Below are 57328 nucleotides of genomic sequence, written 5' to 3' on the forward strand. Positions count from 1 at the left end.
CTCCTCCTTGTGGGGTAGTTGCTGTTGGAATCCCCCGTCTTCAGACGGGGGAGGACGTCAACCCATGGTCTTCGCGCCGTCCAGCGCCTCGCGGATGATGTCGGCGTGACCGGCGTGCTGGGAGGTCTCGGCGATGACGTGCAGCAGCACCCGCCGCACCGACCAGGAGACGCCCTGCTCGAACCACGGCGCCTCCGGGAGCGGATGGGCGGCGTCCAGGTCGGGCAGCGTCGCCACCAGCTCGTCCGTCCGGTCGGCCACCCGCTCGTAGGCGTCGAGCAGCCCGGCCAGCGTCTCGCCCTCCAGCATGCGGAACTGGCCCTCCCAGTCGACCGGCTCGCTCTGCATGGCCTCGGCCCCGCCGACCGCGAACCGCATCCACCCCTGCTCGACCCCGGCCACGTGCTTGATCAGGCCGCCCAGGCAGAGCTCGCTCACCGTGGTGCGCCGTGCCGCCTGCTCGTCGGTCAGCCCATCGACCGTCTGGCGCAGGAAGCCCCGGTGCCTGGCCAGCGTCTGCAGCAGATCGGCCCGCTCACCGGTGATGGTCTTGTCCTGGATGGTCATGGAGACCCGCCTTCCGTGGCGTTCGCGTGATCCGACGAGCCCACGCTACCGACCGGCACCGACATTTCCGGATCACCGATGCGGTGCTCCGGCGGCGGTCCGGGGATCGGCGGCCTTCTCCGCCAATGATCCCGGCGGGAGCGGATATATAGGCCGGGAGGAGGTGGCCATGGCCACGGCAGGCAGCGAATCGGGCATTCTGCGGGTTCCTCCGGGCAACGACCCGGAGATCGCCCGGCTGGACAACACCTATATCGGCGACATCCCGCAGGGTTCGGACATCTACCAGATGCCGCACCTGGGAAGGCCGCTCTACTTCAAGCGCACGACGGAGCGGACCGAGTGGGCGGGCGAGGAGCCGCTGCCGGTCTTCGTGTACATAGGGAACACCCCGCCGGGCACCTGACCCCGCGGGCGGCACCCGCCCCGGGCCCTCACACGCCGGGCCGCGCGTGCTCAGTCCCCGGACGGAGCCGTCGGCGCGGTCTCCTCGGGGGCGGGGGCCTCCGTTGTCAGGGCGCATGAGATCTTGTAGCTTGCTGGTCGATCCGCTCGCGTCCACCGACCCGGGGAGCGGCCCCATGGGTGTTGCGCCCAGTGATGTGATCACCTCGGCTCCGAGCGTCTGGGGGGCGGCCGGCGCCTCAAGTGCGGCGGCCGTCTTCCCGCTCGCCGCCCCCGTCGCGCTCGCGCTGGGCACGCTCGTCTCCGACCCGGCGCAGATCTGGCACGCCGGGGACCGGTACGGGGGCGTCGCCGAGCGCGTCCGGTCCGCGAGCACCCTGGTCACGGAGGCGGTGAACGGCCGGGCCGACGCCGACCGGTGGACGGAGCGCGGCCGGGACGCCTTCATGGCCGCCCGGGTCCGGCCCTACCAGGAGACGCTCGGGCAGGCCGCCGAGATGTACGACGCGATGGACGCCGCGCTGAAGCTGACCGCGGTGGCCTACACGTCCGTCGGGCTGTCGTCCGCGGTCATCGGGGCGGCGCTCGTGCGCCACGTGGCGTCGCTCCTGGCCGCCGCGGTGGTGCCCGCCCTCAACGTGCAGGCGACCTATGTGGCCAACGCCCGGATGGTGGAGGCGGGGACGGCCGTACGGGCGCTCATCGCGGGCCTGGCCAAGGCGAACGGTCCCGCGGCGGCGCTGCTGTCCGGGGTCGCGGCCCGGCTCGGCGTCTCCCGCGCCGTGCTGGCGGGCCTGGGCACGCTCGGCGCGGGCGGCCTGGGCGGTTTCGTCGGAGCGCGCGCGGTCCCGGCGGCCGGCGGGGCCGCGACGCCGCTGGAGTGGCCGAGGCGCGTCGAGGGGGACGTCGAGGGGGACGCGGTGCCCGGCGGGTTCCGGGCTCCCACGGCGGACCAGCGCGCGGGGATGAGGAGCATCCGTCCCGACTCCATCCGGGCGCTGGGCGAGGACCTCGACGCCGGGCCCGGCAGGGTCCTCGACGCCGCGTACGAGGACGCGCGCGGCATCGAGGTGGGGTTCCCGGGGTTCGGGGTGGCCGGGATCCACCTCTTCCACGCCCACGGTGAGATGCGGGACGGCGCGGTCCGGCAGCTCGCCGCCGGGCGCGACGTGCCCGGCACGTGGCTGCCGGGGCTGAGGACGACCGCCGACAACTGGGTCTTCGCCGAGCGGGCGAACACCGGCGGCGACGGGCGAACGCCCCGCCGGTGAGACCGGCGGGGCGTGCGGGAGGAGGCCCGTCCACGTGGACCCGGCGGAGACCCGGGGCACCCGTCCGTGCGGCCGGAGGGACCGGGAGAGGGCACCCGTCCGGGTGATCGGGACGCGGGGTGCGGGGTACGGGGTGCGGCCCGTCAGCCGGCGAGGGCCTTGACCAGGTCGTCGAGGACGACCTGGGCGGCCAGCGGGGCGCCGCGGGTGCTCCAGACGGAGCCGTCGACGGTGGCGACGTGGCCGGCCTTGACGGCCTTCAGCTCCTTGAAGGCGGGGGTCTCCTTGACCTCGGCGAGGGCCTTCTCGCCGTCGGAGGTGAGGGTGGACAGGAACAGCCACTCGCCGTCGATGTCGGACAGGGCCTCCAGGCTCAGCGGCATGGAGTGGGCGGTGCCGTCCTTGTCCTGCGCCTTGGGCCGGGTGAGACCGAGGTCGGTGGCGACGAAGCTGGCGAACTGCCGCTTCTCCATCCAGCTCGGGCCCTGTGGGTTCCACCGGACGATGCTCACCTCGGCGGGCTCGACCTTGCTCTTCGCCTCGGCGACCTTGGCGTCGTAGTCGGCGAGGACCTTCTTGGCCGCGTCGAGCCTGTTCAGCGTGTTGCCGATGCCCATGAACGAGAGCTTCCAGTCGTCGGTGGGCGCCATCGTGACCACCGTCGCGGGGGTGATCTTGCGGAGCTGGTCGAGCATCTGCTGGTCCTGCATGTCCCCGGCGAGGATCAGGTCGGGCTGGACCTCGACGACCTTGTCGATCACCGGCTGGAGCAGGTTGCCGACGACGGGGATGCCCTGGACCTTGTCGGCGAGGTACGCCGGGGGCTTGTCGAGGCCCTGGCCGTTGGTGATGCCGACCGGGGTGACGCCGAGGGCGAGGGCGGCGTCGAGGTCCTCCTGGGTGAGGGTGACCACGCGCTTCGGCTCCGCGGGGACCTTGATCAGGGTGCCGGTGGCGTCCTTCACCTCGCGGGTGGCGGAGGCGGCGGCCGGGGCGGCGGAGGACGAGGCGGCGGGCGCCGCGGACGTGTCCGTGGACGACGTGCCGCACGCCGCGACGGTCAGGGCGGCGAGAACGGCGGCGAACAGGCCGCCGGCCCTGCGGAGGGGGGACATGCGAGCTCCAGACCAGATTAGGCAAGTCTTACCTACTTTAGGTTAGCCTTACCTTATGTTTATGCAACCCCGGGCCCCCCTCCCGGTGTTCGCCCTCTGCCTGACGGCGCTGCTGGGGCTCGCCGCGGTCTCCGTGCTGACCGGCGCCGGCCGGGTCGCGCCGGAACAGGTCGTCGACTACCTGCTCGGCGCCCGCGGCGACCACCACCTGGAGATGGTCGTCACCACGCTCCGGCTGCCCCGCACGCTGGCCGCCCTCGTCGTGGGCGCCGCCCTCGGCGTCTCCGGCATGCTGCTGCAGGCGGTCACCCGCAACCCGCTCGCCGAGACCGGACTGCTCGGGGTGAACTCGGGCGCCGCCCTCGGCGTGGTCGTCGGGATCGTCTACGCGGGCGCGCAGACCGGCGGGGCCTACCTGGTCTGGGCCCTCGGCGGCGCGCTGCTGGCCACCGGGGTCGTGCTGCTGATCGGCTCCCGCTTCTCCCCGCTCAAACTGGTCCTGGCGGGCGCGGCGCTGTCGGCCACGCTCACCGGGATCACCTCGGCCCTGCTGGTCGCCGACCCCGTCACCTTCGACCAGTACCGGTTCTGGGTGCTCGGCTCGCTCGCGGGCGTCCCGCTGGAGCGGGTCCTGTCGGTCTCCCCGGCGATCCTGACCGGGCTCGTCATGGCCGCGCTGGCCGCCCGGCCGCTGGCCGCGCTCTCCCTCGGCGACGACATGGCCGTGGCCCTCGGCCACCGGCCGGGCCGTACCCGGGTCGTGGTGACCGTGGCGGTGACGCTGCTCAGCGCCGCCGCGGTCGCGGTGGCCGGGCCGATCGGCTTCCTCGGCCTGCTGGCCGGTTACCTGGCCAGGACCCTGCTCGGCGGCCGGGTCGGCCCGCAGATCGTGCTGTCGGGCCTGGCCGGCGCGCTGGTACTGCTCGGCGCGGACGTGCTCGCCCGGGTGGTCATGCGGCCGTACGAGGCGCCGGTCTCGCTGCTGATCGCGATCCTCGGCGGACCCGTGCTGATCGTGGTGGCGCGCTCCCGCGCGGTCGCCGCCGGGGCCGGGGACCTGATCTCGGACCGGGTCCCGCGCCGGGGGGCGGGGCTCCTCCGGTCGCCGGCGGAAGGGCTCCGCCGCATCCTGCGGCGGCGGGCCGGAGCGGACCGCGCGGGCGGGCCCCCGGCGACCGGCGCACGGTCCGGCGTACGGCGCGGCGCACGGTCCGGCGTACGGCGCGGCGCACGGTCCGGCGTACGGCGCGGCGCGCGGTCCGGGCCGGGGCGGGGACCGCTCCCGTCCGACGTGCTGCCGGTACGGCTCGGCGCCCTCTCGGTCCTGCTCCCGGTGCGCTCCTCCTTCGCCGTCGCGGCGCTGGCCGCGCTCGCGGCGGCGGCCGGGGTGACCGCGCTGGTGGCCGGGCAGTCCGCGATGACCGCCGGGCAGGCGCTGGACGCGCTGCGCGGGATCGGGGCGGGCGGGCAGATCCTGCTCGTCCAGGAGATCCGGCTGCCCAGGGTCGTCGCCGGGCTGGTGGCGGGGGCCGCGCTCGGCCTGTCCGGCTGCCTGACCCAGGCGCTGGCCCGCAACCGGCTGGCCACGCCCGACATGCTCGGCATCAACCAGGGCGCCGTCATCGCCATCATGCTGGCCGGGCTCTTCTCGTCCGCGCAGACGCTCTTCGAGCACTGGTGGACCGGCCCGCTCGGCGCCCTCGCCGCCGCCGCCGTGGTCTTCGCGATCTCCGGCGGCGTCGGTACCCAGGGTTACCGGTTCATCGTCACCGGTCTGGCGGTCACCACCCTGGCCGGGGCGCTGACCCAGTCGGTCCTGGCCTGGAACGGGCTCAGCTCCGCCACGGCCATCCACTCCTGGAGCGTCGGCAGCCTCGCCGGGCGCGGCTACCCGGTGGCGCTGCCGGTGGCCGCCGGGCTGGCCCTGCTGCTGCCCGCCGCGCTGGCCGTCTCCCGGCGGCTGGACGTGATGCGTTTCAGCGAGGACGTCGGCACCGGACTCGGGGCGAACCCCCGGACGACCCGGCTGGCCGTCCTCGCCCTGGCCGTGGCCCTGGCCGGGCTGGCCATCGGCATCGGCGGGCCCATCGCCTTCGTGGCGCTGGCCGCGCCCGTGATCGCCGCCCGCCTGTCCGGGCCCGCCCGGCTCCCGCTCGTCGGCGCGCCCCTCACCGGGGCCGCGCTCGTCGTGGCCGCCGACACGATCGGCCGCGTCATCGCCTCCGGGGCGGAGATCCCCGCGGGCGTCGTGACGAGCGTCCTGGGCGGCCCCTTCCTGCTGTGGACCCTGCTCTCCGACCGGAGGTCGTGACATGCCGCTGCAATCCCCTGGACACGGTTCCCCGGGCGGGGCCCCGCGGGACGGCCGGGCCACCCCGCTGGTCGAGCCGGCCGGGACACCGGGCAGGTACCGGGTGACCTTCCTGTGGCGGGCCCGGTCCGAGGACGAGCGGGCGGTCGTCCTGATCAACACGCTGACCGACCGGGACCGGCACGCGGGCGACATCGGCGCCCACGTGATGATCCGGGAGCCGGGCGGCGACGTGCTCCGCCTGACCTACGAGCTCGACGGGGACCTGCGGGCGAGCTACCAGATCCTGCCGTGCCAGGAGGTGCCCGGCACGGACCGGGACTCCTGGCTGCGCGTCATGATGACGGCCCTCCCCGACCCGGGCAACCCCGTCCGGGTCCCCGGCGGCCACGGCCGCAACCCCTCCTCCCTGCTGGAACTGCCGGACGCCCCCGCGCAGCCGTACCGGGACCGGCGCCCCGGCGTGCCCGCGGGACGGGTGCGCGAGAGCGCGGTCGCGGGACGGCGGGTCTGGGTCTACACGCCGCCGGGGCACGAGGCCTCCGCGGCGGGGACATCCGAGCGGGAGGTCCCGGGGACGCCGGGATCCTCGGCGGTTCCGGCGGTTCCGGCGGTTCCGGTGGCTCCGGTGGCTCCGGTGGCTCCGGTGGCTCCGGTGGCTCCGGCGGCGGAGCGGGGCGGCGGGGCGGCGGGGCGGCGGGGCGGCGGGCCGTACCCGGTGCTCGTCCTGCTCGACGGGGATGTGTGGGCCGGGCGGATCGCGCCGACGATGGACAACCTGATCGCCGAGGGCCGGATCCCGCCGACGGTCGTGCTGCTGCCCGACGCGGTGGACCGGCCGACCCGGCTGCGCGAGATGGCCTGCCACGAGCCGTTCGTCCGGCACCTGGCCGACGACCTGCTGCCCTGGGCGCAACGGGAGTGGGGGGTCACCGGCGATCCCGGGCTGACCGTGGTCGCGGGCCAGAGCTTCGGTGGGCTCACCGCCTCCTACGCGGCGTTCACCGCCCCCGAGCGCTTCGGCAACGTGCTCTCGCAGTCCGGCTCCTACTGGTGGAGCGACGACGACCCCGAATGGCTGACCCGGCGCTACGAGCGGGCGCCCCGGCTCCCGGTCCGCTTCCACGTGGAGGCCGGGCGGCTGGAGTGGATGCTGCTCGCCGAGAACCGGCGGTTCGCCGAGGTCCTCACCGCCAAGGGGTACGAGGTGACGTTCACCGAGTACAACGGCGGCCACGATCCGGCCTGCTGGCTCGGCGGGCTCGCCTCCGGGCTCTCCGGGCTGGCCGCGGGGTGGTCGTGATGGGCGCACCCGGAACGGACGCGGGCGGAACGGACGTGAATGGGGTGGGTGTGAGCGGAGCGGACGCGGCCGGGGCGGGCGCGGGTGGAGCGGATGGGAACGGGGTGGGTGTGAGCGGAGCGGACGCGGCCGGGGCGGGCGCGGGGGGACCGGGGAGCGGCCCGGTGAAGGCCGCGATCAGGGAACGGGTGCTGGCGCACGCCGGGGAGCTGGTCGGGCTGAGCCACCGCATCCACGCGCATCCCGAGACGGCCTTCGCCGAGCACCGGGCGGCGGAGTGGACGGCGCGGGCGCTGAGCGCGGCCGGGTTCGAGGTGACCGCCGGGGCGGGCGGGCTGCCGACCGCCTTCTCCGCGTCGTACGGCTCCGGCCCCGTGACGGTGGCGTTCTGCGCGGAGTACGACGCGCTGCCCGGCCTCGGCCACGCCTGCGGGCACAACGTCATCGCCGCGGCGGCCGTCGGCGCGGGCCTGGCGCTCGCCCCGGTCGCCGACGCGCTCGGCCTGACCGTGAAGGTGGTCGGCACCCCCGCCGAGGAGCGCGGCGGGGGCAAGGCGCTGCTGCTGGAGGCGGGCGTCTTCGACGGCGTGGACGCGGCCATGATGGTGCATCCCGGGCCGTTCGAGACCGTGAGGTTCCGCTCGTTCGCGCTCGGCACGCTCGACGCCGAATATCTCGGCCGCCCGGCCCACGCCACCCTGGCCCCGCACGAGGGCCGCAACGCCGCCGACGCGATGACCCTGGCCCAGGTCGCGATCGGGCTGCTCCGCCAGCAGCTCCCGCGCGACTGGCACGTGCACGGCGTGGTGACGGCCGCGGGGGAGGCGCCCAACGTCATCCCGGCCCGCGCCGCGGCGAGCTACGAGATCAGGGCCGCCAGGGCCGAGGACCTCGCGGCGCTCCGCGCCCGGGTGGAGGACTGCTTCCGGGGCGCCGCCGTGGCGACCGGCTGCGAGCTGCACCTGACCCGCCCGGAACCGGACTATCTGGACTTCCGGGACGACGCGGGGCTGGCGGAGCTCTACGCGGCCAACGCCGCCGCGCTCGGGCGGCCCGCCCCGGTCGAGCGCGAGCCGTTCGCGATGACCGACATGGCCAACGTCTCGCACGCGGTCCGCGCCATCCACCCGATGCTCGACATCGGCGCCGGCGGGGCCGTACCGCACGACGCCGCCTTCGCCGAGGCCGCCGCGGCCCCGGCGGCCGACCGCGCGCTGCTCGACGCCGCCGTCCTGCTCGCCTGGACGGCGGCCGACCTGGCCCTTCCGCCCGCGGGAGCGTGAACACCACCCCCGCTCACTCTTCAGGAAATGTTCAGGTTATGGTAAGCCTGTCCTAAGTTAGGCAAGGCTTATGGGTGGAGGCCGTCCATGCTCGCGAGTTATCTCATCGGCCTCCGCGAGGGGCTGGAGGCGGCGCTCGTCGTCTCCATCCTCGTCGCCTTCCTCGTGAAGAGCGACCGGCGTGACCGGCTGCCGCTGGTCTGGGCGGGCGTCGGCGCCGCGGCCGTGCTCTCGGTGGCGTTCGGCGCGCTGCTCACCTTCACCGCCGCCCACCTCGACCTGCAGCAGCAGGAGCTGTTCGAGGCGGTCGTCTCGATCGCCGCGACCGTGTTCGTCACGTCCATGATCTTCTGGATGCGGACGGCCGCCCGGCGGATGTCCGGGGAGCTGCGGGAGAAGCTCGGCGAGGCGCTCCGGCTGGGACCCGTGGCCGTCGTCGTGGTGGCGTTCCTCGCGGTGGCGCGCGAGGGGCTGGAGACCACGCTGCTGTGGTTCGCCGCCGTGCAGGGCGCCACCACCACCGCCAGCCCGCTGATCGGCATCACCCTGGGCCTGCTGACCTCGGTCGCGCTCGGCTGGGGGCTGTACCGCAGCGCCCTGCGGATCAACCTCACCACGTTCTTCACCTGGACCGGCCTGCTGCTGATCCTCGTCGCCGCCGGCATCCTCAAGTACGGCGTGCACGACCTGCAGGAGGCGGGGTTCCTGCCGGGACTGAACACCCACGCCTTCGACATCAGCGGCGTCCTCGACCCCGGAGCCTGGTACTCGATGGTGCTCGGCGGCATGTTCAACGTCACCGCCCAGCCCAGCGTCCTGGAGACCGTCGCCTGGGTCGCCTACGCGGTGCCCGTCCTCGTCCTCTTCCTGTGGCCCGGCGGCAGGACGCCGGCGGGCCCCGCCCCCCAGTCGGCCCAGGCCGCTTCCTGACCGGAGTCAACGCAATGCGCACCCCCACCGCCGCGCCCACCGCCCTGGCCGCCGCCGTCCTCGCCCTCGCCGGTCTCGCCGGCTGCTCGTCGGCGGACCCGGGTTCGGGCCCGGGGGCCACGGCCGCCGCCGGGACCGGGGGCGGCCCGGTCGCCGTCGCCGCCACCGACACCGAGTGCGAGGTCGCCGCCACCGAGGTGGCCGCGGGCACCTCGACGTTCTCCGTGACCAACAACGGTGCCAAGGTGACGGAGTTCTACGTCTACGCCACGGGCGACCGGGTGATGGGCGAGGTCGAGAACATCGTCCCCGGCCTGACCCGCGAGCTCGTCGTGGAGCTCCCGGCGGGCATGTACGAGACGGCCTGCAAGCCCGGCATGACGGGCAAGGGCATCCGCAACGCCCTCAAGGTCAGCGGGGAGCACAAGCCGCTGACCGACGACGCGAAGCTCGCCGAGGCCGTCGCCGGCTACAAGCGGTACGTCAAGTCCCAGTCGGACACCCTGCTGGTCAAGACCAAGGAGTTCGTGGACGCCGTCAAGGCCGAGGACATCGACGAGGCCAAGAAGCTGTTCCCCGTCGCCCGCACCTACTGGGAGCGCATCGAGCCGGTGGCCGAGATCTTCGGCGACCTCGACCCGGCGATCGACGCGCGGGAGAACGACGTGGCCGAGGGCGAGGAGTGGACCGGTTTCCACAGGATCGAGAAGGACCTGTGGGTCGCCAAGGACGTCTCGGGCGACGACGAGCTGGCCGACAAGCTGATGACCGACGTCACCACGATCGTGGAGAAGGCCAACGCGGCCGAGCTCTCCCCCGTGCAGCTCGCCAACGGGGCCAAGGAACTGCTCGACGAGGTGGCCACCGGGAAGATCACCGGCGAGGAGGACCGCTACTCCCACACGGACCTGTGGGACTTCGCCGCCAACCTCCAGGGATCCAGGGCCGCGGTCCAGTCGCTCCGCCCGGTCCTGGAGGAGCGCGACCCGGCGCTGGTGAAGACGCTGGACGAGAGGTTCGCCGCCGCCGAGGCCGCCCTGGAGGCGCACCGCAGCGGTGACGGCTGGAAGCTGCACACCGAGCTGTCGAAGGAGGACCTGCGCGTGCTGTCGGATGCCATCAACAGCCTCTCCGAGCCGATCAGCAAGGTCGCGGCGGTGGTGGTCCGGTGAGCGGGATCAGCCGCAGGTCGCTGTTCGGGCTGGGCGCCGCGGGCGTCGCCGCCGCCGGGGCCGGGGCGGTCGCCGCCCGCGTGCTCGCGGACGAGCCGCCCGCCGCCCGCCCGGTGTCGTCGTCCTCGTCGGCCGACGCGGTGCCGTTCTACGGCGAGCGCCAGGCGGGGATCACGACTCCCGCCCAGGACCGGCTGCACTTCGTCGCCTTCGACGTGACCACCACCGAGCGGGCCGAGCTGGTCGACCTGCTGCAGGAGTGGACGGCCGCCGCCGCGCGGATGACCCAGGGTAAGGACGCCGGCGCGTTCGGCGCGGTCGGCGGGGCCCCGGAGGCCCCGCCGGACGACACCGGCGAGGCCCTCGGCCTGCCCGCCTCCGGCCTCACCCTGACGGTCGGCTTCGGCCCGTCGCTGTTCGACGAGCGGTTCGGGCTGGCCGGGCGGAGACCGGCCGCGCTCGCCGACCTGCCCGCCTTCCCGGGCGACGGGCTGCTGCCCGAGATCTCCGGCGGCGACATCTGCGTCCAGGCGTGCGCGCACGACCCGCAGGTGGCCGTGCACGCGATCCGCAACCTCGCGCGGATCGGGTTCGGCAGGGTGACCGTGCGCTACTCGCAGCTGGGCTTCGGCCGCACGTCGTCCACCTCCCGGGCGCAGGCCACCCCGCGCAACCTGATGGGTTTCAAGGACGGCACGAACAACCTCAAGCTCGAGGACACCGCGATGCTCCGCGACCACCTGTGGGCGGCCCCCGGCGACGGACCGGCCTGGATGGACGGCGGCGCCTACCTGGTCACCCGCAAGATCCGGATGCACATCGAGACCTGGGACCGCGCCCCGCTGGCGGAGCAGGAGGCGATCTTCGGCCGGGACAAGGGCGAGGGCGCCCCGCTCACCGGGAAGGCGGAGTTCGACGAGCCGGACTTCGCGAAGACCGGTCCCGGCGGAGAGCCGGTGATCCCCCGGGACGCCCACGTCCGGCTGGCGCACCCCACCTCGCACGGCGGAGCGCGCCTGCTGCGCCGCGGCTACAACTACGTCGACGGCTCCGACGGCCTGGGACGGCTGGACGCGGGCCTGTTCTTCATGGCCTACCAGCGCGACCCGCGCAGGCAGTTCGTCCCGGTGCAGCAGGCGCTGGCCGCCACCGACCCGCTCAACGAGTACATCAAGCACGTCTCCAGCGGGCTGTTCGCCTGCCCGCCCGGGGTGGTGGACGCAAGCGACCACTGGGGGAGGGCGCTCTTCGCCTGAGGCCCCGTGATGGGAGCGGACCTCGGGCGACGCCCACCGGTGCCCGGGGCTCCGGTGGGCGTCTGGGGCGGTGTCCGCCGTTACGGAGCGTCGTAGCCGAGGGTGTAGCCGCCGCTGCCGCTGTAGGAGTGGACGCGGTAGCGGTAGGTGCCGGCGGTGCCGTTGTAGGTCAGGCTCTCGTCAGGGCCGGTGGAGGTGCTGCGGGCCACGGTGCTCCAGCCGAAGGTGCCCCGCTTCTGCAGGTACAGGTCGAAGTCGGTGCCGTTCGGTCCGTCGAGGCAGGCGCGGTGCGCCCCGCCGGCGGTGGTCTGGAAGGAGCCCCCGTCAGGCTGGTACTGGCTGGCGCCTGAGCTCAGGGTTCCGGTCTTCGTGGTCTCGAAGCCCTGGCAGGCGCCGCCGCCCGGGCCGTTGACGGTCAGGGTGAAGGTCGCGGTGCGGGTGGCGGTGGTGCCGGTGCCGGTGAGGGTGACGGGATAGGTGCCGGCGGGGGTGGAGGCGGCGGTGGCCACGGTCAGCGTGGAGGTGCCGCCGGCCTGCACGGAGACGGGGTCGAAGGAGGCGGTGGCGCCCGCGGGCAGTCCCGAGGCGGACAGGGCCACGGTCTGCGCGGATCCGCCGGTGACCTGGGTGGAGACGGTCGCGGTGACGGAGCCGCCGGGGTTGGTGGCGGCCGCGGTGGGGGAGACCGAGACCGAGAAGTCGTTCCCGGACGAGCACGGGGCGTCGCTGCCCGCCACGTTGACCGCCGTCCAGGCCGCCTGGACGGTCCGATACTCGGTGGAGCAGCTGCCGTACAGGTCGGTGGTGGCGCGGAGCGTGTAGGCGCGGGCGGTGTTGGCCGGGTTGCCGCTGTTGACGTAGCGGGTGCTGGAGGTGAAGTAGGCGTCCAGCGCCCGGAACCAGATCTTCTCCGCCTTCTCCCTGCCGATGCCGGTCACGGCCGGGGCCGAGCCGCACACCGGCGAGGTGCCGTACTGGGTCGCCCCGGTGCCCTCGGCGAGGTTGAAGAAGAAGTGGTTGCCGACGCCGGAGGAGTAGTGGACGTCGACGCTCGCGGTGCCGGTCGACCAGCAGGAGTGCGAGCTGCCGTCCAGCGAGGGGTTGTACATGTAGCGGAGCGGGGTGCCGTTGCCCCTGATGTCGATCTTCTCGCCGACCTGGTAGTCGCCGGGGTCCGCGCTGCTGCCGGCGTAGAACTCGACCATGTTCCCGAAGATGTCGCTGGTGGACTCGTTCAGGCCACCGGACTCGCCGGAGTAGACCAGGCCGGCGGTGTTCTCGGTCACGCCGTGGGCCATCTCGTGCCCGGCCACGTCGATGGCGACCAGCGGCCGGGAGTTGCCCGAGCCGTCGCCGTAGGTCATCTGGGAGCCGTCCCAGAAGGCGTTGACGTAGTTGCTGCCGTAGTGGACCCGGCTCGGCACGCCGCTCCCGTTGCCGAAGATGCCGTTGCGGCCGTGCACGTTCTTGAAGTAGTCGAACGTCTTCGCGGCGCCGTGGTGGGCGTCCACCCCGGCCGACTGCCGGTTGCCGCTGGAGCCGGTGCCCCAGGTGTTGTCGGGGTCGGTGAAGGTCGAGCAGGTGCCGCTGGTGCGGTTGTTCATGTCGCAGGTTCTGCCGTTGCCGCGGTCCGGGTCGACCATGCTGTACGAGCTCCCGGACTGCGTCGTGGAGATCGTGACCGTGCCGGAGTAGATCGAGTTCCCGGTCCCGTCGACCAGGGCGTTCCGGGTGGTCGCCGTGGCGCCCTCGACGGCCGACCTGATCTCGTCGTAGGAGTCGATGACCTCTCCGGACCCGGCGTCGACGATCACGTGCAGCCGCGACGGGGTCTGCCCGTCGGGGGCCCAGCCGGCGACCACGGTCTCCCAGGCCAGGCGCCCCTGTCCGGAGGAGGCGTCGATCAGCAGCTCCGGCTCGGTGACCTCGGTGATCTTCCCGGTGAACGCGCTCTTGGCCTTTCCTGCAGCGGTGGCGGCGGACACCTTCGGGCCGGTGCCGAGCGTCAGCGCCTCGGTGAGCCCGACCGAGGCGTCGGCGAAGGCTCCGTCGGGCCTCAGGTGGACGACGAAGTCGCCGCCGCGGACCCGCAGACCCCGGTAGGTCCGGTGGTAGCGGACGTGCGACGCGCCGTCGGCGTCCACCCGGACGGTCTGGACCTTGTAGTCGTCCTGGCCGGCCCCGCGAATCGCGTCGCGGTGCCGTTCGATGGCCTGCTCGGCCCTGGCCACGGCGGCCGCGTCGGCGGGCGAGGGGGGTGGATCGGCCGAGGCGGGGGCGGCGAGCACGGTGGCTGCCGCCAGGGTGATTGCGATACCGGCCAGCGCCGGTGTCCGGAGGGACCCTCTCATGCTGTTCTCGCTCTCTGGCGATGTGGGGGAACCGCGGTGGCGGCGTACGGCCGCCGCCGCGGACATCGATGCGAGACCTGTCGGCAGGGCCTGTCAGGATCTGCCGGCAGGAATCGCCGCGAACAACGCGGACGAACGGTCCCATATCAGACAGAAGTGGGTCAATATTCTCAACTCTTGATGCAAATTTCTGTCGATCGGAAGTCGGAGCGATCACACGATGTGCCGGTTGATGGACGGAACGTGAAGGAAGGCGCTTGCCGCACCCGAACCGGCAAGCACATCGGCAAGTGCGGCGGCGAACGGGAGCGCGAGTGGACCGGTGGGCGGTGGCGGGCCGGAGGCTGGGCCGGGCTCCGCCGGGAAGGGCCGGCCTGAAAAGGGCTGAAGGGACCGAGCCGAAAGGGACCGGACTGGAAGGGGCCGGACTGGAAGGGCGCGGCCTACTCGCGGTCAGGGGAGGCTGCGGCCGAACGGGTCGATGAAGTCGCGCACGGTCGGCCGGCCGCTCCAGCGGGCCGCCAGTCTGCCGCGCAGCCCGCGAAGCTCCCGGTCGATCAGCGCGGTCGATACGGCGCTCGCCTCTGCCAGCACCGGAGCGGCGACGGCCAGCGCCGCCTCCGGATCCCCGGCGCACGCATGGCAGTCGGCCAGCCGCAGCGTGAACAGCAGCCTGGCGGGACGCATCCGCTCCGCCAGGCTGCCCAGCGACCGCTCCATCGCCTCGGCCGCCAGGCGGGCCGCCGACCGGTCCGCCGTCAGGGCGGCGATGTCGCGCAGGGCGCCGCCGGTCCCCGACTCCAGGTAGACCTCTCCGCTGGCCCCGTGCAGCCACCGCGCCCCGGTCAGGTCGCGTTCCTCCAGGCGGGACAGGGCCGTCCGGGCTCGGGCCAGGTGCCGCCGGGACTCCGGCGCGTCGCCGCCGAGCGCGTGCGCCCGCGCCTCGCAGAGATCGGCCGCGACGGCCGTCCAGCGCAGGCCGGGACCGGCGGCTCGGATCGCGCGCGCATATGCCAGGGCCGAGGGCGCGTCGTGCTCCAGGCGGGCGACCGTGCTCATGTCGTAGAGGATGGTGGCGCGCATCCCGATGCCGTCGGACACGGCTGCCCAGCCCAGCCCTTTGTGGAGCCAGGCCATCGCCATCCCGTTCTGGCCGCGCTGCATCCGCAGTTCGCCGGCGAGCTGCGCGTAACCGGCGGCGAGCCGCCGGAACGCCCGCAGGGACGGTCCCGCGAGCGCCTCCATGCGCCGCACGATCGCGTGGAGCGCCTGCTCGACCACCGTGATCGTCTCCGGTGACGCCCGCTCGGCGTCGGCGCGCCGGCAGGCCGCCAGAAGCCCGGAGAGCACGTGGACGGTGTCGGAACCGGTGTCCGCCGGGAGGCCGGAGGCGCAGAACGCGAGATACGCCGGGAGCGCGTCGGCCGGCGCGGGCACCGTACAGCCCTCGTCGTCGTGCAGAGGGCACTCGAGGCCGTGGCTGGGCAGGCGGTACGGCCAGCCGAGCACGTCCGGGAAGAGCGGACCGGCGGCTCCGGCGTCCCCGCCGTCCCCGGGCAGCGGGCCGGGCCGGGCCCCGCCGGCGGCCCGGGGCGCGGTGTCCGCGTCCTCGCGCCGGGAGGCCGTGTAGACCGCCAGCAGCTCCCCGCCGGCTCCGAGGACCTCGTCGAGGTGGCGCGCCAGCCGCGGCGACGGCTCGCGCCTGCCGCCCTCCAGCTTGCTGATGGCGCTGTGGTCGTAACCGACCCTGGTTCCGACCTGCGCCTGGGTGAGGCCGGCCCGCTGCCGCCAGCGGCGGAGCTGGCGACCGAACTCGGCCCACGGTGCCGGCGCTCCAGGTGCGTTCGCCCGAGTGCCGACGACGTCCACCAGACCTCCCGCGCGCACGGAGCACACTGAGCGGTGCGATATTTCACCACTCGGTCACCGAGGTGCCGGGATCGTAACATCCGTCATCCGCCACTGGTATACGCCTTCTGCGCAGACCGGTCATCCCGCTTTGAGGGAACGTGATCCTCTTTCGGGAAGTGCGCACCGTACGGCGCCGGCAACGGCGCACCTCCCGGCGGAGGACCGGAAACCGCTCCGGAGGGCGCTCTTCGCCTGAGGGGCCCGCGGACTCCGGCAGGAGTAACGTGGCCGACGGCCGGAGGGGATCGGAGGGCCATGGAACGCGAGAAGGTCACTTTCCGCGGCGCCCAGGAGACCATGCTCGCCACGCTGTACGGCAGGGCGCTCGACAGCCGCTCGCCGCGGCCGATCCTGCACGACACCGAGGCGGAGGGGTGGCTCGGCGAGGTGCCCGCCGACCGCCCGGCCGTGGCCGTCTTCGAGGGCCTGACGATGTACCTGCGCAAGCAGGACGGCAGGCGGTTGATCGAGCGGATCACCGGACGCTTCCCCGGCGGGCAGCTGCTCTTCGACTGCTACGGCACGCTGGGCGTCCGGATGCAGAAGCTGGTGCCCGCGGTGCGCAACGCGGGCGCGGTCCTGCACTGGGGCATCGACGACCCGCACGAGATCGAGGGCTGGCACGAGGGCCTGGAGTGCCTCGACGCGCTGCGCAGCGTCGACATGCCGGGCCTGGACGAGCTGCCCCTCTCCGGCAGGCTGGGCATGAAGGTGCTGGCGCGCATCCCCGGCCTGCGCGACGTGGGGCGGATCATGCGCTACCGGTTCTGAGGCCGTTCGCCTCTCCCGCCGTCAGCGGTTCGCCCGGCGGTTCAGCTGACGAGCATCCACCGCACGGCTCCGGCGAGCCGTCCCGTCCCCTGCTCGGCGGGGGACGGGACGGATCATCCGGCTGCCGCACCCGCCGCCGGGGTCAGGAGTACGGCGCTCAGGAAGGCCGCGCCGAGGAAGGCGGCGGCGACCAGCAGCGCGGCCGGGTAGCCCACGGGGATCGCGAGGGCGCAGAGGCCCACGCCCAGCGCGCCGCCGAGCATGCGCAGCGACTGGAACAGGGTCATGGCCCGGCCCATCACCTCCGGGGCGACGTCGTCGAACGCGGAGATCTGGACCGCCGTCACCGCGTGCCCGAGCACCAACCCCACCGAGAACATGATCGCTCTCAGCGTCCAGGGGCCGGGGGTGGTCAGGGCCAGCGCCGCGAACAGCGCCGCGCCGCCGAGCAGGCCGAGCGCCGTCACCCGCCGTTCGCCCCACCGGGCGCAGACCCGGTCGACGGCGAATCCGGCGGCCATCAGCCCCAGCGCCTCGGGGAAGAGCACCAGCCCGGCGTCCGAGGCCGAGGCGCCCAGCGCGTCCTGGTACATCAGCGGGAAGACGAAGAGCATGCCCATCAGGCCCGCCGCCGCCAGGGACGCCGCAGCCGTGCCGCGCAGGAAGCCGCGGTCCCTGAGCACCCACAGGGCCAGCAGGCCGCGCAGGTCGAACCGGCCCGCCGTACCGGCTCCGGGGGAGGGGACGCGGACGGCCGCGAGTCCCAGGAGCACCGCGGCCACGCCGAGGGGCACGTTGAGCAGGAACGCCCACCGCCAGGAGAGGTGGTCGGTCAGCAGCCCGCCGAGGACCGGGCCCAGCGCGGGCGCCAGCGCCGTCGGCACGACGATGTAGCGCGAGAGCCGCATGCGCTCCTCGGGGGCGTACGCGGTGAACAGCATCGTCATGCCGGCCGGGGTCAGCACCCCGCCGCCGACGCCCTGCAGCACCCGGAAGCCCACCAGGGAGTCCAGGTTCCAGGCCAGCCCGCACAGCGCCGACGCCGCGGTGAACAGCGCCAGCGCGGCGAGGAACACCCGTGCCGCGCCGTACCGGTCGCAGAGCCACCCGGCGACCGGCATGGACACCGCAAGGCTGGCCAGGAAGGAGCCCTCCACCAGGTTCGCCGCGGCCGGGCCCACGCCGAGGTCGGCGGCGATGGAGAACAGCGCCGGGTTGACGATCGTCGCGTCCAGGCCGTTCATGCACATGGCCGTCACGTAGACGGCCGGTACGGCCCACCGCGCGGCCCGGCCCGCCCCCGCCGGGGAAGCGGCCGTCGCCACGGCGTCGCCCGCCGGGCGGTCGTTCGGAGAACCGGGCTCGTTCAACGGGTCAGGCTCCGGGGACGCAGGTCGGTCCAGTGCGCGGCGACGTAGGCCAGGCAGGCGGCGCGCGCCTCGGGGCCGAAGCGGACCGCCCAGCCGTCGGGGACGGCGGCGAACGACGGCCAGATGGAGTGCTGCTCCTCGTCGTTGGCCAGGACGAGGAACTCGCCGTCGGGGTCGTCGAAGGGGTTCATCGGTTGCGCTCCCGGAGTCGGGCCGCGACGATCGCGCCGATCTCGGCGATCGGTCCCGGCCGGGTCATGTCCTTGTGGCTGCAGGCCACGTCGTGGGCGTCGATCATGCCGCTGACGTGGGGCCGCCAGGTGTTCGGGGTGAGGGTGTCGTCGATGGTGTCGACGGTGGCGCGGAAGAACAGCACGTCGCCGTCGAACACCCGGGTGTCGAGCTCCCGCACCAGGCGGTTGGTGTTCAGGTAGAGGTCCCGCAGCGAGCGGAGCGTCTCCACCGGCAGGCCCGCCAGCGGGCTGCCCTCCCGGCGCAGCACCTCGATCGCGCCCTCCAGCGTGGACGCGGCGTCCGGCGCGAAGCCGCCCATGGTGAGCAGCGCCTCCAGGGCCTCGGCCTCGTCGGAGGGCGGCAGGTCCCGCATGCCCTCGGCGGGGTAGGCGTCCAGGATCGCCAGCGGTGCGACGCCCTGTCCGGCCAGCCGGAGCTGCACGGCCATCTCCTGCGCGATGATGCCGCCGGTGGACCAGCCCAGCAGGTGGTACGGCCCCTCGGGCTGGACCTTGCGGATCTGCGCCACGTAGTCGGCCGCGAGCTCCCGCAGCGAGGAGGGCAGCGGGTCGTGGCGGGCCTGCAGGCCGTAGATCGGCCGGTCCGGCAGGTGCCGGATCAGGCCGCTGTAGCACCAGCTCAGCCCGCCCGCCGGGTGCACGCAGAACAGCGGCGGGGCCGAGCCCGTCTCGCGCAGCGGCAGCAGCACCGCCAGCGGGTCGACGCCGGTGCCGCCGTCCTCGCCCTGGACGAGGGCGGCCAGCCCGGCCGGGGTGGGCGCCTCGAAGAGCGCGCCGATGGTGACCTCGGCACCGAGGACCTCCCGGATCCGGGAGACCAGCCGTACGGCGAGCAGCGAGTGCCCGCCCAGCTCGAAGAAGCCGTCGTCGGCGCCCGCCCGGGGCAGGTCGAGCACCTCGGCGAAGAGCCCGCAGAGCGTCTCCTCCAGAGGGGTGGCCGGAGGCCGTCCCTCTGCGGCGGGCGCGGCGGGCGCGGGCAGCGCCCTGCGGTCGAGCTTGCCGTTGACGGTGAGCGGCAGCGCGGGGATCTCCACGACCGCCGAGGGCACCATGTAGTCCGGCAGCGCCTGCGCCGCGAACCTGCGCAGCTCGGCGGCGTCCAGCACCGCGGCCGGCACGGCGCCCGCTCCGCGGGTGTCCGCTCCCTGAGCGGCCGTCTCCTGCACGGTGCCGTCCGCACCGGACGCCGTGGTGGCGGGCGCGGCGGTGGCGGGCGCGGCGGCCGGTACGGCGTAGGCGACCAGGCGCCGGTCGCCCGGCCTGTCCTCGCGGACGATCACCGCGGCCTGCCCGACCGCGGGGTGGCGCAGCAGCGCCGCCTCGATCTCGCCGGGCTCGATCCGGAAGCCGCGCACCTTGACCTGCTGGTCGGCGCGGCCGACGTAGTCGAGGGTGCCGCCCGGCCGCCAGCGGGCCAGGTCGCCCGAGCGGTACATGCGCGAGCCGGGCGGGCCGTACGGGTCGGCGACGAACCGCTCGGCGGTCAGCTCCGGCCGGCCGAGGTAGCCGCGGGCCAGGCCGGCGCCGGCCACGTACATCTCGCCCACGACCCCCGGCGGCACCGGCTGCAGGGTGCCGTCCAGCAGGTAGACCCGCAGGTCGGGAATGCCGCGGCCGATGAGGCTGCCCTCCCGGTGGCCCGGGGAGAGCGGCATGTGCGTGACGTGCACGGTCGTCTCGGTGATGCCGTACATGTTGACCAGCAGCGGGCCGCCGCCCGCCGGGCCGGGCTCGTGGCCGGGTCCGGCGGGGCCGGGCCTGCGGGCGTACCAGTCCGACAGCCGGGCCAGCTCCAGCGCCTCCCCGCCGAACACCACGTACCGCAGCGCCAGCTCGCGCCCGTCGTCGGCGGCGACCAGCTGGTAGAACGCCGACGGGGTCTGGTTCAGCACCGTGACCCGCTCGCGCTCCAGCAGGGCGAGGAAGTCCTCGGGGGACCTGCTCACCTCGTAGGGGACCACGACCAGACGCCCGCCGTACAGCAGCGCGCCCCACAGCTCCCACACCGAGAAGTCGAAGGCGTAGGAGTGGAAGAGCGTCCACACGTCGCCGGGGCCGAAGCCGAACCAGTGGTCGGTGGCCGACAGCAGCCGGACCACGTTGTGGTGCGTGACGAGCACGCCCTTGGGCCGGCCGGTCGAGCCGGAGGTGTAGATCACGTACGCGGCGTTGCCCGGCGCCGGGGACCGCTCGGGGTCGTGGTCGAGCCAGTCGTCCAGGTCCTCCAGCCAGCCGGGGTCGACCACGCAGACCGGTGCGGCGTCGGAGATCATGTAGTCGAGCCGGTCGGCCGGGTAGGTCGGGTCCAGCGGCAGGTAGGCGGCTCCCGTCTTGACCACCGCGAGCAGCGCGGCCACCAGGTCCGCCGAGCGGGGCAGCGCGAGCGCCACGATGCGCTCCGGCCCCGCGCCGTGCGCGGCGAGCTTGTGCGCCAGCCGGTTGGCCCGCGCGTTCAGCTCGGCGTAGGTGAGTTCCCGGTCGGCGGCGGTGACGGCCACGGCGTCCGGCGTGCGGCGGGCCTGCGCCTCGAACAGCTCGGGCAGGGTGGCGCCGGGCGTGCTGACCAGGTCGCCGTTCCAGTCCTCGATCAGCGTCCGCCGCTCGGCCGCGCTGAGGATGTCGAGCCCGCTGACGGGCCGGTCCGGGTCGGCGACGGCCGCCTGCAGCAGGCGGACCAGCCGGTCGGCGATGGAGCGGGCCGTCCCGTCGTCGAACAGGTCGGCGCTGTACTCCAGGAAGCCGGAGCCGGACCGGTCGAGGTTGAGGGTCAGGTCGAACTTGGCGGTGCCGGTGTGCACCACCTCCACGCCCGGAGCCGGGGCGTCCTGGTGCACCAGCATCACCTGGAACAGCGGGTGCCGGTTGCGGGCCCGGGGCGGGTTGAGGACCTCGACCAGCCGGTCGAACGGCGTCTCGGCGTGGTCGAAGGCGGCCAGGTCGGCCTCCTTCACCCGCCGGAGCAGCTCGGTGAAGGCCGGGTCGCCGGAGGTGTCGGTGCGCAGCACGAGCGTGTTGACGAAGAAGCCGACGGCGTCGTCCAGCGCGCTGTCGCTCCGGCCCGCCACGGGCGTGCCGATCGGGATGTCCGTGCCCGCGCCGAGCCGGGTGAGCAGGGCCGCCAGGGCGGCGTGCAGCACCATGAAGACGCTGGCGCGGTTCGCCCGGGCGAGCGCCTCGATCCCGGCGGTCAGGCCGGGGTCGAACCGGACGGGGACCGTACCGCCCGCGCCGCTCGACACCGCGGGGCGGGGCCGGTCGGCGGGCAGTTCCAGGCGGTCGGGCAGGCCCGCGAGGGTCTCGGTCCAGTGGGACAGGTCGGTGTCGGGCAGCTCGCGCTGCCAGAGCGCGTAGTCGGCGTACTGCACCGGCAGCGGTTGGAACGCGGGCGCCCGGTGCGCCCTGCGGGCCTCGTAGGCGGTCAGCAGGTCGCGGACCAGCGGCTCCGTCGACCAGCCGTCGCCGGCGATGTGGTGCAGGACCAGCACCAGCACGTGCTCCGCGCCGTCCCCGTCACCGCTCCCGTCACCGCTCCCGCCGCCGGTCCCGCTCCGGCCGCCGGTCCCGTCCCCGTCGCGGCCCCGGAGCAGGTGGGCCCGGAACGGGGTCTCGGCCGCCAGGTCGAACCCGCGGCGCGCGACGGTCCGGACGGCCTCGGCCAGGTGCTCGCCGGGCTGCCAGACGGGCAGCGGCACCGGTCCGGGTTCCAGGATCCGCTGGCAGGGCACGCCGTCGCGCTCGGGGAAGACCGTGCGCAGCACCTCGTGGCGGGCCACCAGGTCGCCGAGCGCGGCCTCCAGCGCGGTACGGTCCACCGGGCCGGGCAGGTGCAGCGCGATGGGGATGTTGTAGGTCGGGTTCGGCCCCTCGATCCGGTACAGGAACCAGAGCCTGGCCTGCGCGGACGAGAGCGGGACCGGATCGGGCCGGCGCCGGGGCCGCAGCGGCGGCCGGGCGGTGTGGCCGGAGGGCAGCCGGGTGACGAGCCCGGCGGCCGTGGGGACCTCGAAGATCGTCGCGATCGGCATCCGGACGCCGAAGGTCTCCCTGATCCGTACGGCCAGCCGCGCGGCGAGCAGCGAGTGGCCGCCGAGCTCGAAGAAGCCGTCCTCGACTCCGGCCCCGGGCACGCCCAGGACCTCGCGGAAGAGCTCGCGCATGGCGTGCTCGGAGGCGTTCTCCGGTTCCCGGCTCCGCCGCGTCGCGGCGTCGACCTCGGGCAGGGCCGCCCGGTCCAGCTTCCCGCTGGGGGTGCGGGGCAGCGCGTCCAGCCAGGCGACGGCCGAGGGCACCATCCCGGCCGGGAGCCGGGACGCGGCGAACTCGCGCAGCTCGGCGGTGTCCTGGCCGGTGTCCTGGCCGGCGGGCTGGCCGGCGGGCTGGCCGGCGGGCACCGCGTAGGCGACCAGCCTGCCGCCGCGGACGGCCACGGCGGCGGCGGAGACGCCGGGGTGCTCCTCCAGCACGGCCTCGATCTCGCCGGGCTCGATCCGGACGCCGCGCACCTTGACCTGGTCGTCGGTGCGGCCGAGGAGTTCGAGCCGCCCGTCGGCGGTCCAGCGGGCCCGGTCGCCGGTCCGGTACAGGCGCGAGCCGCCCGGCCCGGCCACGAACCGCTCGGCGGTCAGCTCCGGGCGGCGGAGGTAGCCGCGCGCCAGGCCGTCCCCGGACAGGTACAGCTCGCCCGCGACCCCGGGCGGGGCCGGTTGCAGGGCGTGGTCGAGCACGTGGGCGCGGGTCCCGAGGGTGGGGCCCTCGGTGCCGTCGCCGAGCCGGGTGTAGGCGTCGACGGTCGCCTCGGTGGGGCCGTAGTGGTCGACCGCGAGCGCGCCGCTCTCCCGCAGGCGCCGCCAGAGCGGTTCGGGCACGGCCTCGCCGCCGACCACGACGATCCGCGGCGGCGCCGCCAGCAGGGCGGGCATCTCCTTCAGGTGGGACGGGGTCAGGTCGAGGTAGTCGATCTCGCGCTCGCGGACGCAGGCGGTCAGCGCCTCGGGGTCCCGGTAGGTGTCGTCGTCCAGCAGGTGCAGCTCGTGCCCGCCGACCATCCACAGGACGGGGTCGAGGGAGGCGTCGAACGAGAACGACGCGGTGTGCGCCACCCGCAGCCGCTCACCGGCCCGCTCGCCGGAGGGGAACAGCCGCTCGCGGTGGCTGGCGAGCAGGGCCGCCAGGCCCCGGTGGGTCGCGACCACGCCCTTGGGGCGTCCGGTCGACCCCGACGTGTAGATCACGTACGCGGCGTCGTCGGGGCGGGGGAGGGGGAGAGCGGCGCCGGGCGGGGAGTCCGCGGGTTCCGCGGCCAGCCACTCCGGGGTGACCACGATCGACGGCCGCGCGTCGGCGAGCATGAACTCCCGCCGGTCGGCCGGGTAGGCCGGGTCGACCGGGAGGAACGCGGCGCCGCTCTTCAGCACGGCGAGCAGCGCCACCACCAGGTCGGCCGAGCGGGGCAGCTCCAGCGCCACGATCCGCTCCGGCCCGGCCCCTTCCCGGACCAGCCGCCGGGCCAGCCGGTCGGCCCGGTCGCCCAGCTCGCCGAAGGTCAGCTCCTCGCCCGGGCAGACGAGCGCCCGCTCGCCGGGCGTCAGCCGTACCCGCTCGTCGAAGACCTCGACGACGGTGGGCTGCGCGGCGGCCGCGGCAGGGGGTGCGGCGGTCACGGCGGAGGACGGCGCGGACGCGGAGGTCGCGGCAGGGGGCGCGGTGACGGGCGGGGCGGCGGGGAGGAGCGCGGCGGCGGGCAGGGCCGCCCCGTCCTCCCCGGTGAGCAGGGACAGGCGGCCGACCGGGGTGCCGGGCGGGACGTCGGCCAGGGCCGACAGGAGCCGGGCCAGCCGCCGGGCGTGGACGGCGAGGTCCCGCTCCGAGTAGAGGGCGGCGTTGCCGTCGAGTTCGAGCGTGAGGCGGTCGCCGTCGAGCAGGAGCGCCACGGCCAGGTCGTCGACGGGTCCGGCGGCGAGGTTGCGCACGGTGGCGGGGAACGGGCCGAACTTCACGTCGGACGCGAACGGCTTGATGTTGAGCAGCGGGCCGAACAGCGCCCGCGCGGAACCGGACAGGCCGAGGTCGCGGCGGAGCTCCTCGATCCGGTACCGGGAGTGGCGGCGGGCCTCGGCCATCCGCCGGGCCGTCTGGCGGACCAGGTCGCCGAGGGGGACGCCGGGGCGCACGTCGAGCCGGAGCGGGAGCACGTTGACGGTCAGGCACGGCACCCGCAGGGCGGCGCCGGACCGGTTCATCAGCGGCAGGCCGACCAGCACGTCGGTGCTCCCGGTGAGCCGCCCGAGGTAGACGGCGACCCCGGCGGCGGCCACCTCGGCCCAGGTCGTCCGGGTCTCGCGGGCGAGCGCCTCCCAGTGCCCGGTGGCGGGCAGCTCCTCGCGGTGCCGTACGACCTCGCGCGCCGAGAGCGCGGGCGCGCCCGCCAGGCCCGCGGGCTCGGGGGCGCCGTCCAGCAGGCCGAGCCAGTAGGCCCGGTCCCTGGCGTGGCGCTCGGAGCCGAGGTAGGCGGCCTCCTCCTCCAGCACGGGCGCCAGCCCGCCGAACGGACTCGGGCCGCTCGGCAGGCCGCCGTCCAGCGCGCTGTAGATCTCCGCGACCCGGGCGACCAGCATCGACATCGCGTAGGCGTCGATCAGCAGGTGGTGCACGCGCAGGTACCAGGTGAACCGGTCGTCGGCCAGGCGCAGCAGGGCGTGGCGGGACAGGGAGCCGTCGGCGCCGCCGTCCACCGGGTCCACCGGCGTGCGCACGTCGGCGCGCATCCACGCCTCGGCGGCGGCGTCCGGGTCGGCCTCGCCGCGCAGGTCGAGGACGGTGATGGAGTCGCGCAGCGAGTCGCACTCCGGCAGGTACTGGGCGGGTTCCTCGGTGAAGCGCAGGCGCAGCGGCTCGGCCTCGGCCAGGCCGCGCCGGAGCGCCCGCTCGAACAGCGCCGGGTCGAGCGCACCGTGGACGTCGACCCGGTCGGCGGTGTTGTAGACGGGGTTGCCGGGATCCAGCCGCTGGGCGAACCAGATGCCCGCCTGCGCCCCGGTGAGGGGGAAGGTCTCGGAACCGGGCCCGACGGCACCCGGCCCCACGGCATCCGGCCTGGCGGTGTCCGACCCGGCTGTGCTCGGCCTGGCGGTGCCCGGCCCGGCGGGACTCGACTCGGAAGCGCTCAACTCAGCAGCTCCGCCCAGGCCGCGACGGTGGGCTTCTCCGCCAGGTCGGCGAAGGTCAGCTCGACGCCCTCGCGGCGCCACCGCTCGATCAGGGTCATCACCCGGATGGAGTCCAGCCCGGCGTCCATCAGGTTCTCGTCGAACTCCAGCTCCTCGGGGTCCACGTAGAGCAGTTCGGCGATCTCGGCGCGGAGCCGTACGGCGGTCTCAGACACCGGCCACCTCCCGGGTGAGGGCGCGGCTGAGCTGCCGGGTGGTGACGGTGACGGCGCAGCGCTGGGCGGCGTAGTCGAGGGCCATCCGGTGGTGCTCGGCGGAGAAGTCGGCGACCGCGTCGGCGACCACGAACGGCTGCACGTCCCGCATGAACGCCTCGCAGGCGGTCATCAGCACGCCGATGTGCGCGTAGATCCCGCAGACGATCAGCTGGTCGCGGCCGAGGGAGCCCATCAGCTCGGCCAGGCCGGTCCGCTGGTAGGCGCTGTAGCGCCACTTGGTGAGCAGCACGTCGCCCTCGCGCGGCGCCAGCTCGTCGACGATCCGGGCGTCGTGCGGGTCCGGGCCGATGCCGTCGCCCCAGAAGTCGAGGAGCAGGCCGCGCTGCTCGGCGCTCTGCCCGCCGGGCTGCGCCGAGTAGACGACGGGCACGCCCAGCGCCGCGCAGTGCTCGCGCAGCGCCAGGACGTTGGACATCAGCTCGACCAGCGGCGACTGCCCGGGGGTGAAGGCCCGCACGAAGTGGTTCTGCATGTCGTGGACGAGCAGGACGGCACGGCGGGCGTCGGGGCGCCACTCGACCCGGTTGGCGGGCAGGTCGTCCGGCATCGGGTACGGCTGGATCTGGGGGATCGCCATGGTCTGTCAGGTCCTTTCGCGGAGGTGGCGCTTGCTGACCTTGCCGACCGCGGTCTGCGGGAAGGCGTCGACGAACTCGAACCGGTCGGGGATCTTGAAGGCGGCGATGCCGCGGTCCCGCAGGAAGGCCCGGAGCTCGGCCTTCTTCGGCGCCTCGCCGCGGCAGATCAGGTAGGCGCAGGTGCGCTCGCCCAGGTAGGGATCGGGGACGGCGACCACGCTGGCGTCGCGGACCGCGGGGTGGGCCAGGAGGTGGTTCTCGACCTCCTCGGCGGCGATCTTCTCGCCGCCCCGGTTGATCTGGTCCTTGGCCCGGCCCTCGACGACGAGGTAACCGCCCTCGGTGCGCCGGACGATGTCACCGGTCCGGTAGAAGCCGTCTTCGGTGAACGCCGTCCTGTTGTGCTCCTCGGCGCGCCAGTAGCCGCGGATCGTGTACGGCCCGCGGGTCAGCAGGTGGCCGTGGTCGCTCTCGTTCCCGTCGTCATCCAGGATGAGGATCTCGTCGTCCGGCGAGATGGGCCGGCCCTGGGTGGAGACGATCACGTCCTCGGGGTCGTCGAGCCGGGTGTAGTTGACCAGCCCCTCGGCCATGCCGAAGACCTGCTGCAGCGTGCAGCCCAGCTCGGGGCCGACCCGCTTGGCCGCCTCCTCGCTGAACTTGGCCCCGCCGACCTGGAGCACCTCCAGGCTCGACAGGTCGTGCCCGCCGGACGCGGCGGCGTCCATCCAGACCAGCGCGAGCGGGGGGACCAGCGCGGCGATGGTGACCCGCTCCCGCTCGATCAGCGGGAAGCAGGTGCCGGGGCTGGGGTCGGGCGCCAGCACGCTGGCCGCTCCGGCGCTGAGCGCGCCGAAGACGCCGGGGGAGCTCATCGGGAAGTTGTGCGCGGCCGGCAGCGCGCACAGATAGACGCTGTCGGGGGTCAGCTCGCAGATCTCGGCGCTGGCCCGGAAGCTGTAGATGTAGTCGTCGTGGGTCCGCGGGATCAGCTTGGGCAGGCCGGTGCTGCCGCCGGACAGCTGCAGGAAGGCGAGGTCGCCGGGGCCGGGGCCGGGCAGCTCCACCGGGTCGGCCTCCGACAGGCCGGCCAGGTCGGCCAGGGTGAACGCGCGGGTGCCCGGGGCGTACGCCTTGTGCTCCTCGTCCGGGCAGACGTAGGCGGCGGCCTCGGTGAACTCGCAGAAGTAGGAGATCTCCGCGGAGCGGTGCGCGGGCAGCGCGAAGACCGGGAGCGCGCCGATCCGGAAGAGCGCGAAGCAGACCTGGTGGAACTCGGGCACGTTCGGCAGCTGCAGGACGACCCGGTCGCCGTGCCGGATCCCGGCGGCGTGCAGCCCGGCGGCGAGCCGGTCGGCCCGCTCGTCCAGGTCCCGGAAACTCCACCGGGCGGCCGGGGAGCCCGGGGAACCGGGGGAGATCAGCGCGGGGCGGGGGCCGTACCGGGCGGCGAGGTCGCGCAGCAGGCCGCCGAAGGTCTCGCCCCGCCAGTATCCGGCGGCTCGGTAGCGGGCGGCGACGTCGTCAGGCCAGTGCATCGGTGTTCACTCCCAGGGCTCGCAGCATGGTCCGGAACTTGGCGGAGGTCTCGGCGAGCTCCCCCTCGGGGTCGGAGCCGGAGACGATCCCGGCGCCCGCGAAGAGCCGCAGGGTCCGCTCCGCCACCTCGGCGCAGCGGAGGGTCACCGCCCACTCGCCGTCGCCGGCCGCGTCGGTCCAGCCGACCAGGCCGGTGTAGGCGCCGCGGTCGAACGGCTCCAGCTCCTCGATCACCCGCCGGGCTTCGGCGCGGGGCGTCCCGCACACGGCCGGGGTGGGGTGCAGGGCGGCGGCGAGCGCGAGGACGGGGGTGCCGGGGTCGCGCAGCACGCCGGTGACGCGCGTGGACAGGTGCCACATCGTCTCGGTGGAGGTCAGCTCGGGGGTGTACGGCACCTGCAGGCGGGCGCAGTACGGCTGGAGCGCGTCGGCGACCGCCTCCACGACCAGGCGGTGCTCGTACAGGTCCTTGGCGGAGGCGGTCAGGGCCTCGGCGCGGCGGCGGTCCTCGGCGGGGTCGGCGCTGCGGGCCGCGGAGCCGGCGAGGGGGTTGGAGAGCACGGTCCGGCCCCGGCGCGAGACGAGCAGCTCGGGGCTGGCGCCGATGAGGGTGCGGCCGCCGGGCAGCGGCGCGGCGAAGGACAGGTCCCGTCCGGCCAGGGGGCGCAGCAGGTCGCGCAGGCCGACGGGCTCGTCGCAGTCGAGTTCGAGGGTTCGGGCGAGGACCACCTTGCGCAGGCCGTCCGGGTCGTCGTCCGCCGCGCTCCGGAGGATCTCCACCGCCCGCCGCACGGCCTTGCGGTAGTCCTCCGGGGCCGGGACCGGCCGGACCCGCCAGCCGTCGCGCGGGGCCGCCGCGACCGGCTCCAGCGGACCCGACCAGGTCGCGGCGGCGGGGACGACCAGGTGCGCCGCGCCGTCGAACCCGATCGCCCCGGCCGCCAGTCCGCTCGCGGCCCTGCCCGCCGCCTCGGCGGCGGTTCCGTCGGCGGTTCCGCTCGCCGCGCTGCTCGCCGTACCGTCCGCGCCGAGCACGGCCGCCACCCGGTCGGGCAGGGAGCCGAGCCCACCGCCGACGACGGTGCGCACGCCGCGGGTGAGCAGCGTGCCGCCCGGCGAGGAGAAGAGCACCGACTCGCCGGGTGCGTATCCCGCCAGCGGATCCGCGGCGGTTGTCAGCGAATGCATCGAAGTCCAATCTGGTCGGGCGCGGAGGCCGCGCCGCCGTCGGCGGAGGGGGCCTGTCCGGTCGGGCGCGGAGGCCGCGCCGCAGCCGGAGAGGGGTGCTGTCCGGTCATGTGCGGAGGGTCGCGCCGCCGTCGACGAGGAGGTCGTGCATGGTGATGTGCCTGGACCGGTCGGAGACGAGGAAGAGGACGGCGTCGGCGACGTCGACGGGCTCGGCGACGCGGCCGAGCGGGATGCCGACCCGGAAGGCGGCGGGGTCGCCGTCGAGCACGGCGCTGCGCGCGTCCTCGGGATCGCGGTCCCCGGCCAGCGCGCGCAGCATGGCGGTGTCGGTCGAGCCGGGGGAGACGACGTTGCAGCGGATGCCGTGGCGGGCCAGCTCCAGGCCGAGGCAGCGGGTGAACATGGCCGCGGCGGCCTTGGAGGCGGCGTAGGCGGCCATGCCGACCCGCGGCACCGAGGCGGCGTTGGAGCCGACGGTGACGATCGCGCCGCGCCGCCGGGGGGTCATCCGGGCGGCGACCGCGCGGGAGGCGTGGAAGACGCCGTCGGCGTTGACCGCGAAGGTCCGCCGCCACCGCTCGTCGTCGGTCTCCGCGGCCCGGCCGGGCAGGAGCACGCCCGCGACGTTGACCAGGATGTCGATCGGGCCCAGATCCCGCTCGACGGCCGCGACCGTCTCCTCGACCGCGCGCGGATCGCGCACGTCCAGCCGGTACGGCGTCGCGCCCTTGAGTTCCTCCGCGGCGGCGGCGTCCGGAACGCCCGCGGACTCCGCCGGCGCGGCGTCCAGGTCGGCCGCGGCGACCCGCGCCCCCGCCCCGGCCAGCGCGGCGCAGACCGCCCTTCCGATGCCTCCGGCCGCCCCGGTCACCAGGGCGACCCGGCCTCCGATCCCGTCCACTCCACGACCTTCCGATTAGGTTAGGCATGCCTTATTAAGGAAAGCCTTGCCTAATTTGATACTTCTGTGGTGATCTGTCAAGTCGTGTCGGAGACTTCTGGTGCCGTGTGATGTCAGGGTGACGTGACGTGGTGCATTCACGATGGACGCTGGAGTGCTCCGTTCCGCAGTCCCAGGAGGCAGATCATGAGCACGTCCGCTCTCTACCGCGCACACACGAAGCATTCCGGCTGATGGATCGGCCGGTGTGGTTGCTCGACGTCGACGGTGTGATCAACGTCGCCCGGCCCGGTTGGGGCGACGCCCCGCGCAGCGGCACCGCTTACTCCGGTGGCGGCGCCTACCGCATGCGCTGGGCGCCGGCTCTGATCGACCGCATCCGCGCACTGCATCGGGCGGGCGGCGTCGAGATCCGCTGGTGTAGCTCCCGGTCGGTGAAGCGCACCCGTGGCGTCAGTCTTCGGACTCCACCTGCTGATTCCGATCATGTTCGAAGCGGGCGACCAAAGAGGCGCTGAACCGTTTCGCCCCCGCCGCCGCCAGGTAATGCATGACATCCAGCGGTGTCAGCTTCGGGCCGGATCGTCCGGTCGCGGCCGACTGCTCGCGGATCACCCGGTCGATCGTCCCGGGTTCCCGGTCCAGCAGGTCCAGGAGGAAGTCGTCGGGATGCTGGACCTCGATGCCGTGGAGATCACAGGACTCGTCGGGAAAGTCCCGGAGGTTACCGAAGGTCCGCAGAAGGCCTCGGCCTTCAGGCCGGGGATGAATGCGGTCCCCGTCAGGGGATGGTCCGCCGCCAGGCGGGACATCCCGGAGCGTGAAACGCGGACCTGCATGCGTCAGGCCGGGCGGCGCTGCTGCTCGATGTAGGCCTTGACGACGGTCAGTGGAGCTCCGCCGCAGGAGGCAGCGAAGTAGCTGGGCGACCAGAAGTGGCCATGCATGATGGCGTGGTCGATCCGGCCGGTGAACTCCTTGCGCAGGTAATGCGAGGAGACGCCCTTCAGCGAGTTGACCAGTTTGCTGATGGCGACCTTGGGCGGGTAATGGACCAGTAGGTGGACGTGGTCGTCTTCGCCGTTGAACTCACGTAGCTCGGCCTCGAAGCCGTCACATACCTCGATCATGATCTCTTCGCAGCGGCGCAGCATCACGTCATCGAAGACGTTCCTGCGATATTTGGTCACGAAGACCAGATGGACATGCAGCGCGGAAACCACATGTCTACCACGTCGGTATTCGGCCTCCTGAGTCATAGACCGGATGTTAGTGTGTTCGAGTCCGCGAGTGGCAGACGGGCCATCGGCAGGGCAGGGGAGGTGTTTCGCATGCTGACCGGACGCAAGTACCGGCTGGAACTCGACTTCGGGCAGAAACTGCTGGCCGAGCGGATCGCCGCCGCCTGCCGGGCGGTGTGGAACACCGCCCTGGAGCAGCGCCGCGCCTACCGCCGCCGAGGCGCGTTCATCGGCTACGCCGAGCAGTGCCGGCAGCTCGCCGACGCCAAAAAGGACTTCCCCTGGCTGGCCGAGGCGCCCGCGCAGGCGCTGCAGCAGACGCTCAAGGACCTGGATCAGGCATGCCGGCGGCACGGCACCTGGACGGTCCGCTGGAAGACCCGGACCCGCTGGCGGCCGTCGTTCCGGTTCCCCACCCCCAAGCACATCCCGGTCCAGACGATCAACCGCCGGTGGGCGCAGGTGTTCCTGCCAAAGATCGGCTGGGTGCGGTTTCGGCTGTCGCGGCCCCTGGGCGGGACCGTGAAGTCGGCGACCGTCTCGCGTGACGGCGCGCACTGGTTCATCGCGTTCCTCGTCGAGGACGGGCAGTGCACCCCGCAGGTCCATGCCCGCCCCGAGACGGCGGTCGGGGTGGACCGGGGCGTGATCACCGCCGCCGTCACCTCCGACGGGGAGTTCTTCGACCGCCGCCACGCCACCGCCACCGGCGTGTCCTGCCCCGAGCCGCCGAAGGAGGGCAAAGCCGAGCGGGCGGCCGAGCAGGGCTACCTGACGCCCGGCGAGACCGAACGGTACCTGCGGTTGCAGCGGCGTCTGGCCCGCGCGACGAAGGGCTCGGGTCGGCGCAGGCGGGTGGTGCGCGCCCTGGGTGTGATCATGGGGCGGGTCCGGCGGCGGCGGGCGGATTTCACCGCCCAGGCCGCGCACCGGCTGACCCGCGACTACGCGCACGTCGTCTTCGAGGATCTGAGGGTGCGGGGGATGACCGCGTCGGCATCCGGCACGGCCGAGGCGCCGGGCACCCGGGTGGCGCAGAAGTCGGGGCTGAACAAGGCGATCCTGGACAAGGGCTGGTACGGGCTGGAGGTCGCGGTGCGCGCCAAGGCCCGCTACACCGGCAGTCTCGTCAGTACGGTTCCGGCCGCGTACACGTCCCAGACGTGCTCGGTGCCGGCCTGCGGGTGGGTGGATGCGAAGAGCCGCGAGAGCCAAGCGCTCTTCCGCTGCACCGCCTGCGGGCAGGTCGAGCACGCCGATGTGAACGCGGCCAAATGCGTCAAAATCAGAGGACAGGCGGCCGGGCCGGTCGTCTCAGGGCGTGGAGACTGCGGGGGTGCCCGGGTCGGTGAAGCGTCAAGCACCCGTTCCACAGCGCGCGGCGCGCCCCGCGTTGCCGCGTGAGCGGCACGGGAATCCCCGTCCCTTCAGGGCGGGGAGCAGGTCAAAGGTGATGATCAGGTCGGCGTCGGCGTCGGCGTGGACCGCGGCCGCCAGGACGTGCCGGTCCTTGGGATGGTTGGTCATCTCAGCGATCAGCCGCTCGTAGCCGGTCACCATCGCGCTCTCGAAGGCCGCGTTCATGGCATCGACCCTCCTGCTGAGGACTTTCGGATCCACCGAGGGCAGATGCCGTTGTACCTCCGTGAGAATGTGGGGAGACCATCGCGGCTGGAGGAGGTTCTCCTCGGCGAGCCGGAGCAGCAGATCGCACAGAGCGTTGGGGATCAGTACGTTGGCATCCAGGATCGCGATAGTCATGCGCGGCCGTCACCCGGCGTCTGAGGACGGCACACCATAAAAGCCCGTGTCGACGGCATCGGCGGTCATCTCGTCCAGAAGGGCCTTCCTCCGGCGACTGCGCCGTTCCTTGTAGTCGAGAACCTCGTGCAGCGGAATGCGCCGGCTGTTGTTGGGGCGGGTGAAACCGATCTGCCCGTCGTCGAGGAGTTTGATCAGCGTCGGCCGTGAGACACCGAGCAGGTCTGCGGCCTCCCGGGTGGTCAGCTCCCGGTCCACGGGCACGATGGCCACGCCGCGGCCCGCGGACATCAACTCGGCGATCCGTACCAGAGCCGACTCGAGAGAGGGGGGGAGCTCGGTCTCCGATTCTCCTCGGACGAGCCGCAGTCGTGGATTTCCCTGCCGGTGCAGTGTGCGCGTCACTTTCTCAAGGGCGCCGGACTCCTCCGGGTCGGGCATCAGGGCATCAGTTGTGACTGTCATGCCGCACTTCTCCTTCCTGGGGCTCCTCGCCAGGATCGCAGCTCAAGTGCAAAAAGTGCAACCATGGTGTCGTGCTCCTCAGGAGGTGCGGACGGTCGTACGGCGGGCACGACAGGCGATCCGCCGCTCTAGCTCGACGTCCTCACAGCGGCGGAACCGGAGCTTCCGGCTGGTCCGGGAAGAGGAGGCCCCGGCTACGGCCTGCCCTGCCGCCAGGCCGTGACGGCCGCGGAGACCTGCCGGAGCACGAGCTCGGTCTCCCGCAGCGCGTCCTCGACGGGGACCGGCCGGTCCTGCCCGCCGCCGGGGCACGCGATCCGCCGTGCCCGCCGGAGAGGCCGTGCCGCCCGACGTGCCGCCAGGCCAGGGCGCACCGTGCACCGGGCCCGGCGGCCGGGGCGCGCCGCCCGCCGGTTCCCATGGCGGCGGCGCCGGGTCCGGACCGGGCATCGTCAGCGGACCCCGTTCCGCCGGAAGGACTCGAGGACCGCCTCGGTGACCGGGACGAGACCTGCGACGACCTCCTTCTGCGGCATGAGGACGGACTTCGGGTCGTTGATCCCGGTGCCCTCGGGGCGGTCGGAGCCGCCGAAGGAGACCTCGACCACGGTCGGGCCGGAGAGCACGACCGCGTCGGCCACCCCGACGTGCGCGCTGGGGGTCCGGTTCTTCCGGTACTGGTGGAACGCCCGCTCACCCCAGCCCTTGGGCTCGGTCACCTTGTACCAGAAGAGCCCCTGGAACCCGCTCCCCTCCCACTCCTTCGCCTCGGCCCGCCGGTCGATGTAGTGCTGCTTGGCCGCCCAGGAGTCGGGTTTCCCGACGCGGTCGACGAAGGTGGTGAAGGTGACGAAGACGCTGCGCAGCCGGTGCTTCCCCCCGGCGGGGATCTCCCGGTTGTTCCAGCGGCAGGTGACGGCCGTCCGGTCGCCGCTCTGCGTGCGCTCCGACTTGAGCGCCGCGCCCGGGACCAGCGGCGCCGCGGCCGGCGTCACCTCGGCGCAGACCTTCGGGAAGGCGATCTCCACCGGGGTGGGCGTGGGGGCGGGGGTCGGCGAGGACGTCGGCCGGGGGGCCGAGCGGGCGTACGGCCTGCCCTGCCGCCAGGCCGCGACCGCCTCGGAGACCTGCCGCATCAGGAGCTCGGCCTCCCGCAGCGCGTTCTCCTCGGTGACGGACTGCTTGCCCTCGTCGGAGAAGAGCGGGACGTCCTTGGGCTGCTGGTCGGCCTGGTACTCCACCTTGACGGTCACGTCGCCGACCCGGCCGAACCCCGTCCCGAAGGCGTACTTCGTCTTCCCCTTGGACCAGGTGTACTGGACGTGCGCCTCGTCGCCGGCGCCCTGGAGCTTGCGGACGGGGGAGTAGTAGTAGTCCTTCTGGGGATGGTTCTCGGCGTACCGGGCGGACTCGAGGTCCTGGCCGTAGTTGCGCCGGGCGACGGTGTCGGCGGTCTCCGTCCTCTCCCCCTCGTGCCGGGTGACCTTGACGTTGATCTGCCGGCTCCGGCGGTACTCGCCGTAGGAGTAGTTCATGTTCTGCCAGGAGCAGCTCCAGGTCACGTAGGCCGGTGAGGAGTCCCGGTTGTCGTTGGTGGAGTCGCTCACCTTCGCCTGGGGGACGAGGCGGTCGACGTCGACCCGGTCGAGCATGGTGCAGACGTCCGGAGGCCCCGCGGGACCCTGGGAGGCGGGGGCGGCCGGGGACGGGGCGGGGGCCGGGGCCCCGGCGGCGTTCAGGCGGCTCACCAGCAGGTAGGAGCCTCCGCCCGCGGCCACGGCGAGCGCGGTCACGCCCGCCACGGGCGGCAGCCACCGCCGGGGCCCCGGCGACGGAACCGGGGACGGGACGGTCGGCCCCCACTCGGCCGGTGCGGTGGCCGGGGTGGCGGGGGGCTCGGGACTGCCGGAACTCACGGGACCTCCTGTGGGGGGACGGGGATGCGGCTCAGCCGCCGGACGGCCCGGACGGCCCGGACGGCCCGGGAGCGCCGAGCCCGGCCGCCACCCGCTCGGCGGCGCGCAGCACGGTCCGCTGGTCGGCCGGGCGGACCCCGCCGTCCTCGGCGCGGGTCCACTCCACCCTGACGATCAGGTTGCTGACGCGGAGCCAGACGCTGCAGACGGTGCGGGAGATGTTCGTACCCTCCCTGGCGTAGTCCCGGGCGAACGCCTCCTCGCCCACGCCGGGCAGCGCGCGGACCCGGGACCTGGTCTGGCGGCCGAACGCGGTGTCGCCGCCCGCCTCGGAGTCGGTCTCCCGCCGCATGCCCTCGAAGAGCAGCCGCGCCGCCTCGGGCGCGGGAGTCTCGCCGTGCGGGGGCACGGCCTGCGTCTGCACGCTGATCCAGCGGTAGGGGACGCCCCCCTTCAGGTAGTTCCACGTGCACTCGTCCACCTTGGTCATCCTCGGATCGGTGACCTGGCCGACCAGTTCGCGGACCTGCTCGACGGTGAGCAGGTCGCAGGCCTCCGGCGCGGCGGCGAACCGTCCCCGGTCCGGCCCGTCGCCCGGCGACACGACCGTGCTCCAGGCGATCGCCGCGCCGGCGACCGCGGAGACCGCCACCACGGCGGCGGCGACCCGGAGCCGGCGGCGCCGGCCCGCCCTCGCGGGGACGGCCGGGGCTCCGTGCGGGGCGGCCGGGGCTCCGTGCGGGACGGTCAGGACCTCGTGCGGGACGGCCGGGGCTCCGTGCGGGACGGCCGGGGCTCCGTGCGGGACGGCCGGGGCCTCGTGCGAGGCGGCCGGGGCGACCGGCGCGGTGGCGGCGGAGCGGTAGGAGGTCGTGGCGGCGATCCGGTCGAGGACCTGCCGGACCGCCGCGGGGGCGGGGCGCCGGGCCGGGTCCTTGGCGAGCATGGCGAGCAGGAGCCCGCCGAGCTCGGGCCCGGCCAGGACGGGTGCGGGCGGGTCGTGCATCAGCACCGCGGCGGCGACGGCGGCGGGATGGTCGCGGCGGAAGGGAGCGTGCCCCTCCACCGCCGCGTACAGCGTCGCCCCCAGCGCCCACAGGTCGGACTGCGGCCCGGCCGGCTCCTCCCGGAGACGCTCGGGGGCGGTGTACCCGGCGGAACCGGCCTGGTCGGCCAGGCTCTGCTCGCCGGTCATCGGCGCCGCGATGCCGAAGTCGGCGAGCACCGCCGTACCGTCCCGCTCGACCAGGACGTTGCCCGGTTTGACGTCGCGGTGCAGCATGCCGTGCGCGTGCGCGGCCTCCAGCGCGGCCAGGACCCGCAGCCCGATCGCGGCGACCCGGGGCGCGGGGAGCGGGCCCCGCTCGACCAGCCGGTCCAGGGAGACGCCGTCGATCAGGTCCATCACGATCCACGGCAGGCCGCCGTCGGTCACCACGTCGTGGACCATGACGATGGCCGGGTGGTTCACCCGGGCGGCGGCCCTGGCCTCGGCGATCGCCCGCTCGGCGAACCCGGCGCCGCCGCGCAGCTCCTTGACCGCGACGTCGCGGCGGAGCGTCTCGTCACGCGCCCGCCAGACCGTGCCCGCGCCGCCCTCGCCGAGCCGCTCCAGCAGCCGGTACCGGCCGGCCAGGGTGCGGCCGGTCACTTCAGGTCCCGCAGCGACGCCTCGCCCTGCCGCGCCACCGCCAGCGCGCCGTTCCTGACGTCGTCGTCGGTGGGCCGGGAGGAGCGCGTGGAGTACTGGGCCTCGACGACGAGGTCGAGGAACCGGAAGGTCACGATGCTCGAGTGCGTCCGGCCGCCGGAAGAGGTCAGATCGTAGGCGAAGGCCTCCTCGCCCAGGCCCGGCACCGTACGGCGGGCGGTCCGCTCGGCGGTCGCCCCGCTGACGCCGATCTCCTTCCACTCCCAGGTGACCTGGGACGCCTTGGCGTGCTCCCTGCCCAGGTTGGCGAAGAGCGCGCGCGCCGACTCCGGGGTCAGTCCCCACGGCTGCGGGGTGTCGCTGTCGGTGATCGGGATCAGCGCGATCCCGGTGTCCCCGGTGGTCCAGGCGCAGCCGCCGTCGTCCGGCCGTCCGGCCGGAGGCTCGGCGGTGCCCATGATCTGGCGGACCTGCTCGGCGGTGAGCAGTTTGCAGAAGTCCACGGGCTCGTCGAACGAAGTGCGCTCGCCCGGCCCGGTGGTGAGCGCCAGCGCCGCTCCCGCTCCCGCGCCCGCGACGCAGGCGACGGCCGCCACGGCCGCCCAGAGGCGGAGTCCGCCCCGGCGCTTCACCGGAGCAGCCCCGGAGGCGTCCGGCTCGGCACCGGGACCGTGCGGGGAGTGCGGGCCGGGTCCGTGCGGGGGCTGCGGGCCGTACCCGTGGGGGGACGGCGGTCCCGGGGCGTAAGGGGGCTGCGGGCCGTACCCGTGCGGGGGCTGCGGGCCCGGCCCGGGACGGTGCGGGGCGGGGTGACCGTGGGCCTGCGGAACCGGGTGACCGTGGGCCTGCGGGGAGGGGAGGCCGTGCACCTGCTCGTGCGGGCGCGGCGGCGGGGGGAGGACGGGCGGCGGCGGGGACGGGACCTGGGGGGCGTGCCCGGCGGCGACCTGGGCGAGCAGCCCGCGCAGGGTCTGCGCGTCCGGGCGCTGCGCGGCGTGGCGGGCCATCATCGCCGTCAGGACCGGGCCGAGCGCGCCGGACCGGTGCGGCGGCCTGATCCGGCCGGAGAGCGTCGCGCTCAGCCGCACCATGGCCTCGCCCTCGATGGCGGGGACGCCCTCGGCCCCGAGGTACAGGGTGGCGCCGAGCGACCACAGGTCCGAGGCCGGCCCGCCCGGCTCGCCGTCGAGCCGCTCCGGGGCGATGAACCCGGGCGACCCGATGAGCAGGTCGGCCTGGGTCAGCGTCGTGTCACCGGCGAACCGGGCGATGCCGAAGTCGGTCAGGACGACCCGCCCCGAGTCGGTCAGGAAGACGTTGCCCGGTTTGACGTCGCGGTGCTGGATGCCGCGGGCGTGCGCGGCGTCCAGCCCGTCGAGGAGCTGCGCGCCGAGCGCGGCCGCCTGCTCGGGTGCGAGCGGTCCCCGCTCCTTGACGAACTCGGCGAGGGTGCGGCCGCGCAGCAGCTCCATGACGATCCACGGCTTGCCGTCGTGCACCGCCACGTCGTGCACGGCGACGACCGCCGGATGGCGCAGCTGCGCGGTGGCCTGCGCCTCCCGTACGGCGCGCGCGACCGCCTCGGCGCGCTGGGCCTCGCTCATCCCGGGAGGCGGCGTCAGCTCCTTGACCGCCACCTCGCGGTCGAGCATCTCGTCCCTGGCCAGCCACACGGTGCCCATCCCGCCGCTGCCCAACCGGTGCAGCAGTCGGTAGCGCGTCGTGAAGTCGTCCCCGTCCGGCATAGCGGGAGGATAGCGGACTCACTTCTTGTATCCGTCATGTCGCACCACGTCAGGTGCGGAACACGCCGAAGGCGCGGTGGCGGTGGACGTCCGGAGTTGACCTCTACCTCGGTCGAGGTTGCAGGGTCGGGGGTGACACGGACGAGACGAAGGAGTCTGGGATGAAGGTGGCGGCGTTCTCCGAGTTCGGCGGCCCCGAGGTGCTGCGGACCATGGAGGTGGAGACCCCGCGGGCGGGCGGCGGCCAGGTGCGCGTCCGGGTGCGGGCGGCGGGCGTGCAGCCCTTCGACGTGGCGGTGCGGCAGGGCTGGACCCCGCCCGGGGTCTCCGGCGGTCTGCCCCGGGTGCCGGGGAACGAGTTCGCCGGGGTGGTCGACCAGGTGGGCGCCGGGGTGACCGGGTTCGCGCCGGGCGACGAGGTGCTCGGCTTCGACCTGCTGGGCTGCTACGCCGAGTACGTCGTGGTCCCGGCGGAGAACGTCACGCCCAAGCCGGCGGGCATGTCGTGGGAGGTGGCGGGCGGCTTCACCGCCGGGACCCAGACCGCCCACATCGCGCTGGAGCAGCTGGGCGCGGGCGAGGGCGACACGCTCCTGGTCCACGCCGCCGCCGGCGCGGTCGGCACCGCCGCGGTGCAGCTCGCCCGGTCGCGCGGCGCCGTCGTCATCGGCACCGCGCGCCAGGAGAACCACGACTACCTGCGCTCCCTCGGCGCCGTCCCCGTGGCGTACGGCGAGGGCCTGGAGGAGCGGGTCCGCGCGGCGGCCCCCGGCGGGGTGGACGCGGTCCTGGACGGGGCGGGGGGCGAGGCGCTCGACGTCTCGCTGCGGCTGGTGGAGCCCGATCGGATCGTCACCCTGGTCGAGCACGGCCGCGCCGCCGGACTGGGCGTGCAGACGACCCGGGGCGTCCGACTGGCCTCCCGGCTGGCGGAGCTCGCCGAGCTGCACGTCCGGGGCGCCCTGGCCTGGCACGTCCGCCGGGCCTACCCGCTGGAGCGGGCCGCCGAGGCCCACCGCGAGGTCGAGGCGCGGCACGGGCGGGGCAAGGTGGTCCTGACCGTGAGCTGAGGGCGGGAGGGTGGCCCCCGAAGGAAATTCTTAGTAAGGTTTCCTATTAATAACGTGCTATCCGTCGGCCGTTGGACATGCTCTACCTCCATTTCCCCCCAATCAGGAGGCGTCCACGTGTACGTGCGACCCAAGGCGGCCACCGGGGCCGCCGCCCTCATGCTCGGATCCCTGCTGGCCGTGATCCCCACCACCCCCGCGCAGGCCCACGGATCCATGTCGAACCCGCCCAGCCGCGCCTACGTCTGCAAGACCGAGGGCCCGGACAACCCCAAGTCCGCCGCGTGCAAGGCCGCCGTCGCGGCCGGCGGGACCCAGGCGTTCTACGACTGGCACGAGGTGTCCCGGCTCGACGCCGGCGGACGGCACCGCGAGATCATCCCGGACGGCCAGCTCTGCGGCGCCGGGCGGGACAAGTACCGCGGGCTGAACCTCGCCCGCACCGACTGGCCCGCGACCCGGGTCAGCCCCGGGCCGCTGACGATCACGTACCACGCGACCGCGCCGCACGCGAACAGCAACTTCGAGTTCTACATCACCAAGCCGGGCTGGAACCCGTCCCAGCCGCTGCGCTGGTCGGACCTGGAGCACATCAGGACCTTCAACAACCAGAACCCCGCCACCTACACCAACTGGACGATCAACCTCCCGCAGCGGAGCGGCCGCGCCCTGATCTACTCGATCTGGCAGCGGGTGGTCGGCAGCGAGGAGGCCTTCTACACCTGCAGCGACGTCGACTTCGGCGGCGGTTCCAACCCCTCCCCGACGCCCACCCCGACCGTGACCCCCACGGTCACGCCCACCCCCACGCCGACCGCCACCCCGACGCCCACCCCGACCTCGCAGCCGGGCGGCACCTGGGCGCCCGGCACCGCCTACGCGGCGGGCGCCCGGGTGACCTACGGCGGGGCGACCTACCAGTGCCGGCAGGCGCACACCTCCCTGACGGGCTGGGAACCGCCGAACGTCCCGGCCCTCTGGCAGCGTCTCTGATCCGACCGCCATGACGCGACCCCGTACGGAGTGCGGAGCGCGGCGCGTCCCACCGGCCCTCCCGGTGGCCCTGCTCGCCGTCGCGGCCCTCGTGGCCGTCGCCGGCTGCGGTGCCCCCGAGGGCCGGTGGGCGCGGGAGGCGGCGGCCGAGCGGGCGGCCGCGACCGGCGCCGTCCGGGGCTTCAACTCCGCCGACGTGATGTTCCTGCAGATGATGGTGGTCCACAACGGCCAGGGCGTCGAGCTGGCCCGGCTGGCGCGCGGCCGGGAGGTCCGCGAGGAGGTCGGCACCCTGGCGGCGGCGATCGCCACGACGCAGGAGGCCGAGACGGCCGCCATGGCGGGCAGGCTGCGCGACTGGGGCCAGCCGCCGACCGCGCCGCCCGACGAGCACGCCGCGCACGGCGGGATGCCGGAGACGGCCGCGCGCGAGATCGCCTCGGTCGCGGACGCGGCCCCCGCCGACTTCGAGCGGACCTTCCTCAACATGATGATCGCCCACCAGGACGACGCGGCGCAGCTGGCCAGGGCGGAGGCCGTCGCCGGGCTGCATCCCGAGGTCAGGGCGCTGGCCGGGCGGATCGACGCCTCCCGCACGGCGCAGGTCGAGCGGATGCTGGCGCTGCTCGGCGACTGAGGCCGTACCTCCCGCGGGCACGGCGGGAATGCGGCGCGGGACATCGGGTAGGCGGGCCGTATGCCACAGGAACAGAGCAGCACGCCGCCGCCCCAGACCCAGCCCTACCCCGGGGAGAGCGGGGCGATGACACCCGAGCCCAGGGACGAGATGCGCGACTACGCCGGCCGCGACCTCCTCGCCGGCAAGCGCGCCCTGATCACCGGGGGCGACTCCGGCATCGGGCGGGCCGTGGCGGTCGCGTTCGCCAAGGAGGGCGCCGACGTCGCCATCGCCTACCTGGACGAGCACGAGGACGCCGAGCACACCAAGGGCCTCGTCGAGAAGGAGGGGCGGCGCTGCGTGCTGCTCCCGGGCGACCTGGCGAGCGCCGCGCACTGCCGGCAGGTGGTCGAGTCGGCCGTCTCCGCACTCGGCGGCCTCGACGTGCTGGTCAACAACGTCGCCACGCAGGCGCCGGTGGAGTCGCTGGAGGAGCTCTCCGACTCCCAGTGGGAGCGCACGTTCGCCGTCAACATCCACAGCTACTTCTGGGTGACCAAGGCGGCCCTCGCGCACATGCCCGACGGGAGCGCCATCGTCAACACCTCCTCGATCAACGGACTGCGCGGGAACAAGACCCTGATCGACTACTCCGCGACCAAGGGGGCGATCAACGCCCTGACCTACTCGCTCGCGCAGACCCTGGTCGAGCGGCGCATCAGGGTGAACGCGGTGGCGCCGGGGCCGGTCTGGACGCCGCTGATCCCCGCGACCTTCCCGGAGGAGAAGGTCGGCAAGTTCGGCGAGCAGGTGCCGATGAAGCGCCCCGCCCAGCCCGACGAGATCGCGCCGTCGTACGTCTTCTTCGCCTCCGACCGGCTCTCCTCCTACTACACCGGGGAGGTCCTGGCTCCGATCGGCGGCGAGACGCTGCCGGGATGAGCCGGCGGCGTGCTCCGGGCCGTTCGGTGGCCCGTCCGGTGGGCCGTCCGGCGCCCGCGGGGCGGGCCGGAGCGCAGGGCGGGGTACGGGCTCACCGGTCGGCGGGGTACGGGGTCACCGGCCGCCGAGCGAGGCGAGCACCGAGGAGGCCACCTCCGCGGGTTCGGCCGCCGACACGTCGAAGGTCAGGTCCGCCACCTCGGCGAAGAACGGCCCCCTGCGGGCCCGCTGCTTGGCGAGCATCACGTCGAGGTCGGGCTCGAAGTGCGGGCGGTGCCCGCCGGAGAGCATCCGCTCGGCGAGGACCTCCGCCGGGGCGTCCAGCCAGACCACCAGCGCGGAGGCCAGCGCCGCCCGGCAGGCCGGGTCCTCCACCACGCTCGCGGCCGCGGCGATCACCGGGGGCGGCTGCTCGGCGAGGGACTCGCGCAGGTGCTCGGCCTCCCGGCGGTGCAGCTCCTCCACGCCCTCCCGCTCGGCCGTCTGGGCCGCCGTGGCGCCGCCGTACCGGGCGGAGAGGTCAGGGTCGCTGTCGCGCAGCTCGCGGCCCAGCTCCGCGGCCAGGATGCGGGCCACGGAGGACTTGCCCGCGCCCATCAGGCCCGTCACGACGATCGGACGGTTGAATTTCACGGCGGCCTCCGAGGTCAACGTTTGAGATCCGTGTGGGGGATAGGTGAAGTGGCGTTGGCACGAAGGAGGGAAATCCCATGACCATCGCAGGCGGAATCATCCTCATCATGCTCGGCGCCATCTTCACATGGGCGGTCGAATTCGATCTCGCGGGGTTCGACATCAACATCCTCGGCGTCATCCTGATGCTGGGCGGCCTGGTCTGGCTGCTGATCGCCATCTACCGGATGAACGTCGCCCGCAGGGCCATCGCGCCCACCACGGTGGTCGTCGAGGAGGACCCGGTGACCCACCGGCGCGTCTACGAGGAGCGTCACTACGACGACCCGCCGGTCGTGTGAGATTCCCGCAACGTGAGACGGAGGACGGACATTGAGCACTCTCGTATCCCGAGGCGTGGGGACCGCAGGCGGAATGCTCGGCGGCCTCGTCGCCGGCGCCATCTTCAAGCAGGTCTGGAAGCTGGCCGCGGGCAAGGACGACGCGCCGCAGGCCACGTCCGAGGAGTACGGCTGGGGCGAGATCCTCGTCGCGGCGGCCGTGCAGGGCGCGATCTACGGCATGGTCAAGGCGGCGATCGACCGCTCCGCGTCCCGGAGCCTGCACCAGGCCACCGGGAAGTAGGGCCGCCGGCACGGCCCGCGCGAGATCCCCGGCCCCCAGGAGGGTGCCGGGGCTTCCGTGTGCCCGCGGCGGGACCCCGGCTCCAGGACGGCGCCGGGGCTTTCGCCTGCCCGGGACCGGCCCGGTACGGCCTCCGGTCGATCTCCCGGTCCGTTTGCCCTCCGGCATCGCGGGAAGGCGAGCTGTTCTGAGGGCGAAAGGAGTTCGATCATGGAGGCTCCGCAGTACGTCGCCGCGCGGGTGCAACAGGCGCTGGCGGAGGACGAACGCACCACCGAACTCGGCATCCGGGTGGACGTCAGAGGAGAGCAGCTCTTCCTGCGCGGCCAGGTGACCTCCGAGGAACGCCGCGATCTGATCGCCGGCGTGGCGGAGGAGGCGGCTCCCGGACTGGCGGTCCGCAACGAGCTCACCGTGGCGGACATCCGGGAACCGGGAGGGGAGGAGAAGCTGTGAGCAAGCTGCGCATCGCGGCGGTCGGTGACGTGCACCTGGGCGAGGACGTCCGGGGCCGCTACCGCGAGCATCTCGCCGGCATCGAGGACAAGGCCGACGTGCTGCTACTGGCCGGAGACCTGACCCGGCACGGCACACTGGAGGAGGGCCAGGTGGTGGCGGACGAGTTCCGCGACCTGCCCATCCCGGTGGTCGCCGTGCTCGGCAACCACGACCACCACTCCGACCGGCCCGCGGAGATCGCGGCTCTGCTGCGCGACGCCGGGATCATGGTGCTCCACGACGACGCGGTCGTCCTCGACATCGGCGGGACACGGCTCGGCGTGGTCGGAGGCAAGGGGTTCGGCGGCGGGTTCGCCGGCAAGTGCGCCAGCGAGTTCGGTGAGCCGGAGATCAAGGCGTTCGTGAACCACACGAAGCGGATCGCGGACCGCTGGCGGCGCGCGCTCAAGGAGACCGAGGCCGACGTGCGCGTCGTCCTGTCGCACTACTCGCCGGTCAACGACACGCTGGAGGGCGAGCCGCTGGAGATCTACCCTTTCCTGGGCAGCTACCTGCTGGCCGAGGCCGTGGACGCCGAGGGCGCCGACCTGATCGTGCACGGCCACGCGCACAAGGGGACCGAGAAGGGCATGACGCCCGGCGGGATCCGGGTGCGCAACGTGGCGCTGCCGGTGCTGGGCCGGGCCTACGCGGTCTACTGCCACGACGGCGACGGCCAGTGCTGAGACGCCACGACGGCGGTGGGCGATGGTGAGATGCCGCGACGGCGGCCGATGCCGAGAAGCCGGCCGCCGCGGGCGTCGCCGGGACCGCTGAGCCGACGTCGGCAGCGGTCCCGGGAACGCAGGCCCCGGGAAGGTCCCCGGGGGCGCGGCGGTCCCGGGGACCGGTGGGAAGCGGACACGGACACGGACCGGGGCCGGTGGGAAACGAAAGCGGACCGGGACCGGTGGGAAGCGGACACGGAAGCGGGCCGGGTGGGAACCCGGCCCGCTAGGTCTTGTGATCCGAACTCTGTGACGGGACTTCGATGCGGTGGTGTCGGCGGGCCATGGCCCGCGTCAGACGTTGAAGATGCTCACACCCCCCGGGCCGACCAGGAAGCCGAGCACGATGAGCACGATCCCCCAGAGGAGGTCGCGGCGGGCCAGGATCACGTAGATCCCGGAGATGACCAGTACGACTGCGATGATCCAGAGCAAGGTAGCCATGAAAGGCGACTGCCCCAAGGAATCGTCAGCTAACGTCCTTCTCCCGGTAAAGATCGATCATCGGCTGGATGAACCACAACCAGGCGCTGAGCAGCCCCACCGCCGCGCCGAAGACCGCCGCCGGCCAGCCAGGGATCACCGTCTCCGTGACGAGCGCGACCGCGCTCGTCATCGCGACGGCGAGCGCGATCGCGCCGACGATGCCGAGCTCGTTGGCGCGGTGCAGCATCCTCTCCTTCAGTCCCGTGCGGAACAGCAGGCGGTGCTGGGCGGCCGGCGTGATGAAGCAGACCGAGGCGAAGGCCGAACTGAGCAGCGAGATGAAGAAAAGCCAGCGGCCGAGGGTGTCCACCTTCTCGAAACCGGCGGAGAAGGGCAGCGTCAGCAGGAAGGCGAAAAGGACCTGCACCCCGGTGACCGCGACGCGCAGGCCCTGGAGCAGCTCGGTCAACTCGCGGTCAACGCGCTCCTTGTGACTCTCACCCGGCGCGGGGGGTTCTGTACGGACTTCTTCAGGTTGAATCATCAAAGTCCATTACCCGGGCTTACCCAGGTCATACCTGGGGACTACCGGCCGGTCCAGGGGGTAGCCACTCGTTTATGGGAAGCCACAGCCATGAGGTCACCGACGCCATTCTGGAGACGTTGAAGCGATCGAGCAGTGCGCTCAAAGACGCCGGTGTCCGCTTCGCGCTTGCCGGCGGATGCGCCGCCTACGCGCGCGGGGCCGCACCCTCGCTGCACGACGTCGACTTCGTCCTGCCGCAGGAGGACGTGCCGACCGCCCTGGAGGCACTGAGCGAACTGGGCTTCACCACGGCCAAACCGCCGGAGGACTGGCTGGTCAAAGCCTACGACGAGGGCCGGTTGGTGGACCTGATCTTCCGGATCGCCGACAACGCGGTCACCCCCGCCCTGCTGGAGCGGGCCGAGCCGCTGAAGGCCTCCGCGGTGATCGTCCCCGTCCTGGAGGCGACCGACCTGGTGATCTCGTGGCTGCTGCCGCTCTCGGAGCACGCCTGCGACTACGGCTCCCTGCTGCCGCAGGTCCGGGCGCTGCGCGAGCAGGTCGACTGGAACCGGGTGGCGGCGGTCGTCCGGGACTCGCCGTACGCTTCGACCTTCCTGGTCCTGCTGGAGCGGCTGGGCGTGGTCTCCGACCCCGTCGACTCGGAGGGCGATCCGGCCTGGCCTTGAGCACGGGAACGCCGGGGCCCCAGGGGGCACGGGAAAACGCCGGAGCGCCGGGAAGCGTCAGCACCGCCGCACTCCGTACATGTCGCGTGATGTACGGACCACCAGGCGGAGTCCTGTAGTCTTTTCCTGGTCAAGCGCCGCTAGCTCAGTTGGTTAGAGCAGCTGACTCTTAATCAGCGGGTCCGGGGTTCGAGTCCCTGGCGGCGCACCGGCGGAGAGCCCGGGTCACAGGTGACCCGGGCTCTTTCCTTTCCTCTCCGTGGGAGGACTGCCGCCGGGAGCGGCGGCGGGCGGCCGGGCCGCGGCGAGGTCCGCCTACCCAAGCAATGCGTGGAGTTTTCCGGGATCAGACCCGGCTCGGGTTACGCTGGGCCGGGGGTCACGATATGAGAGCATTCGTCTGCGTGCTGGCGTTGACCATGGCGGCCGCCGGTTGCGGTTCCGGACCGGAGGGCGCCCCGGCGCAGGCGTCGCCGCCGGTCCCGGCGGCGGGGACGGCGGTGAACCCGGCCCGGCCGGACGAGGCGAAGCCGGACGGGGCCGGGAAGGACCGGACTCCGGACCGGACGCCGGGCGGGTCTCCTGACGGGTCCTCCGCGGGCGGGGCCGAGGTGAGCCCGGAGCAGCACCGGATCCTGACCGGCCAGTGCCGGTACGCCGACACGGCCGGGCTGCGGGAGGAGTGCCTGGCGGCCGTCCGGCGCGACTACCGGGTGGGGCGGGAGAAGCGCGACCTGGACTGCCGGACGTACTCCGGCGTCACCGTGTGCGGCCGGCTCCCGCTCAGCGAGCGGGAGCGCGGGTGCGTCGAGAAGTGGGTGACGGGCGGGCTGACGCAGCGCAGGGCCGAGGTGGAGTGCTACGTCTTCTCCTGAACCTCCGATCTCCTCGCCCCCTCCGGGCTCTCCGGGTTCCCCGGACCGGACGGCCGGACGGCTTCTCCTGCGGCGATCGTGATAGGAGGGCCCGCCGGGGGGCAGTTGACCGTGAACGCCGATCGCCCACCCCCGGAGGGATCACGATATGACGATCAATCCGCTGCCCCTGTGCCGGACCTGCGGGGCCATGGTCGAGCACCCCGGACGCCACCGGGAGTGGCACGAGGCCCTCGAACGCCTGGTCCCCGGCCTGGAGGCCGAGCTGGAGAGGTCGCACGGGGCCGAGGACCCCGGCCACCACAACCACACCTTCTGAGACCTGCCCTCTCCGGCGTCTCCGGTCCGTCCCGGAGTCTCCGGTCCGTCCGGTCGCGACGGAGTTCAGGCCCCGCCCCGGCCGACCGGGACGGGCACCGTGTCGTCGGTCCGCCAGGAGAGCTCGTCGACCACGTCGACGACCCCGTCGAGGTTGCGGGTCACGCGGACGGCAGCGGCGGCCTGGCTGCGCGTCTCCAGCTCGCCGGAGATCGTCACGACCCCCTCCCGGGCGGTGATCCGCACGGACTCCGGATCCGCCCAGAGGTTCCGCACGATGACGTCGTCGCGGACGCGGCGTTCGATCTCGGCGTCACTGCGCACGAACACGCGGATCACGTCGCGGCGGCTGACGATGCCGACCAGGGTGCCGTCGGAGGCGACCACGGGGAGCCGCTTGACGCCGTGCCGGTCCATCATGCGGGCGACCAGCACGATGGAGGAGTCGGGGGTGGTGACGACGGCGGGGGAGGTCATCAGCTCCTCGGCCGTGTCCCCGGCCGCCCTGCGCTCGACGTCGCCGTCCTCGGCCAGGCGGTGGCGGAGCCGGGTGCGCAGCGGCGGGCGGTACGCCTCGCCGTAGTAGCGCTCCTTGAACTCCTCCTTGCGGAGCAGGTCGGCCTCGGACACGACGCCGACCACCCGCTGCTCGGCGTCCACGACCGGGACGCCGCTCACGCTCCGGTCGATGAGGAGTGCGGCGATCGTGTGGAAGGGCGCGTTCGCCCGCACGGCCGCGACCTCGGCGGTCATGACGTCCTTGACGGTCATCTTCACGGTGAGCCTCCGGTGGGGCGTCGGGGGAAGCGCGGGCGGGCCGGTCTCCGCCGGCCCGCCCGCGCGGCTCCGCGGTTCGGTGCGGTCGTCCCGGCCGGATCCGCCTCCCGGCCCGGGATCTCCCGCTCCTCCATTCCACCGCCGGGCGGGTCCGGCGAGGAGGGGGCGGAGGTCCCCGGCGGCAGGGTCTTTCGGCCACCGTCCGGCGGCGGACGGGGCTCGATCACGCCGACGCCCTCCGCGGCCGGGACGAACGGCGGGACCTGTCCGACCGGCCGCTCGCCCCGGCCGGGGAGGGGAGGGGAGGGGAGCGGGGACGAAGAGCCCGACCCGCCGGGACCGGGGACCCGGCCCCGGGAGGGCGTACCGGAGGGCTAGCCCGTGCGGCGGTCCTGCGGCGCCGCCGGCCGGGCCAGGCCGTACATCAGCGTGTCGATGACGAGGGTGGCGAGGGCGTCGGGATCGGTGGCCCGGACGGCGCAGGCGGTCCCGGCGTCCCGGCCGGCGTGGTGCGCGGCCTCGCCCAGCAGGGCGAGGTACGCCTGCCTGGCCCAGGCGGTGTCGATGTCCGGCGGCAGCAGGCCGGACTCCACGGCCCTGGCGAAGACCGTCTCGCAGTTCGCCATCACGGCGGCGTGGACGGCCTGCGCCCGCGGGCTGAGCGGGATCGGGCGGGCCAGCGTGAAGCGCCAGCCCGGCTTGATCTGCAGGATGTTCGCGGTGGCCTGGTGCAGGGCGACCAGCGGGGGCGCGGTCTGCGGGCGGGCGGCCTCGACGGCCTGCTCGATCTCGCGCCAGGCGGTGACCTCCATCGTCTCGAGCAGCGCCTCGCGGCTGGCGAACCTGCGGTGGACGGTCGCCCGCGCCACCCCCGCCGCCTCGGCGATCTGCTCCATGGTGGCGGCCGGATTGGCGCCGAGCAGGTCCTCGGCCGCTCTCATGATCGCTTTGATGCTGCGTTCGGCGTCCGCCCGCAACGGCCTGCCTGCTGTACCGCTCATGCGAAGACGCTACAACCTCGCTCGACTCCATCGAGTAAGTGAGACCATCTGTTGCAGATAGAGATTTATCTGATACGTTCCTTCTCATGAAGTCGCAGAACACCACCGCCCTGGTCACCGGCGCCTCCTCCGGCATCGGCGCCGAGTTCGCCCGTCAACTGGCCGCCCGCGGCCACCACCTCGTGCTGGTCGCCCGCTCGACGCCCGCCCTGGAGGCGCTGGCCGACGAGTTGCGGGGCGCCTACGGAGTCCGGGCGGAGGTCGTCGCGCAGGACCTGTCCGCGCCCGACGCCGCCACGCGGGTCGCCGAGGCGCTCGCCGCGCGGGAGATCACGGTCGACCTGCTGGTCAACAACGCGGGCTTCGGCACGGCGGGACGTTTCGAGGGCATCGCGGCCGAGCGCGAGCACGATGAGCTCATGGTCAACGTCGTGGCCCTGGTGGGGCTGACCCACGCCTTCCTGCCAGGGATGCTCTCGCGGGGCTCCGGAGCGGTGGTGAACGTGGGATCGACCGCGGGCTTCAACATCACCCCCTACTTCGCGACGTACGGGGCCTCCAAGACCTTCGTCCTCAACTTCAGCCTCGCCCTGTGGAGCGAGATGCGCGGCACCGGGGTGAAGGTGCTGGCCGTCGCACCGGGCCCGGTCGAGACGGCGTTCTTCGACAGGATCGGCACGCGGAAGGCGGCGATCGGGGCGAAGATGAGCACGCCGGAGCAGGTCGTCACCGCGGCGCTGCGCGCGCTCGACCGCGACCGCGGCTACGTGGTGCCGGGCCTCGGCAACTTCGCGGTGTCCCACCTGATGCCGAGGCGGCCCCGCAAGCTCGTCGCGATGATCGGCCGGATGGTCACCCGGCAGGTGGCCGACGAGCTCACGCCCGCCACGGCACGGTGACCCCTCCCGCGCCGGGCGCATCGTGGTGCTCCCTCTCGTCCGGACCCCTCTCCCGTCCTTCGCCGTCACCGCGGAAAGTGGAGCGGAAGTTCCTTGCCTGACAGGGCCGACGGCCTGACCTGACGAGAGGACCCGAAGACCGGAACAGCCGGTATCCGCTTTTCCCTGCGGGGTTGCGGGAAAGATTTCCGCCTTCGCTATCACCGCTTTTCGGGCCTGTCATTCGATGCTCGAAAAGAATCGTTCCAACGGTCGATGTGATGCGTATCACATATGAGATTTCCTATGAATTCTGCGTTTTTGGTGGCTGTTAACTCCTTGCGTGACCATGGGATCCATGGTGCTGGAGTGCTCCGGAAGAACGCGGTGCATCGGGTCGGTGACGCTCCGGTGGATTGACCCGTCCTGTCATCCCGATCAACATCCCTGGTGATCGTTCTTTCCTCTGCTCTCTGACGTTTCCCGACCCTGCCGCCGGGGTCTGCGTCAGCGTGCCTCGGAGAAGGGCTCGGGATGCGGATCCGGCGCGTGCGCGTGTGGCTGACGGCTGCGGTGATCGCACTGACGATGTCACTGCTGATCTCCGGGGTGGGAGTCCCCGAGGACCTGATGCGGCGGGCCGCCGCCGCAGCCCCGGACGAGTCGGCTCCCGAGCCGTCGGTCGACGGCCGCGCCGTTCCGGATGCAAAGGTGGACAAGGGCGCCGAGGAGAAGGACCCGAAGGTCACGCCCAAGCCGCCGGTCTGGCCCAAGGCCGGGAGCGCAGAGGTGCGGGCGGGCGCCGGCCTGGAGCGGGCCGCGGACCTGCCGGTCCGGATCGCCGCAGCGGACAAGGCCGCGGCGGTCGGCACGGTGAGGGTGGAGACGCTGGCCCCGGAGGCGGTCCGGAAACTGGGCGGCGTCGGGGTGGCGGCCCGCATCGAGCGGGCCGACGGCTCGGCCGCGGCGGGAAAGGTGCGGGCGGAGTTCTCCTACGCGGGCTTCCGGGACGCCTTCGGCGGCAACTTCGCCTCCCGGCTGCGCCTGCTGCGCCTGCCCGCCTGCGCGCTGACGACGCCGCGGCCGAAGGGCTGCGTGGTGCGCCCGCAGCCCGTCGCCGCCCGCAACGACCTCAAGAAGGGCGTGCTGGTCGCCGAGGTGGAGATCGGCAGGCCCGCCCCCGCCAAGGTCCCGGCGCCGCCGAAGGGTGACGCCAAGGCCGCCGCGCGCGCCGAGGCGCAGGCCGTTGCGGCCGAGCAGTCGGCGGCCGGGTCGGTGTTCGTGATGGCGGGCGGGATGACCGGCCCGGACGGCAACTTCGGCGCCACCGACCTCAAGCCGTCGGGCACCTGGCAGGCCGGCACCTCCGGCGGATCGTTCAGCTACGACTACCCGCTGCCGGAGGCGCCGTCCCCGGTCGGCAACGGGCCCGGCCTGTCGCTGGGCTACGACGCTTCCTCCGTCGACGGGCAGGGAGACTGGACCAACAACCAGTCCGGTGTGGTGGGTGCGGGCTGGGAGCTGAACACCGGGTTCATCGAGCGAAAGTACCGGCGCTGCACGGTCGACAACTACTACGACTGGGAGACCGCCGAGCTGACCTGGTACGCCGAGGAGCTCGGGACGGCCGGGCGGGCGGTGTGCTGGGAGTCGCCGGACGAGAACGACAATGATGCGGCGACCAACGACTACACCCAGTCGGATCTGGTGCTCAACGTGGGCGGCCGCTCGGCTGCGATCGTCAAGGACCGCACGTCGGGCGCGTGGAAGACGGTGCCGGACTTCGGCTGGAAGATCGAGCAGGTCTCCGGCGGCGCGGACGGCCAGCCGTACTGGAAGGTGACCTCCTCCGAAGGCCAGGTGTCGCGGTTCGGCTACCGCCGCGACGCCCAGTGGCAGCTGCCGTACATCGCCAACCAGCGGGGCGAGCCGTGCTGGGAGCGGTACTTCACCGACGCCGATCCGCCGACCTGTACCGGGGTGTGGCGCTGGAATCTGGACCAGTCGATCGACGCCAACGAGAACGTCATCGACTACACCTACGCGCCGGAGACCAACTACTTCTGCCTGCCCTCCTGCTACCACGAGACCTACCGGGTGATGCCGTACGACCGGGGCGGGGTGCTGGCCAAGGTCGAGTGGGGCCACAACACCCAGGTGGCCGGCAGCACGCCGACCACGCGCACGGTCTTCACCACCGCCGACCGCGGCGGGGTGGACGTGCCGGGCGATCTGCTGTGCACGACCGCGCAGGGCTGCGCCAACGACGCGCTGGCGTTCTACTCCACCCGCAAACTCGTCTCGGTGCAGACCGAGGCGGCCGGCCCGGACGGCGGCTGGGAGGCGGTCACCCGCCTGGACTTCGAGCACGAGTGGGTCTACACGCGCACCGACTTCGGCGCGCCGTACGACCCGGTGCTCTGGCTGGATTCGGTGCGGCAGACCGGCCTGGCGGGAGGGGATCCGATCACGCTGCCGGCGACCGGCTTCGACGCGGTGATGCTGGCCGGGAAGATGGTCTACGACGACATGTCCGACTGGACGGACCTGCTGTCGTGGCGGATGGTGCCGCGCATCGCCGCCATCGCCAACGGCATGGGCGGTCGCATCGAGGTCGCCTACGGCCAGGCCGATCCGTGCTCGGGCGGCAAGGGCCGCGACGGCAGCGACTACTTCGCCGACAAGGTCGGCGACTGCTACGAGATCGACGCGTCCATCGAGGGCAACGAGGCCTGGACCCGCTACTTCAAGCAACTCGCGACGAAGGTGACCGAACGCGACCTCGTGGCGGGCTCGCCGGACATGGTGCACAGCTACGAGTACCTCGACGGTCCCGGCTGGGCGAACCCGGTGGAGTACACCGAGCCGGGCCTATCCCCGCCGTCCACGGACTGGCGCGGCTACGGCACCGTGCGCACCACGCGCGGCTCTGGATCCGACCCGAACGGCTACACCGTCACCTCCGACACGTTCCTGCGGGGCATCGGAGGCACGGTGACGACCTTCGAGGGCGGCACCGTCACCGACACCCGCGCCCTGCAGGGGCAGGTGCTGCAGGAGCAGACCTGGAAGCTCACCTCGCTCAGCCCGCGCACCTTCGCCGAGGTCGAATCGACCCGCTACGAGTACACGGTGGTGGCCACCGGCACCGGGCCCGGCGTGCAGGACCCGGCGTTCGTCCACCGCACCAAGGAACGCACCCGGGAGCAGGTGAGCGGCGGCGGCTGGCGCTGGACCGAGTCACTCACCGCCTACAACGCCGACGGCCTGCCGTCGAAGGTCAACGACTACGGCGACACCTCCACGGCCGCCGATAACGTCTGCACCGCCACCGCCTACGCCCGCAACACCGCCTCCGGGCAGTGGTTCACCAGCCTGCCCTCGACCGTCGAGACCCGCTCCGGCGACGACTGCGCCGCCGGGACGGTGCTGGGCAGGAGCGTCACGCTCTACGACGGCGGCACCGACCCGGCCACCAACACGCCCAGCGACGGCAACGCCACCGAGACCCGCAGCCATTTCAGTGCCACCGGCGTATCGACCGCCAAGGCCACGTTCGACGACTACGGCCGCCCGCTGACCTCCACCGACCCGGCCGGCAAGACCACCACGACCGCCTACAGCCCGGCGGTGGGCTGGCCGCACGCCGGCGCCACCGTCACCAACCCGCTCGGCCACACCGTCACCACCCGCTCCTCGCACCTGAGCGGCCTGCCCGCGATGCTGACCGACGCAGGCGGCAGGCGCTACGAGATCGACTACGACGCGCTGGGCCGCACCACCGCCCTGTGGGGACCGGGCGAGCCGCGCAGCGGCGGCACCCCGAGCGCGACCGTCACCTACGACGTCCCCGGCGACACCCCCGCCCGGACCACCATGCGCAAGCTGCTGTCGGGCACCGGGGATGAGGCGAAATACCTGACCACCCACTCCTACGACGACGGCCTGGGCCGCACCCGCGAGACGCAGGCGGCCTCCCCGGCGGGCGGCCGGATCGTCACCGCCACCGTCTACGACGCCCGCGGCCTGACCCGGGCCGTCACCCAGCCGATCCACAACACCGGTGATCCTGGCAGCCGCCTGCTCAACCCGGCCCTCTCCAGCGTGCCGCAGTGGACCGAGACGCTGTACGACACCCTGCAGCGGCCGGTCGCGGTCATCGACCGCCACCTGGCCGACGAGCTGCGCCGCACCACGACCGCCTACCCGGGCGCCGACCGCACCGAGGTCACCCCACCGGTCGGAGGCAAGACCGTCACGGTCACGGACGCGGCCGACCGCACCGTTCGCACCGAGGAGTGGCAAGACGCCTTGGTGCACCACGACACCCACTACGGCTACGACGCCTCCGGCCGACTGAACAAGATCACCGATGCGAACGGCAACGTGCGCACCTTCACCTACGACTGGCAGGGCCGCCGCACCGCCTCCACCGACCCCGACTCCGGCACCGGCAGCACCGGCTACGACGCGGCGGGCCGGATCACCTGGACCGTGGACGGAGGCGGCACCAAGCTCTCCTACACCTACGACGACCTCGGCCGGCGCACCGCTCAGTGGATCGGCGAGCCCGGCACCGGGACCAAGGCCGCCGAGTGGGTCTACGACACCGTCGCCAAGGGCCGGCTGAGCTCGGCCACCCGCTATGTCGGCGGCCACGCCTACACCGACGCCATCACCGGCTACGATCACGCCTACCGGCCGACCGGCACCAAACTCACCATCCCGGCCGCCGAAGGCGCCCTGGCCGGCGAGTACGTCTTCGCTGCGGCCTACGACCGGGCCGGTAACCCGACTGAGCAGACCATGCCCGCCGCCGGCGGTCTGATGGCCGAAACCCTCGCGCTGTCCTACACCGACCTGGGCCTACCCAAGGCCATGACCTCCGACCACGGCGGCGGCACCACCTACGTCAAGGACACGCTCTACTCCGCCACCGCCCGGCCGGCCGAGCGCTCCTACGGCACGAACGGCCAGGTCAAGCGGACCTTCACCTGGGATGAGGCGACCGGTTGGCTGTCACGGCTGACCACCACGGCCCAGACCGGTACCCGTGAAGCCGCCACCGCGCAAGACGACCGCTACACCTACAGCCTCGGCGGGCAGATCACCCGCACCCTGGACGCCGCCTCCGCGATCCCCGGCATCCACGACGGCCAGTCCGAATGCTTCACCTACGACGGCCTGGAGCGGTTGACCAAGGCGTTCACCACCACCGGCTCCTCGTGCGTGGCCGAACCCGACGACCAGGGCCCCGACCCCTATGCCCAGTCCTACGCCTATGACGCGGTCGGCAACCTCACCAGCCTGACCGACGGCGGAGCCACCGCCACCTACGGCTACGCCGCCGCAGGACCCGCGACGGTGCGGCCCAACGCCGTCACCTCCATCACCCGCCTCGGCCGCACCGACACCTACGGCTACGACGACGCAGGGCAGCTGACCCACCGCACCGTCGACGGCAAACAGGGCACCTTCACCTGGAACCCGCTCGGCCAGCTGGACAAAGCCGTCATCGACGGCGCCGAGACCTCCATGGTCTACGACGCCGACGGCGAACGCCTGATCCGCCGCGACCCTGACGGCGCCCGCACCCTGTATCTCGGCGGCATGGAGGTGAAGTCGGCCGGCGACCAGGTGATGGCCACCCGCTACTACACTGGCCCCGACGGCTCGACCGTCGCGATGCGCGACGCCTCCGGGGTCAAGTGGCTGGCCTCGGGCCTGCACGGCTCGACGCAGCTGGCCATTGACGACGCCACAGGCCAGATCGCTCGCGAGCGCTACCTGCCCTACGGCCAGCGCCGCGGCGCCGACGACCTGCCCTTCACCGACCGCGGCTTCCTCGGCAAGACCGAGGACGCCTCCACCGGCCTGACGTATCTGTCGGCCCGCTACTACGACCCGGCCATCGCCCGGTTCGTCTCCACCGACCCGCTGCTCAACCTCGACCGACCCCAGTGGATCAACCCCTACGGCTACGCCGGCAACAACCCGATCGGCGCCTCCGACCCCACTGGGCTGCGGCCCGACACCCCCACCGGCAAGGCCGACCCGTGCGCCAAGCCCGGCAGTCGGGCCTGCAAGCTCCAGCGCAAGCAGCAGGCCGAAGCGGCCGCCAACGCCGCCAGAGCCGAGGTCGACCGGCAGTTCAAACTGATGCTCGACGCGATCATGGCACTGGCCAAGATCGCCGCCGACGAGCTCGGCATCACCGCCGGCATCCAGTGCTTCACCAGCGGCAACGCCGGCGCGTGCGGGGAGACGGCGCTTAACATCCTGGGCTCACTGGCCGGGGGCCTGGCCGGCAAGCTGGCCACTAAATACGCCCTGCCGTGGAAGTGGAAGAAGGCCTACGAGCTCGGCAAGAAGATCTGGAAACACGCCGGCGACGCGATCGGCGCCTTCAAGAACTGGATCGCGGCCAAGGACCGGCTCAAGATCGCCGACAAGGCCCGGGAAGCGGCGCAGCGAGCATATGCGGCCTGTAGCAGTAAGCGGCCGAACAGCTTCGTGCCCGGCACCAAGGTGGTGATGGCCGACGGCACCGCGAAACCCATCGAACAGGTCAAGGTCGGCGACCAGGTCCTCGCCACCGATCCGGAGACCGGAAAGACGCAGGCCAAACCCGTCACCGCGCTCATCACCGGCGAGGGCGCCAAGAACCTCGTAAAGATCACCATCGACACCGACGGGAGCAAGGGCGGGGTGGTCGGTACGATCACTGCCACCGACGAGCATCCCTTCTGGACCGTCGATCAGCAGGGCTGGGTGCAGGCCACCAGGCTTCAACCCGGGACTTGGCTCCAGACCAGCGCCGGAGTTCGTGTCCAGATCACCGCCGTGGCCAGATGGACGGCCGGCGAGCAGCGGACCCGAAACCTTACCGTGGGAGATCTCCACACATACCATGTGGAGGTCGGTGAGGTGGATGTTCTCGTTCACAACGCTGGCTGTTGGTCGACAATCTACGAGAAGGCCAGTGATCTCGCTGCAAAGTACAAGGAGGGGCAGTCAACTCGAGATCCG

The 57328-nt window shown here is 73.4% G+C and carries 47 protein-coding genes and 1 tRNA gene (1 of these 48 cut by a window edge); 24 read left to right on the plus strand and 24 right to left on the minus strand.

The features are described 5' to 3' along the window. Window positions 1-57 precede the first annotated feature (57 nt). Window positions 58-567: a DinB family protein gene (locus tag IEZ06_RS24080; RefSeq protein WP_189238961.1), complete on the minus strand. Its 510-nt coding sequence runs from the start codon at window positions 565-567 to the stop codon at window positions 58-60. Between the two features lie 169 nt (window positions 568-736). On the opposite strand from IEZ06_RS24080, the gene IEZ06_RS24085 reads away from it, so the two are divergent. Then, window positions 737-973 (plus strand): hypothetical protein, encoded by a 237-nt coding sequence (locus IEZ06_RS24085; RefSeq protein ID WP_189238962.1) that lies wholly within the window; start codon window positions 737-739, stop codon window positions 971-973. 175 nt (window positions 974-1148) lie between these two features. Continuing rightward, window positions 1149-2243 carry a hypothetical protein gene (locus tag IEZ06_RS24090; protein WP_189238963.1) on the plus strand — a complete coding sequence of 365 codons (1095 nt, stop codon included), beginning with the start codon at window positions 1149-1151 and terminating at the stop codon, window positions 2241-2243. A gap of 143 nt (window positions 2244-2386) precedes the next feature. On the opposite strand, the gene IEZ06_RS24095 is transcribed toward IEZ06_RS24090, so the two are convergent. Then, a complete protein-coding gene (locus IEZ06_RS24095; protein WP_189238964.1) occupies window positions 2387-3358 on the minus strand; it encodes an ABC transporter substrate-binding protein in 972 nt (323 codons plus the stop codon). A 61-nt stretch (window positions 3359-3419) separates the two neighbouring features. On the opposite strand from IEZ06_RS24095, the gene IEZ06_RS24100 reads away from it, so the two are divergent. The 6 genes from IEZ06_RS24100 (at window position 3420) to efeB (ending at window position 11613) form a co-directional block, all read left to right on the plus strand. Next, window positions 3420-5669, plus strand: a complete 2250-nt coding sequence (locus IEZ06_RS24100) for an iron chelate uptake ABC transporter family permease subunit (protein WP_189238965.1) — start codon at window positions 3420-3422, stop codon at window positions 5667-5669. Between the two features lies 1 nt (window position 5670). Next, entirely contained in the window at window positions 5671-6972 is a 1302-nt protein-coding gene (locus IEZ06_RS24105; RefSeq protein ID WP_189238966.1) for an enterochelin esterase domain-containing protein, read from the plus strand. Between the two features lie 110 nt (window positions 6973-7082). Then, window positions 7083-8255, plus strand: a complete 1173-nt coding sequence (locus tag IEZ06_RS24110) for an amidohydrolase (RefSeq protein WP_229798607.1) — start codon at window positions 7083-7085, stop codon at window positions 8253-8255. A gap of 87 nt (window positions 8256-8342) precedes the next feature. Beyond that, window positions 8343-9185, plus strand: a complete 843-nt coding sequence (gene efeU, locus IEZ06_RS24115; protein ID WP_068897519.1) for an iron uptake transporter permease EfeU — start codon at window positions 8343-8345, stop codon at window positions 9183-9185. A gap of 14 nt (window positions 9186-9199) precedes the next feature. Continuing rightward, window positions 9200-10357, plus strand: coding sequence for an iron uptake system protein EfeO (gene efeO / locus IEZ06_RS24120; protein WP_189238968.1), 1158 nt, complete (start codon window positions 9200-9202; stop codon window positions 10355-10357). Continuing rightward, window positions 10354-11613: an iron uptake transporter deferrochelatase/peroxidase subunit gene (gene efeB / locus IEZ06_RS24125; protein WP_203872149.1), complete on the plus strand. Its 1260-nt coding sequence runs from the start codon at window positions 10354-10356 to the stop codon at window positions 11611-11613. The genes efeO and efeB overlap by 4 nt, the downstream gene beginning before the upstream one ends. 80 nt (window positions 11614-11693) lie before the next feature. Here the strand turns inward: efeB and IEZ06_RS24130 are convergent, their stop codons facing one another. Further along, a complete protein-coding gene (locus IEZ06_RS24130; protein ID WP_189238969.1) occupies window positions 11694-13964 on the minus strand; it encodes a M4 family metallopeptidase in 2271 nt (756 codons plus the stop codon). Window positions 13965-14417: 453 nt separating this feature from the next. Next, complete coding sequence (locus IEZ06_RS24135; protein WP_203872150.1) at window positions 14418-15851, minus strand: helix-turn-helix domain-containing protein; 1434 nt, start codon at window positions 15849-15851, stop codon at window positions 14418-14420. A 279-nt stretch (window positions 15852-16130) separates the two neighbouring features. On the opposite strand from IEZ06_RS24135, the gene IEZ06_RS24140 reads away from it, so the two are divergent. Further along, on the plus strand, window positions 16131-16646 hold the full coding sequence (locus IEZ06_RS24140; protein ID WP_189238970.1) for a hypothetical protein: 516 nt from the start codon (window positions 16131-16133) through the stop codon (window positions 16644-16646). A 113-nt stretch (window positions 16647-16759) separates the two neighbouring features. On the opposite strand, the gene IEZ06_RS24145 is transcribed toward IEZ06_RS24140, so the two are convergent. The 10 genes from IEZ06_RS24145 to tnpA all read right to left on the minus strand — a co-directional run bounded on the left by IEZ06_RS24145 (window position 16760) and on the right by tnpA (window position 31182). Next, window positions 16760-18016 carry an MFS transporter gene (locus tag IEZ06_RS24145; RefSeq protein ID WP_203872151.1) on the minus strand — a complete coding sequence of 419 codons (1257 nt, stop codon included), beginning with the start codon at window positions 18014-18016 and terminating at the stop codon, window positions 16760-16762. Next, window positions 18013-18207, minus strand: coding sequence for an MbtH family protein (locus IEZ06_RS24150; protein WP_068897514.1), 195 nt, complete (start codon window positions 18205-18207; stop codon window positions 18013-18015). The genes IEZ06_RS24145 and IEZ06_RS24150 overlap by 4 nt, the downstream gene beginning before the upstream one ends. After that, window positions 18204-25436 (minus strand): non-ribosomal peptide synthetase, encoded by a 7233-nt coding sequence (locus IEZ06_RS24155; protein WP_229798609.1) that lies wholly within the window; start codon window positions 25434-25436, stop codon window positions 18204-18206. The genes IEZ06_RS24150 and IEZ06_RS24155 overlap by 4 nt, the downstream gene beginning before the upstream one ends. Next, window positions 25433-25651 (minus strand): phosphopantetheine-binding protein, encoded by a 219-nt coding sequence (locus IEZ06_RS24160; protein WP_068897513.1) that lies wholly within the window; start codon window positions 25649-25651, stop codon window positions 25433-25435. The genes IEZ06_RS24155 and IEZ06_RS24160 overlap by 4 nt, the downstream gene beginning before the upstream one ends. Then, window positions 25644-26291: an isochorismatase family protein gene (locus tag IEZ06_RS24165; RefSeq protein WP_068897512.1), complete on the minus strand. Its 648-nt coding sequence runs from the start codon at window positions 26289-26291 to the stop codon at window positions 25644-25646. The genes IEZ06_RS24160 and IEZ06_RS24165 overlap by 8 nt, the downstream gene beginning before the upstream one ends. A gap of 6 nt (window positions 26292-26297) precedes the next feature. After that, complete coding sequence (locus IEZ06_RS24170; protein WP_189238971.1) at window positions 26298-27830, minus strand: (2,3-dihydroxybenzoyl)adenylate synthase; 1533 nt, start codon at window positions 27828-27830, stop codon at window positions 26298-26300. Then, on the minus strand, window positions 27817-29019 hold the full coding sequence (locus IEZ06_RS24175; RefSeq protein WP_189238972.1) for an isochorismate synthase: 1203 nt from the start codon (window positions 29017-29019) through the stop codon (window positions 27817-27819). Before IEZ06_RS24175 ends, IEZ06_RS24170 begins: the two co-directional genes overlap by 14 nt. A gap of 106 nt (window positions 29020-29125) precedes the next feature. After that, a complete protein-coding gene (locus IEZ06_RS24180) occupies window positions 29126-29923 on the minus strand; it encodes a 2,3-dihydro-2,3-dihydroxybenzoate dehydrogenase (protein ID WP_189238973.1) in 798 nt (265 codons plus the stop codon). Window positions 29924-30376: 453 nt separating this feature from the next. Then, window positions 30377-30856: a VapC50 family PIN domain-containing toxin gene (locus tag IEZ06_RS37905; protein ID WP_505852566.1), complete on the minus strand. Its 480-nt coding sequence runs from the start codon at window positions 30854-30856 to the stop codon at window positions 30377-30379. Beyond that, window positions 30766-31182, minus strand: coding sequence for an IS200/IS605 family transposase (gene tnpA, locus IEZ06_RS24190; protein ID WP_189238975.1), 417 nt, complete (start codon window positions 31180-31182; stop codon window positions 30766-30768). Before tnpA ends, IEZ06_RS37905 begins: the two co-directional genes overlap by 91 nt. Window positions 31183-31254: 72 nt before the next feature. Here tnpA and IEZ06_RS24195 point away from each other — a divergent pair, with 72 nt between their 5' ends. Further along, window positions 31255-32568, plus strand: coding sequence for an RNA-guided endonuclease InsQ/TnpB family protein (locus IEZ06_RS24195; protein WP_189238976.1), 1314 nt, complete (start codon window positions 31255-31257; stop codon window positions 32566-32568). Here IEZ06_RS24195 and IEZ06_RS24200 read toward each other — a convergent pair. The 5 genes from IEZ06_RS24200 to IEZ06_RS24220 form a co-directional block, all read right to left on the minus strand. Beyond that, window positions 32521-32925: a PIN domain-containing protein gene (locus IEZ06_RS24200; RefSeq protein ID WP_189238977.1), complete on the minus strand. Its 405-nt coding sequence runs from the start codon at window positions 32923-32925 to the stop codon at window positions 32521-32523. The two genes, IEZ06_RS24195 and IEZ06_RS24200, sit on opposite strands and share 48 nt — an antisense overlap. 9 nt (window positions 32926-32934) lie before the next feature. After that, entirely contained in the window at window positions 32935-33366 is a 432-nt protein-coding gene (locus IEZ06_RS24205) for a helix-turn-helix domain-containing protein (protein WP_189238978.1), read from the minus strand. 476 nt (window positions 33367-33842) lie between these two features. Further along, entirely contained in the window at window positions 33843-35306 is a 1464-nt protein-coding gene (locus IEZ06_RS24210) for a hypothetical protein (protein WP_189238979.1), read from the minus strand. Between the two features lie 31 nt (window positions 35307-35337). Further along, a complete protein-coding gene (locus tag IEZ06_RS36590) occupies window positions 35338-36957 on the minus strand; it encodes a serine/threonine-protein kinase (RefSeq protein ID WP_203872152.1) in 1620 nt (539 codons plus the stop codon). Further along, complete coding sequence (locus tag IEZ06_RS24220; RefSeq protein ID WP_189238980.1) at window positions 36954-38702, minus strand: serine/threonine-protein kinase; 1749 nt, start codon at window positions 38700-38702, stop codon at window positions 36954-36956. Before IEZ06_RS24220 ends, IEZ06_RS36590 begins: the two co-directional genes overlap by 4 nt. A gap of 161 nt (window positions 38703-38863) precedes the next feature. Here IEZ06_RS24220 and IEZ06_RS24225 point away from each other — a divergent pair, with 161 nt between their 5' ends. The 4 genes from IEZ06_RS24225 to IEZ06_RS24240 all read left to right on the plus strand — a co-directional run bounded on the left by IEZ06_RS24225 (window position 38864) and on the right by IEZ06_RS24240 (window position 42326). Then, window positions 38864-39772, plus strand: coding sequence for an NADP-dependent oxidoreductase (locus tag IEZ06_RS24225; RefSeq protein WP_189238981.1), 909 nt, complete (start codon window positions 38864-38866; stop codon window positions 39770-39772). Window positions 39773-39889: 117 nt separating this feature from the next. Next, on the plus strand, window positions 39890-40765 hold the full coding sequence (locus IEZ06_RS24230) for a lytic polysaccharide monooxygenase auxiliary activity family 9 protein (RefSeq protein ID WP_229798611.1): 876 nt from the start codon (window positions 39890-39892) through the stop codon (window positions 40763-40765). A gap of 10 nt (window positions 40766-40775) precedes the next feature. Next, on the plus strand, window positions 40776-41402 hold the full coding sequence (locus IEZ06_RS24235; RefSeq protein WP_189238982.1) for a DUF305 domain-containing protein: 627 nt from the start codon (window positions 40776-40778) through the stop codon (window positions 41400-41402). A gap of 60 nt (window positions 41403-41462) precedes the next feature. Continuing rightward, entirely contained in the window at window positions 41463-42326 is an 864-nt protein-coding gene (locus IEZ06_RS24240; protein WP_068897503.1) for an SDR family oxidoreductase, read from the plus strand. A gap of 114 nt (window positions 42327-42440) precedes the next feature. On the opposite strand, the gene IEZ06_RS24245 is transcribed toward IEZ06_RS24240, so the two are convergent. Further along, window positions 42441-42959, minus strand: a complete 519-nt coding sequence (locus IEZ06_RS24245) for a shikimate kinase (RefSeq protein ID WP_203872153.1) — start codon at window positions 42957-42959, stop codon at window positions 42441-42443. A 77-nt stretch (window positions 42960-43036) separates the two neighbouring features. Between IEZ06_RS24245 and IEZ06_RS24250 the strand changes: the two genes are divergently transcribed. The 4 genes from IEZ06_RS24250 (at window position 43037) to IEZ06_RS24265 (ending at window position 44767) form a co-directional block, all read left to right on the plus strand. Then, entirely contained in the window at window positions 43037-43300 is a 264-nt protein-coding gene (locus tag IEZ06_RS24250; protein WP_068897502.1) for a DUF6458 family protein, read from the plus strand. A gap of 31 nt (window positions 43301-43331) precedes the next feature. Then, a complete protein-coding gene (locus IEZ06_RS24255; RefSeq protein ID WP_189238983.1) occupies window positions 43332-43583 on the plus strand; it encodes a DUF4235 domain-containing protein in 252 nt (83 codons plus the stop codon). Between the two features lie 210 nt (window positions 43584-43793). Beyond that, window positions 43794-44039, plus strand: a complete 246-nt coding sequence (locus IEZ06_RS24260; protein WP_068897500.1) for a BON domain-containing protein — start codon at window positions 43794-43796, stop codon at window positions 44037-44039. Continuing rightward, complete coding sequence (locus IEZ06_RS24265; RefSeq protein WP_196469708.1) at window positions 44036-44767, plus strand: metallophosphoesterase family protein; 732 nt, start codon at window positions 44036-44038, stop codon at window positions 44765-44767. The genes IEZ06_RS24260 and IEZ06_RS24265 overlap by 4 nt, the downstream gene beginning before the upstream one ends. 336 nt (window positions 44768-45103) lie before the next feature. Here IEZ06_RS24265 and IEZ06_RS24270 read toward each other — a convergent pair whose 3' ends face one another. Further along, entirely contained in the window at window positions 45104-45253 is a 150-nt protein-coding gene (locus IEZ06_RS24270; protein ID WP_184719841.1) for a GPGG-motif small membrane protein, read from the minus strand. A gap of 25 nt (window positions 45254-45278) precedes the next feature. Then, the gene (locus tag IEZ06_RS24275; RefSeq protein WP_189238984.1) at window positions 45279-45779 is read right to left on the minus strand and encodes a DUF6328 family protein; all 501 of its coding nucleotides are present in this window, start codon (window positions 45777-45779) and stop codon (window positions 45279-45281) included. A 119-nt stretch (window positions 45780-45898) separates the two neighbouring features. Between IEZ06_RS24275 and IEZ06_RS24280 the strand changes: the two genes are divergently transcribed. The 4 genes from IEZ06_RS24280 (at window position 45899) to IEZ06_RS24295 (ending at window position 47644) form a co-directional block, all read left to right on the plus strand. Next, window positions 45899-46450 carry a nucleotidyltransferase family protein gene (locus IEZ06_RS24280; protein ID WP_229798613.1) on the plus strand — a complete coding sequence of 184 codons (552 nt, stop codon included), beginning with the start codon at window positions 45899-45901 and terminating at the stop codon, window positions 46448-46450. A 134-nt stretch (window positions 46451-46584) separates the two neighbouring features. Next, window positions 46585-46658: transfer RNA gene (locus tag IEZ06_RS24285), tRNA-Lys, on the plus strand. 178 nt (window positions 46659-46836) lie between these two features. Then, the gene (locus IEZ06_RS36595; RefSeq protein ID WP_229798614.1) at window positions 46837-47325 is read left to right on the plus strand and encodes a hypothetical protein; all 489 of its coding nucleotides are present in this window, start codon (window positions 46837-46839) and stop codon (window positions 47323-47325) included. Between the two features lie 148 nt (window positions 47326-47473). Further along, on the plus strand, window positions 47474-47644 hold the full coding sequence (locus IEZ06_RS24295; protein ID WP_189238986.1) for a hypothetical protein: 171 nt from the start codon (window positions 47474-47476) through the stop codon (window positions 47642-47644). Between the two features lie 65 nt (window positions 47645-47709). On the opposite strand, the gene IEZ06_RS24300 is transcribed toward IEZ06_RS24295, so the two are convergent. Together IEZ06_RS24300 and IEZ06_RS24305 are read right to left on the minus strand one after the other, a co-directional pair. Further along, entirely contained in the window at window positions 47710-48414 is a 705-nt protein-coding gene (locus tag IEZ06_RS24300) for a CBS domain-containing protein (RefSeq protein ID WP_189239019.1), read from the minus strand. A gap of 380 nt (window positions 48415-48794) precedes the next feature. Continuing rightward, window positions 48795-49421: a TetR/AcrR family transcriptional regulator gene (locus tag IEZ06_RS24305; RefSeq protein ID WP_189238987.1), complete on the minus strand. Its 627-nt coding sequence runs from the start codon at window positions 49419-49421 to the stop codon at window positions 48795-48797. 86 nt (window positions 49422-49507) lie between these two features. On the opposite strand from IEZ06_RS24305, the gene IEZ06_RS24310 reads away from it, so the two are divergent. Both IEZ06_RS24310 and IEZ06_RS24315 read left to right on the plus strand, forming a co-directional pair. Then, window positions 49508-50320 (plus strand): SDR family NAD(P)-dependent oxidoreductase, encoded by an 813-nt coding sequence (locus IEZ06_RS24310; RefSeq protein ID WP_189238988.1) that lies wholly within the window; start codon window positions 49508-49510, stop codon window positions 50318-50320. Between the two features lie 513 nt (window positions 50321-50833). Further along, on the plus strand, window positions 50834-57328 hold the 5' portion of the coding sequence (locus IEZ06_RS24315; RefSeq protein ID WP_203872154.1) for an RHS repeat-associated core domain-containing protein. 207 nt of this gene lie beyond the right edge of the window; 6495 of the gene's 6702 nt are visible here — the first part of the coding sequence; the start codon lies at window positions 50834-50836; its stop codon lies off the right edge, out of view.

It is taken from the genome of Planomonospora antibiotica (genome assembly GCF_014647955.1).
In the GTDB taxonomy this organism is placed as follows: domain Bacteria; phylum Actinomycetota; class Actinomycetes; order Streptosporangiales; family Streptosporangiaceae; genus Planomonospora; species Planomonospora parontospora.

Excerpts from the sequence above, each read along its gene's own strand:
- IEZ06_RS24080 (WP_189238961.1), bottom strand. The coding sequence starts at position 567 with ATGACCATCCAGGACAAGACCATCACCGGTGAGCGGGCCGATCTGCTG.
- IEZ06_RS24085 (WP_189238962.1), top strand. The coding sequence starts at position 737 with ATGGCCACGGCAGGCAGCGAATCGGGCATTCTGCGGGTTCCTCCGGGC.
- IEZ06_RS24090 (WP_189238963.1), top strand. The coding sequence starts at position 1,149 with ATGGGTGTTGCGCCCAGTGATGTGATCACCTCGGCTCCGAGCGTCTGG.
- IEZ06_RS24095 (WP_189238964.1), bottom strand. The coding sequence starts at position 3,358 with ATGTCCCCCCTCCGCAGGGCCGGCGGCCTGTTCGCCGCCGTTCTCGCC.
- IEZ06_RS24100 (WP_189238965.1), top strand. The coding sequence starts at position 3,420 with ATGCAACCCCGGGCCCCCCTCCCGGTGTTCGCCCTCTGCCTGACGGCG.
- IEZ06_RS24105 (WP_189238966.1), top strand. The coding sequence starts at position 5,671 with ATGCCGCTGCAATCCCCTGGACACGGTTCCCCGGGCGGGGCCCCGCGG.
- efeU (WP_068897519.1), top strand. The coding sequence starts at position 8,343 with ATGCTCGCGAGTTATCTCATCGGCCTCCGCGAGGGGCTGGAGGCGGCG.
- efeO (WP_189238968.1), top strand. The coding sequence starts at position 9,200 with ATGCGCACCCCCACCGCCGCGCCCACCGCCCTGGCCGCCGCCGTCCTC.
- IEZ06_RS24130 (WP_189238969.1), bottom strand. The coding sequence starts at position 13,964 with ATGAGAGGGTCCCTCCGGACACCGGCGCTGGCCGGTATCGCAATCACC.
- IEZ06_RS24140 (WP_189238970.1), top strand. The coding sequence starts at position 16,131 with ATGGAACGCGAGAAGGTCACTTTCCGCGGCGCCCAGGAGACCATGCTC.
- IEZ06_RS24150 (WP_068897514.1), bottom strand. The coding sequence starts at position 18,207 with ATGAACCCCTTCGACGACCCCGACGGCGAGTTCCTCGTCCTGGCCAAC.
- IEZ06_RS24165 (WP_068897512.1), bottom strand. The coding sequence starts at position 26,291 with ATGGCGATCCCCCAGATCCAGCCGTACCCGATGCCGGACGACCTGCCC.
- IEZ06_RS24170 (WP_189238971.1), bottom strand. The coding sequence starts at position 27,830 with ATGCACTGGCCTGACGACGTCGCCGCCCGCTACCGAGCCGCCGGATAC.
- IEZ06_RS24175 (WP_189238972.1), bottom strand. The coding sequence starts at position 29,019 with ATGCATTCGCTGACAACCGCCGCGGATCCGCTGGCGGGATACGCACCC.
- tnpA (WP_189238975.1), bottom strand. The coding sequence starts at position 31,182 with ATGACTCAGGAGGCCGAATACCGACGTGGTAGACATGTGGTTTCCGCG.
- IEZ06_RS24195 (WP_189238976.1), top strand. The coding sequence starts at position 31,255 with ATGCTGACCGGACGCAAGTACCGGCTGGAACTCGACTTCGGGCAGAAA.
- IEZ06_RS24200 (WP_189238977.1), bottom strand. The coding sequence starts at position 32,925 with ATGACTATCGCGATCCTGGATGCCAACGTACTGATCCCCAACGCTCTG.
- IEZ06_RS24205 (WP_189238978.1), bottom strand. The coding sequence starts at position 33,366 with ATGCCCGACCCGGAGGAGTCCGGCGCCCTTGAGAAAGTGACGCGCACA.
- IEZ06_RS24220 (WP_189238980.1), bottom strand. The coding sequence starts at position 38,702 with ATGCCGGACGGGGACGACTTCACGACGCGCTACCGACTGCTGCACCGG.
- IEZ06_RS24225 (WP_189238981.1), top strand. The coding sequence starts at position 38,864 with ATGAAGGTGGCGGCGTTCTCCGAGTTCGGCGGCCCCGAGGTGCTGCGG.
- IEZ06_RS24235 (WP_189238982.1), top strand. The coding sequence starts at position 40,776 with ATGACGCGACCCCGTACGGAGTGCGGAGCGCGGCGCGTCCCACCGGCC.
- IEZ06_RS24240 (WP_068897503.1), top strand. The coding sequence starts at position 41,463 with ATGCCACAGGAACAGAGCAGCACGCCGCCGCCCCAGACCCAGCCCTAC.
- IEZ06_RS24250 (WP_068897502.1), top strand. The coding sequence starts at position 43,037 with ATGACCATCGCAGGCGGAATCATCCTCATCATGCTCGGCGCCATCTTC.
- IEZ06_RS24260 (WP_068897500.1), top strand. The coding sequence starts at position 43,794 with ATGGAGGCTCCGCAGTACGTCGCCGCGCGGGTGCAACAGGCGCTGGCG.
- IEZ06_RS24270 (WP_184719841.1), bottom strand. The coding sequence starts at position 45,253 with ATGGCTACCTTGCTCTGGATCATCGCAGTCGTACTGGTCATCTCCGGG.
- IEZ06_RS24275 (WP_189238984.1), bottom strand. The coding sequence starts at position 45,779 with ATGATTCAACCTGAAGAAGTCCGTACAGAACCCCCCGCGCCGGGTGAG.
- IEZ06_RS36595 (WP_229798614.1), top strand. The coding sequence starts at position 46,837 with ATGAGAGCATTCGTCTGCGTGCTGGCGTTGACCATGGCGGCCGCCGGT.
- IEZ06_RS24295 (WP_189238986.1), top strand. The coding sequence starts at position 47,474 with ATGACGATCAATCCGCTGCCCCTGTGCCGGACCTGCGGGGCCATGGTC.
- IEZ06_RS24300 (WP_189239019.1), bottom strand. The coding sequence starts at position 48,414 with ATGACCGTCAAGGACGTCATGACCGCCGAGGTCGCGGCCGTGCGGGCG.
- IEZ06_RS24305 (WP_189238987.1), bottom strand. The coding sequence starts at position 49,421 with ATGAGCGGTACAGCAGGCAGGCCGTTGCGGGCGGACGCCGAACGCAGC.
- IEZ06_RS24310 (WP_189238988.1), top strand. The coding sequence starts at position 49,508 with ATGAAGTCGCAGAACACCACCGCCCTGGTCACCGGCGCCTCCTCCGGC.